This window comes from Agathobaculum ammoniilyticum (assembly GCF_025567315.1).
GTDB classification, from domain to species: domain Bacteria; phylum Bacillota; class Clostridia; order Oscillospirales; family Butyricicoccaceae; genus Agathobaculum; species Agathobaculum ammoniilyticum.
In genome coordinates this window covers 1-50,416 of record NZ_JAOQJE010000006.1, presented here as the reverse complement: position 1 = coordinate 50,416, position 50,416 = coordinate 1, and the positions used below count along the sequence as shown (strand labels likewise).

Annotated in this window: 69 protein-coding genes and 1 pseudogene (1 of these 70 cut by a window edge); 4 read left to right on the top strand and 66 right to left on the bottom strand. The window is 58.5% G+C overall.

What is annotated here, in order from left to right; all coding sequences use genetic code 11:
• The 66 genes from OCV66_RS08050 to OCV66_RS07725 form a co-directional block, all read right to left on the bottom strand.
• Positions 1–215, bottom strand: partial view of a hypothetical protein gene (locus OCV66_RS08050; RefSeq protein WP_147574115.1) — the 5' portion only. 196 nt of this gene lie to the left of the window's left edge; only the first 215 of its 411 coding nucleotides appear in the window; its start codon is at positions 213–215; its stop codon lies beyond the left edge, outside the window.
• Between the two features lie 12 nt (positions 216–227).
• Positions 228–653, bottom strand: coding sequence for a hypothetical protein (locus OCV66_RS08045; protein ID WP_147574114.1), 426 nt, complete (start codon positions 651–653; stop codon positions 228–230).
• A gap of 74 nt (positions 654–727) precedes the next feature.
• Positions 728–844 carry a CD1375 family protein gene (locus tag OCV66_RS08040; protein WP_342982900.1) on the bottom strand — a complete coding sequence of 39 codons (117 nt, stop codon included), beginning with the start codon at positions 842–844 and terminating at the stop codon, positions 728–730.
• A gap of 53 nt (positions 845–897) precedes the next feature.
• Positions 898–1,038, bottom strand: coding sequence for a CD1375 family protein (locus OCV66_RS08035; protein WP_118358554.1), 141 nt, complete (start codon positions 1,036–1,038; stop codon positions 898–900).
• A gap of 3 nt (positions 1,039–1,041) precedes the next feature.
• Positions 1,042–1,464 carry a hypothetical protein gene (locus OCV66_RS08030; RefSeq protein ID WP_147574113.1) on the bottom strand — a complete coding sequence of 141 codons (423 nt, stop codon included), beginning with the start codon at positions 1,462–1,464 and terminating at the stop codon, positions 1,042–1,044.
• Complete coding sequence (locus tag OCV66_RS08025; RefSeq protein WP_147574112.1) at positions 1,406–2,503, bottom strand: RNA-directed DNA polymerase; 1,098 nt, start codon at positions 2,501–2,503, stop codon at positions 1,406–1,408. Before OCV66_RS08025 ends, OCV66_RS08030 begins: the two co-directional genes overlap by 59 nt.
• A 65-nt stretch (positions 2,504–2,568) precedes the next feature.
• The gene (locus OCV66_RS08020) at positions 2,569–2,787 is read right to left on the bottom strand and encodes a hypothetical protein (RefSeq protein ID WP_147574111.1); all 219 of its coding nucleotides are present in this window, start codon (positions 2,785–2,787) and stop codon (positions 2,569–2,571) included.
• Positions 2,788–2,988: 201 nt separating this feature from the next.
• Entirely contained in the window at positions 2,989–5,697 is a 2,709-nt protein-coding gene (locus OCV66_RS08015; RefSeq protein WP_147574110.1) for a hypothetical protein, read from the bottom strand.
• A 17-nt stretch (positions 5,698–5,714) separates the two neighbouring features.
• The gene (locus OCV66_RS08010; RefSeq protein WP_158578302.1) at positions 5,715–6,302 is read right to left on the bottom strand and encodes a phage tail protein I; all 588 of its coding nucleotides are present in this window, start codon (positions 6,300–6,302) and stop codon (positions 5,715–5,717) included.
• Positions 6,295–7,434: a baseplate J/gp47 family protein gene (locus OCV66_RS08005; RefSeq protein ID WP_147574109.1), complete on the bottom strand. Its 1,140-nt coding sequence runs from the start codon at positions 7,432–7,434 to the stop codon at positions 6,295–6,297. The genes OCV66_RS08010 and OCV66_RS08005 overlap by 8 nt, the downstream gene beginning before the upstream one ends.
• Positions 7,427–7,747, bottom strand: coding sequence for a GPW/gp25 family protein (locus OCV66_RS08000; RefSeq protein WP_118358568.1), 321 nt, complete (start codon positions 7,745–7,747; stop codon positions 7,427–7,429). The genes OCV66_RS08005 and OCV66_RS08000 overlap by 8 nt, the downstream gene beginning before the upstream one ends.
• A 7-nt stretch (positions 7,748–7,754) precedes the next feature.
• Positions 7,755–8,156, bottom strand: coding sequence for a phage tail protein (locus OCV66_RS07995; RefSeq protein WP_118358570.1), 402 nt, complete (start codon positions 8,154–8,156; stop codon positions 7,755–7,757).
• Positions 8,157–8,158: 2 nt separating this feature from the next.
• Entirely contained in the window at positions 8,159–8,509 is a 351-nt protein-coding gene (locus OCV66_RS07990; RefSeq protein ID WP_186963005.1) for a hypothetical protein, read from the bottom strand.
• A complete protein-coding gene (locus OCV66_RS07985) occupies positions 8,509–9,858 on the bottom strand; it encodes an SH3 domain-containing protein (RefSeq protein WP_147574108.1) in 1,350 nt (449 codons plus the stop codon). The genes OCV66_RS07990 and OCV66_RS07985 overlap by 1 nt, the downstream gene beginning before the upstream one ends.
• Positions 9,855–10,067, bottom strand: coding sequence for a tail protein X (locus OCV66_RS07980; protein WP_147574107.1), 213 nt, complete (start codon positions 10,065–10,067; stop codon positions 9,855–9,857). Before OCV66_RS07980 ends, OCV66_RS07985 begins: the two co-directional genes overlap by 4 nt.
• The gene (locus OCV66_RS07975; protein ID WP_147574106.1) at positions 10,064–13,663 is read right to left on the bottom strand and encodes a phage tail tape measure protein; all 3,600 of its coding nucleotides are present in this window, start codon (positions 13,661–13,663) and stop codon (positions 10,064–10,066) included. The genes OCV66_RS07980 and OCV66_RS07975 overlap by 4 nt, the downstream gene beginning before the upstream one ends.
• 20 nt (positions 13,664–13,683) lie before the next feature.
• Positions 13,684–13,809, bottom strand: a complete 126-nt coding sequence (locus tag OCV66_RS07970) for a hypothetical protein (protein WP_262564185.1) — start codon at positions 13,807–13,809, stop codon at positions 13,684–13,686.
• A 41-nt stretch (positions 13,810–13,850) separates the two neighbouring features.
• Positions 13,851–14,294, bottom strand: a complete 444-nt coding sequence (locus OCV66_RS07965) for a hypothetical protein (protein ID WP_147574105.1) — start codon at positions 14,292–14,294, stop codon at positions 13,851–13,853.
• 54 nt (positions 14,295–14,348) lie between these two features.
• On the bottom strand, positions 14,349–14,858 hold the full coding sequence (locus OCV66_RS07960) for a phage major tail tube protein (protein ID WP_118358580.1): 510 nt from the start codon (positions 14,856–14,858) through the stop codon (positions 14,349–14,351).
• A 15-nt stretch (positions 14,859–14,873) separates the two neighbouring features.
• The gene (locus OCV66_RS07955; RefSeq protein ID WP_147574104.1) at positions 14,874–16,295 is read right to left on the bottom strand and encodes a phage tail sheath family protein; all 1,422 of its coding nucleotides are present in this window, start codon (positions 16,293–16,295) and stop codon (positions 14,874–14,876) included.
• A gap of 13 nt (positions 16,296–16,308) precedes the next feature.
• The gene (locus OCV66_RS07950; protein ID WP_118729370.1) at positions 16,309–16,638 is read right to left on the bottom strand and encodes a hypothetical protein; all 330 of its coding nucleotides are present in this window, start codon (positions 16,636–16,638) and stop codon (positions 16,309–16,311) included.
• Positions 16,635–17,120 carry a hypothetical protein gene (locus OCV66_RS07945; protein WP_118729369.1) on the bottom strand — a complete coding sequence of 162 codons (486 nt, stop codon included), beginning with the start codon at positions 17,118–17,120 and terminating at the stop codon, positions 16,635–16,637. Before OCV66_RS07945 ends, OCV66_RS07950 begins: the two co-directional genes overlap by 4 nt.
• A gap of 3 nt (positions 17,121–17,123) precedes the next feature.
• The gene (locus OCV66_RS07940; RefSeq protein WP_118358588.1) at positions 17,124–17,696 is read right to left on the bottom strand and encodes a hypothetical protein; all 573 of its coding nucleotides are present in this window, start codon (positions 17,694–17,696) and stop codon (positions 17,124–17,126) included.
• Positions 17,693–18,061 carry a hypothetical protein gene (locus tag OCV66_RS07935; protein WP_118358590.1) on the bottom strand — a complete coding sequence of 123 codons (369 nt, stop codon included), beginning with the start codon at positions 18,059–18,061 and terminating at the stop codon, positions 17,693–17,695. The genes OCV66_RS07940 and OCV66_RS07935 overlap by 4 nt, the downstream gene beginning before the upstream one ends.
• Positions 18,058–18,531, bottom strand: coding sequence for a hypothetical protein (locus OCV66_RS07930; RefSeq protein WP_147574103.1), 474 nt, complete (start codon positions 18,529–18,531; stop codon positions 18,058–18,060). Before OCV66_RS07930 ends, OCV66_RS07935 begins: the two co-directional genes overlap by 4 nt.
• A 23-nt stretch (positions 18,532–18,554) precedes the next feature.
• Positions 18,555–19,631 carry a major capsid protein gene (locus OCV66_RS07925; protein ID WP_147574102.1) on the bottom strand — a complete coding sequence of 359 codons (1,077 nt, stop codon included), beginning with the start codon at positions 19,629–19,631 and terminating at the stop codon, positions 18,555–18,557.
• A gap of 14 nt (positions 19,632–19,645) precedes the next feature.
• A complete protein-coding gene (locus OCV66_RS07920) occupies positions 19,646–20,050 on the bottom strand; it encodes a head decoration protein (protein WP_147574101.1) in 405 nt (134 codons plus the stop codon).
• 4 nt (positions 20,051–20,054) lie between these two features.
• Positions 20,055–21,314, bottom strand: a complete 1,260-nt coding sequence (locus OCV66_RS07915) for a head maturation protease, ClpP-related (RefSeq protein WP_262564180.1) — start codon at positions 21,312–21,314, stop codon at positions 20,055–20,057.
• A gap of 5 nt (positions 21,315–21,319) precedes the next feature.
• Positions 21,320–21,520: a hypothetical protein gene (locus OCV66_RS07910; RefSeq protein WP_118729363.1), complete on the bottom strand. Its 201-nt coding sequence runs from the start codon at positions 21,518–21,520 to the stop codon at positions 21,320–21,322.
• The gene (locus tag OCV66_RS07905) at positions 21,510–23,135 is read right to left on the bottom strand and encodes a phage portal protein (protein WP_147574099.1); all 1,626 of its coding nucleotides are present in this window, start codon (positions 23,133–23,135) and stop codon (positions 21,510–21,512) included. Before OCV66_RS07905 ends, OCV66_RS07910 begins: the two co-directional genes overlap by 11 nt.
• Positions 23,136–23,312: 177 nt before the next feature.
• Positions 23,313–23,567, bottom strand: a complete 255-nt coding sequence (locus OCV66_RS07900; protein ID WP_118729361.1) for a hypothetical protein — start codon at positions 23,565–23,567, stop codon at positions 23,313–23,315.
• 10 nt (positions 23,568–23,577) lie between these two features.
• Positions 23,578–25,500, bottom strand: coding sequence for a phage terminase large subunit family protein (locus OCV66_RS07895; protein WP_147574098.1), 1,923 nt, complete (start codon positions 25,498–25,500; stop codon positions 23,578–23,580).
• The gene (locus OCV66_RS07890) at positions 25,490–26,050 is read right to left on the bottom strand and encodes a hypothetical protein (RefSeq protein ID WP_147574097.1); all 561 of its coding nucleotides are present in this window, start codon (positions 26,048–26,050) and stop codon (positions 25,490–25,492) included. The genes OCV66_RS07895 and OCV66_RS07890 overlap by 11 nt, the downstream gene beginning before the upstream one ends.
• 574 nt (positions 26,051–26,624) lie before the next feature.
• Positions 26,625–27,149: an IbrB-like domain-containing protein gene (locus OCV66_RS07885; RefSeq protein WP_055270154.1), complete on the bottom strand. Its 525-nt coding sequence runs from the start codon at positions 27,147–27,149 to the stop codon at positions 26,625–26,627.
• A complete protein-coding gene (locus OCV66_RS07880; protein WP_055270156.1) occupies positions 27,142–28,296 on the bottom strand; it encodes a phosphoadenosine phosphosulfate reductase domain-containing protein in 1,155 nt (384 codons plus the stop codon). The genes OCV66_RS07885 and OCV66_RS07880 overlap by 8 nt, the downstream gene beginning before the upstream one ends.
• Positions 28,287–28,892 (bottom strand): ParB/Srx family N-terminal domain-containing protein, encoded by a 606-nt coding sequence (locus OCV66_RS07875; protein ID WP_118729358.1) that lies wholly within the window; start codon positions 28,890–28,892, stop codon positions 28,287–28,289. Before OCV66_RS07875 ends, OCV66_RS07880 begins: the two co-directional genes overlap by 10 nt.
• Positions 28,889–29,671 (bottom strand): phosphoadenosine phosphosulfate reductase domain-containing protein, encoded by a 783-nt coding sequence (locus tag OCV66_RS07870; protein WP_147574096.1) that lies wholly within the window; start codon positions 29,669–29,671, stop codon positions 28,889–28,891. Before OCV66_RS07870 ends, OCV66_RS07875 begins: the two co-directional genes overlap by 4 nt.
• The gene (locus OCV66_RS07865; protein WP_147574095.1) at positions 29,668–31,050 is read right to left on the bottom strand and encodes a sodium:solute symporter family protein; all 1,383 of its coding nucleotides are present in this window, start codon (positions 31,048–31,050) and stop codon (positions 29,668–29,670) included. Before OCV66_RS07865 ends, OCV66_RS07870 begins: the two co-directional genes overlap by 4 nt.
• A gap of 230 nt (positions 31,051–31,280) precedes the next feature.
• Entirely contained in the window at positions 31,281–31,658 is a 378-nt protein-coding gene (locus tag OCV66_RS07860) for a hypothetical protein (RefSeq protein ID WP_055270164.1), read from the bottom strand.
• A gap of 222 nt (positions 31,659–31,880) precedes the next feature.
• Positions 31,881–32,582, bottom strand: coding sequence for a hypothetical protein (locus tag OCV66_RS07855; protein ID WP_147574094.1), 702 nt, complete (start codon positions 32,580–32,582; stop codon positions 31,881–31,883).
• 12 nt (positions 32,583–32,594) lie between these two features.
• On the bottom strand, positions 32,595–32,999 hold the full coding sequence (locus OCV66_RS07850; protein WP_147574093.1) for a hypothetical protein: 405 nt from the start codon (positions 32,997–32,999) through the stop codon (positions 32,595–32,597).
• Positions 32,992–33,411: a DUF551 domain-containing protein gene (locus OCV66_RS07845; RefSeq protein WP_147574092.1), complete on the bottom strand. Its 420-nt coding sequence runs from the start codon at positions 33,409–33,411 to the stop codon at positions 32,992–32,994. The genes OCV66_RS07850 and OCV66_RS07845 overlap by 8 nt, the downstream gene beginning before the upstream one ends.
• Complete coding sequence (locus OCV66_RS07840; RefSeq protein WP_147574091.1) at positions 33,404–33,673, bottom strand: hypothetical protein; 270 nt, start codon at positions 33,671–33,673, stop codon at positions 33,404–33,406. The genes OCV66_RS07845 and OCV66_RS07840 overlap by 8 nt, the downstream gene beginning before the upstream one ends.
• Positions 33,670–35,043 carry a ParB/RepB/Spo0J family partition protein gene (locus OCV66_RS07835; protein WP_147574090.1) on the bottom strand — a complete coding sequence of 458 codons (1,374 nt, stop codon included), beginning with the start codon at positions 35,041–35,043 and terminating at the stop codon, positions 33,670–33,672. The genes OCV66_RS07840 and OCV66_RS07835 overlap by 4 nt, the downstream gene beginning before the upstream one ends.
• Before the next feature lie 50 nt (positions 35,044–35,093).
• On the bottom strand, positions 35,094–36,008 hold the full coding sequence (locus tag OCV66_RS07830) for a hypothetical protein (protein ID WP_262564171.1): 915 nt from the start codon (positions 36,006–36,008) through the stop codon (positions 35,094–35,096).
• A gap of 15 nt (positions 36,009–36,023) precedes the next feature.
• Positions 36,024–36,278 carry a hypothetical protein gene (locus tag OCV66_RS07825; RefSeq protein ID WP_262564169.1) on the bottom strand — a complete coding sequence of 85 codons (255 nt, stop codon included), beginning with the start codon at positions 36,276–36,278 and terminating at the stop codon, positions 36,024–36,026.
• Positions 36,279–36,292: 14 nt separating this feature from the next.
• Positions 36,293–37,150 carry an N-6 DNA methylase gene (locus OCV66_RS07820; RefSeq protein WP_147574089.1) on the bottom strand — a complete coding sequence of 286 codons (858 nt, stop codon included), beginning with the start codon at positions 37,148–37,150 and terminating at the stop codon, positions 36,293–36,295.
• A 3-nt stretch (positions 37,151–37,153) separates the two neighbouring features.
• Positions 37,154–37,384, bottom strand: coding sequence for a hypothetical protein (locus OCV66_RS07815; protein WP_118358630.1), 231 nt, complete (start codon positions 37,382–37,384; stop codon positions 37,154–37,156).
• Positions 37,384–38,067, bottom strand: coding sequence for a DNA translocase FtsK (locus OCV66_RS15535; protein ID WP_317258427.1), 684 nt, complete (start codon positions 38,065–38,067; stop codon positions 37,384–37,386). The genes OCV66_RS07815 and OCV66_RS15535 overlap by 1 nt, the downstream gene beginning before the upstream one ends.
• Before the next feature lie 19 nt (positions 38,068–38,086).
• Positions 38,087–38,599 carry a Holliday junction resolvase RecU gene (locus OCV66_RS07805; RefSeq protein WP_118729345.1) on the bottom strand — a complete coding sequence of 171 codons (513 nt, stop codon included), beginning with the start codon at positions 38,597–38,599 and terminating at the stop codon, positions 38,087–38,089.
• The gene (locus OCV66_RS07800; RefSeq protein WP_147574087.1) at positions 38,596–38,778 is read right to left on the bottom strand and encodes a hypothetical protein; all 183 of its coding nucleotides are present in this window, start codon (positions 38,776–38,778) and stop codon (positions 38,596–38,598) included. The genes OCV66_RS07805 and OCV66_RS07800 overlap by 4 nt, the downstream gene beginning before the upstream one ends.
• Positions 38,779–38,783: 5 nt before the next feature.
• Positions 38,784–39,401 (bottom strand): cell wall hydrolase, encoded by a 618-nt coding sequence (locus OCV66_RS07795; protein ID WP_147574086.1) that lies wholly within the window; start codon positions 39,399–39,401, stop codon positions 38,784–38,786.
• A complete protein-coding gene (locus tag OCV66_RS07790) occupies positions 39,398–39,952 on the bottom strand; it encodes a replicative helicase loader/inhibitor (RefSeq protein ID WP_118729342.1) in 555 nt (184 codons plus the stop codon). The genes OCV66_RS07795 and OCV66_RS07790 overlap by 4 nt, the downstream gene beginning before the upstream one ends.
• Positions 39,949–40,680 (bottom strand): hypothetical protein, encoded by a 732-nt coding sequence (locus OCV66_RS07785; protein ID WP_147574085.1) that lies wholly within the window; start codon positions 40,678–40,680, stop codon positions 39,949–39,951. Before OCV66_RS07785 ends, OCV66_RS07790 begins: the two co-directional genes overlap by 4 nt.
• 50 nt (positions 40,681–40,730) lie before the next feature.
• Complete coding sequence (locus OCV66_RS07780; RefSeq protein ID WP_147574084.1) at positions 40,731–41,237, bottom strand: single-stranded DNA-binding protein; 507 nt, start codon at positions 41,235–41,237, stop codon at positions 40,731–40,733.
• The gene (locus tag OCV66_RS07775) at positions 41,227–41,496 is read right to left on the bottom strand and encodes a hypothetical protein (protein WP_118729339.1); all 270 of its coding nucleotides are present in this window, start codon (positions 41,494–41,496) and stop codon (positions 41,227–41,229) included. The genes OCV66_RS07780 and OCV66_RS07775 overlap by 11 nt, the downstream gene beginning before the upstream one ends.
• Entirely contained in the window at positions 41,468–41,869 is a 402-nt protein-coding gene (locus OCV66_RS07770) for a DUF3268 family zinc-finger domain-containing protein (RefSeq protein ID WP_147574083.1), read from the bottom strand. The genes OCV66_RS07775 and OCV66_RS07770 overlap by 29 nt, the downstream gene beginning before the upstream one ends.
• The gene (locus OCV66_RS07765) at positions 41,866–42,405 is read right to left on the bottom strand and encodes a hypothetical protein (protein WP_147574082.1); all 540 of its coding nucleotides are present in this window, start codon (positions 42,403–42,405) and stop codon (positions 41,866–41,868) included. Before OCV66_RS07765 ends, OCV66_RS07770 begins: the two co-directional genes overlap by 4 nt.
• Entirely contained in the window at positions 42,402–43,013 is a 612-nt protein-coding gene (locus OCV66_RS07760; protein ID WP_147574081.1) for a hypothetical protein, read from the bottom strand. The genes OCV66_RS07765 and OCV66_RS07760 overlap by 4 nt, the downstream gene beginning before the upstream one ends.
• Positions 43,014–43,970, bottom strand: coding sequence for an ATP-binding protein (locus OCV66_RS07755; protein WP_147574080.1), 957 nt, complete (start codon positions 43,968–43,970; stop codon positions 43,014–43,016).
• Between the two features lie 14 nt (positions 43,971–43,984).
• A complete protein-coding gene (locus tag OCV66_RS07750; RefSeq protein WP_147574079.1) occupies positions 43,985–44,242 on the bottom strand; it encodes a hypothetical protein in 258 nt (85 codons plus the stop codon).
• Positions 44,242–44,622 carry a DUF3846 domain-containing protein gene (locus OCV66_RS07745; protein ID WP_262564162.1) on the bottom strand — a complete coding sequence of 127 codons (381 nt, stop codon included), beginning with the start codon at positions 44,620–44,622 and terminating at the stop codon, positions 44,242–44,244. Before OCV66_RS07745 ends, OCV66_RS07750 begins: the two co-directional genes overlap by 1 nt.
• Complete coding sequence (locus OCV66_RS07740) at positions 44,622–44,840, bottom strand: hypothetical protein (protein WP_147574077.1); 219 nt, start codon at positions 44,838–44,840, stop codon at positions 44,622–44,624. Before OCV66_RS07740 ends, OCV66_RS07745 begins: the two co-directional genes overlap by 1 nt.
• On the bottom strand, positions 44,837–45,214 hold the full coding sequence (locus OCV66_RS07735; RefSeq protein WP_147574076.1) for a hypothetical protein: 378 nt from the start codon (positions 45,212–45,214) through the stop codon (positions 44,837–44,839). Before OCV66_RS07735 ends, OCV66_RS07740 begins: the two co-directional genes overlap by 4 nt.
• 196 nt (positions 45,215–45,410) lie before the next feature.
• Entirely contained in the window at positions 45,411–45,617 is a 207-nt protein-coding gene (locus OCV66_RS07730) for a hypothetical protein (protein WP_147574075.1), read from the bottom strand.
• A gap of 30 nt (positions 45,618–45,647) precedes the next feature.
• Positions 45,648–45,866: a DUF739 family protein gene (locus tag OCV66_RS07725; protein ID WP_147574074.1), complete on the bottom strand. Its 219-nt coding sequence runs from the start codon at positions 45,864–45,866 to the stop codon at positions 45,648–45,650.
• A gap of 181 nt (positions 45,867–46,047) precedes the next feature.
• On the opposite strand from OCV66_RS07725, the gene OCV66_RS07720 reads away from it, so the two are divergent.
• From OCV66_RS07720 to OCV66_RS07705, 4 genes and pseudogenes are all read left to right on the top strand, one after another.
• Positions 46,048–46,419 (top strand): transcriptional regulator, encoded by a 372-nt coding sequence (locus tag OCV66_RS07720; RefSeq protein ID WP_147574073.1) that lies wholly within the window; start codon positions 46,048–46,050, stop codon positions 46,417–46,419.
• Between the two features lie 262 nt (positions 46,420–46,681).
• Positions 46,682–47,197, top strand: coding sequence for a hypothetical protein (locus tag OCV66_RS07715; RefSeq protein ID WP_147574072.1), 516 nt, complete (start codon positions 46,682–46,684; stop codon positions 47,195–47,197).
• 190 nt (positions 47,198–47,387) lie between these two features.
• Positions 47,388–48,950, top strand: coding sequence for a recombinase family protein (locus tag OCV66_RS07710; RefSeq protein WP_262564157.1), 1,563 nt, complete (start codon positions 47,388–47,390; stop codon positions 48,948–48,950).
• Between the two features lie 859 nt (positions 48,951–49,809).
• Positions 49,810–50,416 (top strand): annotated as a pseudogene (locus OCV66_RS07705) (IS110 family transposase); the annotation flags it as partial.

The window sequence follows — 50,416 nt, the reverse complement described above, 5'->3', positions numbered from 1 at the left end:
TCCACTACCATCAGATCGGGGTTGAGGTACCCGGCGAAGTAGACCGCGACCAGCGCCGCTGCCACAACTGCACTCTTGATGCAGCCGTTGCGGAACTTCGTCTGATCCCATTCCCCATCAATGATGGCATTGATGGAACCGAGGGCAATGTTCGCGGCGATCAGCAGCACAAGCCCTGCGGCCAGGCGGATGATCGTCATATCCAGCATGTTCATTGTGCGTCCTCCTTACTGCAAAAAGTCGTTGCTGTCCAAGCACCGGCGATATATTGTCTTGATCCGGTCACTGGTCAGCTCTGTTACATTGTTTTCAAACTCCGGATGATCCTCGCAGTATCGTTCGTAGGCGGCGATGTCCCGGAGCGTTTGGTCGAAATGATCTTTGGTGTGGCGCTCGCCGTGGAGACATTCATCGCCGAAGCGTAGAATGCGCGCCCGGCAGTTGACGGCCTTTTCCTCGGCCATGCCAGACCGAACGCACTGCAGCTCGCTTTCGAGCTTTCCGACCTTCTCCAAGACCTCGCTGTTGATAGCGCGCCCGAAAGCCTTTGCTATTGCAGACCACGGATTGATTTTGATGGGGGCGAGCTGGAGCAGCGTCAGCAGCACAAACAGCGCGCTTCCCCCACCAAACAAAATCTCCTTGAGCGTCATCTCTCAATCCTCCTCTGCGCGTGATAAGAAGGGCAGCCCCCGTAAAGGAGCTGCCCTCCGTATCAATGCCGTGGTCAGACGGTGACTTCGAGATCTGCCAGGATCTCCTCGACCTGCTTCCGAATCAGGCTCGGAACCTGGTCGATGGTCTTCTTGCCCTTGACGATCAGGGTCGCGTAGACAACTGCCATAACTGCTACCTCCTTTCCCATCAGAATGTATAAAAGAAGGAGCCGAAGGCTTTTCATAAGCCCTCAGCTCCATTCTTGCTATTTTCGAGGATTTCCCGGACGGCTGCTTGCAGCGGGTCGGGAACTTCCTCAATCGTCTTTTTCCCTTTGCGGATCAGGTCTGCGTAGACCTTCACCATGTAATTGCTCGCCATCGGTTATTCGCCTCCTGTTGTAGATGTCACGGCGACGATCTGTTCGTAGACATCGCATAGCGCCATCTGCGTATCGGTGACCTGCCCTTCAAGGCTCGTCACCTTTTCCGTCAATGCCGCCTTGTCGGTCTCCAGGTCGGCTACCTGCTGCTGCAGGGAGGGGATCGTCTTGCCCTCCGCCTCATGCAGCTTGGCTTGCGCCAGATAACCGGCATAGTTGCCGAGGATGTCTTCACTCAGGCCGTCGTACATATTCAGCTCCAGGTGATATTCGTCGTACACCCACCCGCTGATGGTCAGCTCGTCCCGCTTTTCCTCAAACGGCTCGGCGTTCTCGTAGAAGCGCACCAGGGCTACCCCCGGCTTATTAGGCTGCTCCTCCAGCGAGAAAGCGTTGCTGGGCGCGTTGTCGCCTCTTACTCTCATTTCGCACGACCTCCTTCAGATGTTTTACTCCAATCGGGTCAATGTACTTCACCCGAATTGTATGGCTATTGCAGTGCTTCAGTTGCCCGGCGCGGCTCAGTAGCCCGGAGGCCTGGGCGAACATGATAGGCTTTCCGGCGTCAAGCCGCTTTTTGACGCGGCGGCATTGCCGGGTGAAGCGCAGGAAATTCCGCTTGCGCAGAATGACATGAGTGCGGGAAAAGCGGTAGCCGACCGCGCTCACCATGCGCTTTGCCGTGGGATAGATCTGCCAGTTCGCTTTCATGGACAGGCCGAGCCGCTGCTGCATGAACGCGGCGACCAGCTTCCGCGCCTTGTGCAGCTGCTTCTTATTCGGCCCGAGCAGGGTGATGTTGTCCATGTAGCGGGTCATATACTTCACGCCCGGCAGCGTCATGATGTACCTGTCCAGCGGCTCCAAGTAGAAGTTTGCCAGCCATTGGCAGATGTAATACCCGATAGCCAGCCCGCCGCCGCAGGATTCGATGATGGAATAGACCGTCCGCAGAAAGCGCTTGTCCTTGATCTTCCGCGCCAGCGCCCAGATCAGCCGCTTGCCGGAGATGCTGGGGTAATACTGTGCGACGTCCAGCTCAGCGGCGTACTTCGTCCCCTTCGGGTCGTTGCGGAGCGCGCCGCGGATCTTCTTGTGGATTCGCTTTCCACCACGTCCGGGAATCGACGCGCAGGACCACGGGTGCATCCCGCGCATAAGCACCGGTTTCATGGCCGTCACCAGCATCCACTGGATCACGCCGTCCGGCCAGAACGGGACCATCTTGATCTTACGGTGCTTCTCGCTGCTCTCATCATAGATCTCGCGGATCTTCGGCTCGGATGGTACAAAGCTCTCGCTTGCGACCAGCTCATAGGTCTTTTCGACATACCCGTCCAGGTCTGCCAACACAGGGGCAATGTCTTTACGACTCCGGCGCCCCTTTGCCGCCTCCTGAATGACAGCGCGAATGAAGTCCCGGTCAACCATCTTGTCGTAGAGATAGCCGACTCGTTTCGGCATAGGATTTCCCCTCCGTCCTTGTTTGCCTGCGAGGTTATTCGAGCCGAAGCCTACTAAACCCCGTCCTATGCGGCAATATTTTCACCAAGCGGTGAGGGAAAGCCTGCGCCAGTCAAAAGAAAAACAAGTAGTCGCGCACCGACGTTCGAGTTCGAGTTCGACGAGGCGTTGTTCGCGTTGAAGTAGAAAAGGCCGGCATTGCCGCCGTTGTTCCAGTTGCCACCGACGAGGAGGACACGCCAGCCAGAGTTGTAGTTGGCGTAGAAAACAAGCCCTCGGCGCATGGCGCAGGCAGTCCCGGAGATAATTATACCTCCGGCCTGCCGCGCATACGGAAAAACGGGAGAAAATAACAGAATACGTTATTTTCAAAAATCGTGTCGACGGGGCTTCGCCCCGTACCCCATTCAGCTTTTGGGCTTGCGCTCATGCCGCCAGCTGGTGCAGGCGGGAAAGCTCCGGGGGCTGCGGCCCCCGGTCCCCCATTAGGGGTGGAAAAGGAGTCGCGCACCGACGCTCGAGTTCGAGGGCGACGAGGCGTGGCCCGCGTTGAAGTAGAAAAGGCCGGCACCGCCGCCGTTGCCCCAGCCGCCACCGACGAGGAGGACACGCCAGCCAGAGTAGCAGTAGGCGTAGTCCGGAATGTAGGTCGTCTCGCTGCCGCCGACCGCCGTGGGATAGAACGCCCAGGGCATGGCCGACGATACGCCGATGGCCGTGATGTACCCATCGCTCTGTATCTTGGAGCCGATGTTCGTATAGTTGGCCGCGGTGTCATCTGCATAGCTCGCAGGGTTCAGGCAGACATATACCGTTCCGTCGGAGAAGTTGATCCCGTCGATAAACTCGAAGACATTGCCGTAGGGATTCTCGATGTGCCGGTACTGGACGGCGGTCTTTCCGTTCGTCCCAGCTGCGCGTCCGGTGTGGTAGGTCATACTGTCCGTGCCGCCGGAAGAAATGGCAGAGCTGTTGCCGTCGACATAGCCGCGCCCGATTTTGCTCTGGCTGTCCCAGTCGGAAAACTCCACCAAATAGAGCAGCCAGACCGCGCACCAAGACGCGAAGTCATACTCGCTCCACTTACTACCCTTTCCTCTGGCACCGGAACGAGCCGATGCGCGGGTCAGGTTGACCAGCGGCGCAGCGCCGGTCTTGGAATAATGGCCGGAGATCGTGTTGTAGCGGCCGACATACTTGCCGGAGCCGGGGTGCTTGGTGAAGCCGCTCTTGGCCTTATCCGCGATGTAGAAGTACCGTTTCTTGTTGGCGGCATCGTCGATAATACGGAAGTAATACTCGGGGATAAAGACAACGGTATCGTAGCTGCTTCGAGAGAAGCCGCTCTGCCCCTTCTTGTGGCTTACGGCATTGTTGATGATGTTGTACTCGTCCATGCCGCTCCACGGGAGATAGTTGTCGAAGGGAGAGCTGCCGGCGCCGGTACCGACCGCAGGCGCGGGATTCGTGGTGATGTCGACATTGACCAGTCCGTTCGGATCGGTGGCCTTCTTCAGCCGCGTCAGAGCCGTCGACTGCGCATTGTAATTCCAGCAAACGCCGAAGACCTTGACATAGGACAGCTCCAGCGTATAGCCGGTGTAGGAGCTGCAAGCTACGCTGCCGGTGGCCGTCTCGCCGTTCTTGGTGGCGGTGACGCTCCACGTGCCGGTGTTCGGCAGGTAGAACTTTGCCGTTCCGCTGCTGGTGGCCGTGAGTGTGGTGGAGCCGTTGACCGCCTTGACCGTAGAGCCGCTGTCGATGGTGACGGTGAGGGTGCAGAACTTCACCGTTGCGGTGTAACTGCCGCCGGAGGTCGACACCGCCGCAGACGCCGTGGACGAGGATACCCCGCTCTTGGTGGCCGTCACGGAATAGGTGCCGGCATAGTTGACGGTCAGCGCACACTTGCCGTTGCTGCCGCAGGTGCCGGTATACTGCTTCGTGCCAAGCGTGGCGGTCACGACTGCGCCGGATTCCGCCGTTACGGTCAGCGTAGCCGCGAAGTAACTCAGCGTCACCGCGTACTGCTTGACCTGATCCACGACCACAGTCTCGGTGGCGGTGGTCTGCCCGTTCAGCGTGGCATACAGCGACCATGTACCGTAGCCAGGGAGATCAAAAACGCATTTACCGCCGGCGCTGGTGCCAGTCAGCGTAGTCTCGCCGTTCGTACAGGTGATAGCCGATCCGGTGGCAACAGAGACCTCCAGCTGTGGAGCCACGCCGCCGCCCTTGGGCTTTTCCCATGTGTATACGCCGGTCTGATCGTTGGCTGCCGTGCAGTAGAAGGTCTGCATGGTGTCTGTGTTCAGATACGACTGGCCGACCGAGCCCTTCGTGCTGGAGGTCGGATCGGTCTTGCCGGTGAGTGGCTTACTTCCGTCCAGCCCCTTGGAGAGCGTGTCGAGGTCGCCGGAAACGCCATCAAGGAAGGTGTCGAGCGATTCACCGTTATAGGTCAGATCGGCCGCGTCGCTGGCGCCGGACAGCTTCCACTGATACTTGCCGCTGCTGTCCTTGCCGCTGCAGACGTATTCCTTGCCCGTAGCGCTGTCATAGTAGTGCTGCCCTGCGGTACCCTCGGTCGTGGCTGTCGGCGCTCCTGAGCCTGTTGCAAGTGGATAACCGTAGTCCTTTCCGGCGACTGCCGCAGAGATATTCCCGTTCCCGTCGCCCAGCAGCAGACCCTTGACCATGATCTTGTCCTGCTTGGTCTTTACCGCCTCAGTGATGGCAGCGGACATATCGCTCTGTGTGACGCAGGCGCTGGTGTCGACCGTCACCGTCCATGTGCCGGTATTCGAGCAGGAGATCAGCGCGTAAAAGGTGTAGACGAAATCCGGCGATTCTGTCTTGCTGGGAATGGGAACGCCCTGCTCCAGCTGGAACAAGGCGATCATGGCGGACGCTCCTCCGTCCACGCTGGCAGATACGCGGAACTGATTCAGCGTATAGGCCGTATTCGGCGCAGCGATGCGGAGCTTCAGGCGAATGCCGGAAGATACCCTCTCGCCGCCCAGCAGGCTCGCGGTCTGCTTTTCATTGACGAGGGCGGTCTGTGCCATCATTGCCGCCGCCGCGACGGTGCCCTGCCCCGCAGCCGCGCTGTCGAAGTTCAGGGTCTTTTCATTCACCCACTCATTGAGCAGGCTGTTGCCGGCGTTGGTGATGACGCCGTTCCATGTTGCCATAGTAAAACACCTCCGTGTCAGTATCGAATGGCGGCCGCGCTGTCGACCAGCTCGCAGCCGATGCAGGCCGCGCCGAAATACCCTGTTGCCAGTCCTCCGGCGTCGTAGTATTCTACCTCGTCCAGCACCGAGCGCAGATTCTTGTAAAAGGCAACGCGGTCGATCACGCGCTGATGTCTGACGGGGTCGACATCCTCATAGGTGGCGTCGATCAGCAGCTTGAAGTGGTACGGTTTGCCGCCGTATTCCCACCATTCGCTGACCTGCGTATCGGGGTAGATGGCGGAGATCGCCAGCACGACCGCCGCCTTGGTGCCGAGCCTGCGGTGAACATTCCATGAGTCTTTCAGCGTCCGGCGCTTTTCCTCCAGGGTGTAGTTGGCGTCCCACCAGTCAACCTTGAAGTCGTTCGCCAGAATGTCCAGCAGCTCGTTCGGGAGCCGGTCGATCTGTGAGTAGATCGACACGCGCTCGATCTCGCCTACGCGGGCAGCCAGCACCTCGGCAACGGCAGAGGCAAGCGCCGCCATATTGTCGTCATTGGCAAGGACTGCCGGCAAGGAGGCCAGCAGGTTTTCCTTCGTGATGCCGTGCGCCTTATTCATCCTCGTAGCCCCCATTCGTGGCCGTGATGGTCCCGACCGACGCAACCTGCGGCGTCGTGTCGTCGGATCCATCCCGCAGCGTGGTAAAGACCGGGCTGGTCAGCGCCACGCGCTTGATGCCGGTCTGCATGAGCTTTCCGATCAGCACGGAGGGGTTGATGTCGCGCCCCAGCTTCCCGCACTGCCACGCGACGAACTCGGCCACGGCCTTGTCGACCGCAGCCTTGATCTCTGTGGAGCTGAGGGAACTGTCCTTCGGCACATAGTAGGTGAAGGTGATATTGTAGCTCACCTTCTGCGGGTCCTTGACAGAGACCTTGTCCGTCAGCGGCCGCACCGTGTCATCGTTGCAGGCGGCGAGGACAGCATTCTTGATCTCCGTGGTAGCGATGGTGCCGTCGTCCATGAGGACATAGAGGTCCACCGCTCCGTCGCTGGGGCTGTTCGCCACCACGTCGGCGATCTTGGTGCTGACCTGCTTGGCAAAGTAGATATACCCACCCTTGGCTCCGGCGCAGCTGTAAGCGTCCTGACTGGCGCGCATCAGCTCATAGAACTCGTCGTCAGTGGCCTGGTCTGCGCCGTCATCGCTGGCGGTGAGGTTTTCGCAGCGCTCACAGTAGTCGAACAGGTCAACGAAGGTGTTGATCTGTCCCACTGCGTAGCCGTTGCCGACCGCACCAACAGTCTGGCAGCGGATCTGCACATCGGCATAGGTTTCACCGATGGATACATAGGCATCTGCAACCGTCTCCCATATCAGCGTACCGCTGGCGTCGGTGACGCGCGTACCGGAAGGAATGAGGATCGCCGTGGTCTGTGCCTCGGAGATATGGAAGCGCTCGGTACAGACCGCAGCCTGCGCCGCCGGGCGCTGCGTGACATAGAACAGCTCGGCCAGCGCGTCCAGGTTTTCCCCTTCCGCGCGGCTTGGGATATTCTGATTGCCTGTGTAATTGTTCAGCCCGCGCTCCTGGATCACCACGGCGGCCACGAATTGGATAAACAGCTTTTCGGGGCTGGCGGGCTTCACGCTGACGCCGGTGATTTTTTCGTAAATGGAGATCAGCAGCGATTCCACCGCTTCGGTGTCGGTAGAAACGAACTGATATCCCGTATTCCTCTCACTCATTGATGATGTTCACCTCCACGGTAGGGATCAGCCTGCCCGGGGCGTTTCTGTCGGCCGCAAAGGTCACATTCACCACCTCGGCGCGGGGCTCATATTCTTCCACTGCCTCTTTGACCTCGGAATACATCATAGGCATAGCTACCGGCAGAGGCTTATCCACGAACTTCTGAGGAAGACCGAAGCCGCGATACAACGGACAGGTCCCCTGCCGCGTGGAAAGGATAATGGCGATATTCTGCAAGACAGAGCGGACGGTGTCAGTCTCGTTGAGCTGCACCGCGCCGATGTCAGATGCGGTCACCTTGTAGCTCATGGCAGCTTTACCCCCTCAGATACTCTTGCAGGCTGACGGACACGGTGGCGCTGGTGACGTTGCCGCGTCCGTCATAGGTTTTCATCTTCATCTTGTGATCAAGCACGGACCAGCGATATTTCCCGTAGCCCTTGTTGCCGATCACCAGCGGGACGGCGATGCCGCCGCGCTCATAGTTCCACAGCTTCACGACCTCGGCGATAGGATCAACGCCGAGGTAAGCGGAGAGAACGATGTCGAAGGTCATCTTGTCGGGGTCAAGGCCGGTGAACTCCGTAAGGGCGTGTGTGCCGTGCCGCTGATGGGTCGCGTACCGGGCAGACCCAGACCAGGTGACATTATTGATCGTTTCGATCGTGCGGTCAGACACCGTAAAAACGATGTCGCCCAGACAGCCGACCATTCCCATGCTCAAAAACCTCCTAACACAAAACCGTCCCCGTTGAATACCGGAAGGTATAGGCAGAGGACGCGGTCATTCACCTTCGGCATCCAGTAGGTCAGATGCGAGCCGGGCAGGTGGTCGTGGTCGGGGAATTCGCTGGCTGTGCCGCCGCCGGTGAAGGTGTCCGTGATCTCATGCGTGTGCTTTGCGTCCGGCTTTATGTAGAAATTCGCTCCGTAGTGCTGGAGCACATAGAGCCAGTCCGAAATGATGCCTGTGTCCTTAAACTTGACACGAGCCCTGCGCTTTGCGCTGTCGACGGCCGTTACCGTGCCGGTCTGAACGAGCCTCGAAAGGATATTCTGCAGTTCGTCCATCAATATCCCTCCAATGTCTTGCGCAGCTTGACCTGCGTGGTATAGCCGGACGAGCCGACCGAGTGCGCAGCCTGCTCCACAATGTATTTCCCGTCCCACGCACCCCAGCCGGTGAGCTTGGCTGTGACGCCGGCCACGATATCCGGATTGCCGGGCAGCGTAAAGGTCGCGGTCTTTGCGTACTTGTTGTGCAGCCGGAGATATTTTTCGGCCTTGGTCTTGGCCTCGGCCACGCTTGCCACCTTCGCGGTGATCTCCAGCTGCTGGTTGTTCTTGGCCTTGTCGTTGTAGTCCTCTACCTTGACGGTGGCCTCAATGCACTTTCCTGTGCCGGGGTCCGTGTAGCTGACGCGGCAGGAAGCGTACTGCGTTCCGGCCGTTCCCGCGTTCAGCTTGTGCTTGGTGTAGCTGCCGCTGCCGCGGACGATGGTCAGCACGGGGGATTTCTTCTCGTAATCCTCCTGGTCGAAAAGTACGATCAGGTTATTGGTGGCTTTCAAAGAGATGCCCGCCTCGTGGCACAGCTGGGAGAGAAAGGAGATGTCGCTCTGCCTGCACTGCTCTACGCGGGAATAGGACGGGTCTTTTGTCGTGAGGAACATACAGGCCATTCCGTTGGCAGCGGCCATCTCGTTTGCGATGCCGGAAAGCGTGTAGGCCTCCCATGCCTTGGATTTCTCCGTCTGGCGGATCTGCACGCTGTACGGAAGAGCTGTCGCCTTGATGGTGATGGTGTTCGGCGGGCCGGAGGCATCAACGCTGTCCAGCTCAAACTGTCCGCAGTCCAGCACCTTATCCCTGCCGCCGCCCGTCCAGTTCTCCCGGACGAACACAGCGCTGATCTTGAAGCCGGCACCGGAAGCAGGGGCAGGAGCGGCGGCAGAAGCATCGCCGCCCCCGCCGCCGGATTCCTTGATGTACGATGCGCTGACATAGGCGGTTTTGCCGTTATAGCTGACCTTCGCCCAGCCGTTTTCGATGCCCTCGACCTGCAGCTCCGCGCCGCAGACCAGAGCACCGTATTTACCGTAGCTGGTGCTGGGGCCAGAGCGGACATTCAAGCCGCTTTTGGCGGTGACCTTGTAGGACTTTGCCGCGCCATCGGTCTTGGCCTTGGAGGACGCGGACAAGCTCCCTGCGGAGGCTGCTGCGTCGATGGCATCGGCCAGCCACTTTTTGAGCCATATATCATCGCGGTCCTGAAGCTTCAGCTGCAGATCGTCGGTGCCGTCCGCCTCCTTGTCGGTGTAGGTGGCCGACAGAAAATAGGGGCGCATACTGCCGGTGATGTCCGCGCCCTGGAAAAATATCTGCGCCGTGACGCGGCGCGCCTGATTCGGGCTGCTCATCCGACCACCTGCTTCCACGGGGGCAGGGCATCGCCGACGTCCTCAGCAGGGTCGGGCAGCTTCAGCACGATCCCAGCCGGAAAGGTGTAGTACCCGAGATACTGCGGATTGAGATTCATCAGCCGGTCGGTGTACGCTTCGCTCCCCAGTTGGGAGAAGGCGATGCTGTCCCACATATCACCTTGAATGGTGGTATAAGTATTGCTCATGTGAAACTCACCCTCCTCCGGTCATACTCGGCTTCTTCAATCACTTCAAGGACGCGCTCGGCGAACTCGTCTCCATACTCGCGCAGAGCTTCCACCGTCTCGGACGATGCGCTGCCGTTGATCTGGAACACGATCTGCAGCTCCACCGATCCTGCGCCGGAGCCTGCGCCCGGCTCTGCCGAAAGCGCGCCGTCGCCATGGATGGCATGCAGCGCCTCCAGCAGCTGCGGGGCGAAGGTGATGGCCTGGATCTCCATGCTCTCGCGCATGGCGGCGGTCTCCTCGGCGGTCATGACCTGCTCGCCGCCGTTGAAGTAGACCAGCTCCGGGCCGTTTTCGCCGACGAGGGCAAAGCCGGGTGCGGCGGACTGCGTACCAACTGCGTAGCCGGGAATGCTGCCGGCTGTTCCGGTGCCGGATGCGGACAGTGCGGCTCTGGCTGCAGCGGCGACGCGGTTGTAGGCGGCGGTCACCTGGGGCAGCATACCGACAGCTCCGTCGATAAATCCCTGAATGGTGGCCTGCGCGCTTGCCTTGGCCTCGTCGCCAAGGTCCATTGCTTCGATGTCCTCAGCAAGCGCCGTCTGCAGCTCGTCCATTGTGGCCGTGAAGTCGGTCTTGAGGTCGGCTACGCTCCCTGCTGCGTTCTGCTGCTCCTGCTGCAGCGTCTTCCAGTTGGCTACCATTGTGGCCAGCTGCTCGTCGGTGGCGCCTGCCATGCCGGCGATCGCGTTCACGCTGTCGGAGCTGCCGTCAGCAAAGGAGGCGATCATGTCGCTCAGCCCCTCGATGTCGGCGCTGCGGTCAGTCAGGGATTGCAGGTTGGCGTTGTAGTCCTGCCAGTAGGTGATCTGGCTCTCCAGCGCGGAATTGATGCTGCCTGCGCTGGTTGCAACGACCTTTGCGGCCTCGTCCCAAAGCTGATACTGTCCGGATATGCTTTCGTATGCCGCACTGTACGCCTCGTTGTAGGACTCCACAAGGGTATTGATCTTTTCCTGCACGCCGGAGATGGCGGCCTGGAACTCGCTGGCCTGTGCAGCAGCCTCCTCGGACGCGCCAGTGCCTTCGTTCATGGAGGCGGTCAGATTCTTGACCGCCTCTTCCGCGAGGGCGATCTCCGCCTCAGCCTCGGAAACGGCGTCTGCGTCCTCTTCCATCGCCTTGTTGTAATTCTTGATGGACTTCTCAGCCGCCCATATTTCGTTGTTGGTGTCGTAGATGGAGTTTTGCAGGTCGTAGTATTCCTGCGAGAGAAAAGCGGTCGCATCGGTGTAATAGCCGTACTGGTCGTAATAGGCATCCGCCTGCTTCTGCGCGTCTGCCCATAGCGCATCCATCTGCGCGTAGGTATCAGACAGCTTCTGCTGGGCGGCCTCCAAGCTGTACTGCGCCTTGGTGAGCCCGATGCTGTTTTCTTCTGCCTCGATCAGCACGGCGGAATACTGGGAGTACAGCTCGGTGAGCTGATCCTGATAGGCCTGCTGCATGGCATTCTGCTTCCACGCCTCGGTGTTGGCGCGGAGTGCTTCGGTGCCGCCGTTGATGGTGTCGGTTTCGAGGTCGATATAATCGGCCAGCTCCGGCACCACCTGGCAGAGCAGAGCCAGGGTGTTGTGGTACTGCCTGTGCTGCTCGTCGGTATTGAGCCCCGCCGCCTCCATCTCCTCCAGCTTGCCGATGTAGGTGTCTGCGACGCCTGCAGCGGCCATGGTGGAGGTAACGGTATCGTCATAGGTGGCCTTGGCCTCGTCCATCGCCTCCCGCATTCCGCGGGCGGCTTCGGTCAGCTCCTTCACACTGGGTACGGCGTCATTCGCCGCAGCGGTGGCCAGAGCAACGATGCCCGCCGTGATTGCGGCCACGGCAGCGGTAACGCCCATGATGACATTGACGCCGGGGATCGCCGCTGTGAGAATGGCACTGGCGGCTGCGGCGATCTTTGCAGCGACCGCATAGGCAGCCAGCGCGGCGACGACCGCGCCGATCACGCCTGCAAAGGCGGTGATGGCGTTGACGAGTGCCGGATTTTTCTGAATGAACGCCGTAATGCTGTTGAGGACCTTCGTGCCGACGCCGTAAGCCTCGCTGAGCGCGGGAGTATAGGCGTCGCCGATGGCTACCTTGAGGTTGTTGTAGGCGTTCTGCATCATGGTCAACCGGCTCTGCGCGGTGGCGTAGCGCTTGTTGGCCTCGTTGGTGAGGGCGGTATTCTGCTGCCAGGCGGTATTTGCAGTGTTCACCGCGCCGGTCATCTGGTCTGCGGCAAGACCCAGGGCTTTGAGCATATTGCTCTGCCGGATGCCGGTCAGACCCAGGTCTTCCAGTACGAGGACGGTGCTCTCGCCCTGCTCGTCCAGCTTGCCGAGCCCGCCGATGAAGGAAGTCAGGGCGCTCATGGCGTCGTTCTTCCACGCAGAAGAAAATTCTTCGGAGGACATACCCGCGATACGGGCGAACTCCGCGAGGTCGTCCCCGCCCTTTGCAACAGCCTTTTCGATGGCGTTGAGCGTCTGGGTCATGGCAGTACCGCCCGCCTCGGCTTCGATGCCGACAGAGGACATCGCCGCCGCCAGAGCCATGATCTCCGGCTCGGTCAGTCCGGCCAGCTTGCCCGCCGACGCCAGGCGCGTACCCATCGCCACGATCTCGGATTCCGTCGTGGCGAAGTTGTTGCCAAGGTCAACGATGACAGAGCCGAGCCGTCCGTAATTGTCCGTTGCCATGCCGGTAATGTTGGCGAAGCGCGCAAGGGCGGTTGCTGCCTCGTCAGCTGTCATGTTGGTGGCAGTGCCGAGCATGGTCATGATCTCGGTGAAGTCCAGCAGGGCGTCCTTTTGGATGCCGAGCTGTCCCGCGGCTTCGGCTACCGCCGCGATCTCCTCTGTGGTGGCGGGGATCTCCGTGGACAGCGCCTTGATGGAATCCGACATTGCCGCCAGTTCCTCGTCTGTGAGGTCTGTGGTCTTGGCGACGCCGGTAATGGCGCTCTCAAAATCCATCGACGCCTGCGCGCAGCTGGCGAAGTATTCGTAGATCTCTTTCAGGGCGACGGCGATGCCTGCGGCCACGATGGCCTCGTGTACCTGATTAAAGGCCTGCCCCGCCTTGTCGCCGAAGGTCATAGCTTTATCGGCGGCCTCGCCCTGCTTCTTTTTCAGCGTGTCGATCTTACCGGCAAGCTGCTCGGAGCTGTGGGAGAGGTCGTCGGTGTTGACGCCCGCCTCTTCCAAGGCCCCGCTCAGCTCGTTCAGCTTTGCCGTCTGCTTCTCCAGCGAGGCGGAGGTCTTGTCGATCTGAAGCTGCTTTGCCAGCAGCTTGTTCTTCATGTCGGCGGACTCGTTGCCGGTCTCCTCCATCTCCCGCTGGATATTGTCATACTGCTGCCGCAGCATTTCCAGCCGCTTCCGCGTCGTTTCCACGGCTGCCTGCTGCTTTTGGAATGCGGAAATATCCGCCTGTGTCTTGGAGAGGGCCTGGATTTCCTTCTGCATGGACACAATTTCCTGCTGAGCGGCCTTGAAGGTCTTGCTGTAACTGCCTCCAAGCTGCGCGTTCAGCTGGAATAGCATCTCATACTCTTTGCGGCCTGCCATAGACGGCCCTCCTTTCAGATTTATTTATTCTTGCGTCGCTCCCGCGCCTCCTTCACAAGCTGGTTGCTGACTTTGATCCACTTGCACAGGGACGGCAGGGGCAGCGACAGCCAGTAGGAAACGGGGGTCTGATTGTTTTTCGCCATCGTAAGACATTGCCTGCGGAGCCAGACGCCGCCATCGCCGGTTACAGCTCCGATGCCAGCAAAAAAGAGCGGGCCTTGCCTCTGACGCGGTTGAACTCGAAGATAGGCAGGGCGCGCAGGGCGTCGTCGCCGATACGGCGGGGATGGCCGCTGGCGTCAATGATGGTGTTGGTGCAGGCTCGCGCCGCCATGCGCACCAGGAATTGGCCGGAGAAGGTAGGCGAGATGGTGGGCTTGCCGATGGCCTGAAGCTCGTCCTCAATGGCAAGAGCGTCATCGCCGGTCAGCCCCTCAAAGTCGAAGTTCAGCTCGTCAAAGGTCTGCCCCTCATAGGTGAAGGGCCTTTTCAGCTTGAGGGTGTAGTTGCCTACGCTCTCCTTGGCCTGCGCCTCGGCGGCGGCGTACTCGTCGTGATCGACGGTGGAGAAAGCGTCGGCGGGAACAACGGTCTTGTTGATATCAGCCATGGTGATAACTCCTTTCAAATCTCAAAAAGATGCCCGGAGCGGATGTCCCGCCCCGGGCTTTTGTCAGGTCTCTTACATGCCGAGCGCCTTGCGGACGTCGGCCAGGTAGTCGGTGCCGTTGACATAGCAGATGAAGTTGAGCTGGTCGACCTCACGCACCTTCTTACCGTCAATGTAGGTCGCCCAGTAGCGGACGGCGTACTCGCCGGAGCCGTTGGAGGGCGCGGCGGGGGCAACGGAGCCGCCCTTGTCACTCTTGGGAATGACCACAAGAATGTGCTTGACGGCGCGGACGACCACCTTGCCTGCCACGACATCTTCGTCCTGCTGCGCAACGCGCAGGTCGATGGTGTGACGGCGAGGCTCGGAGAGCTTCACGCTCTGATCGGTGACGGTGCGGAAGTTAAGGCCCAGCGTCATCGCGTCGAAGTGGCCGAGAATGACCGCCTCCACATTGCCTGCGATGCCGGCGCCAGAGATGGACTGCGTCAGCGCGGTCAGGTCAGGCAGGGTCGCCTGTGCCATACCGACATATTCAACAGAGTCCTCGTAGACCTTGAAGTTGATAATGCTCTGATCCATGATTCAAACCTCCTTTTAGCCCTGCAGGGCGCTGGTGACATAGCTGGCGTCATACTCCAGCACGAAGTCGATCTCCTGAGCAGGAGAGGGCGGCGTCATGTAGACATGGAGCTTGATGATGCCGGCCATGAGGTTGGTCAGCGGGTTTTCGTTCTCCAGCATCTCCACACGAGCGCCCAGAAGATAGCCCATACCCACCAGACCGTTGAGCCAGATGTTGGCGGAATCGAGAACGGTGTCGATCAGACGGCGGGTCATAGGCTTGTCCAGCTTGCTCCAGAAGGTCTTGACGAGGGAGTTGCCGACCCAGCCGAACATACGGCTGACCGGGATAAAGTAATCCTTGACATCGGTGTTGGAGGGATAGCAGGCGGTGTAGTTGCCCCACGCCACCCAGCCGCTCATGAAGTTCAGCGCAGTATCCACGCCGATGCCGTTGAGGTAGTTGGCCTGCGCGAGCGTCAGGTTGACCTCGGTGCCGTCCTCCAGGCAGAGGCCGTCGCACTGCAGCCCCTTATTGGAAGGAGACTCGTAGGGGCAGCCGCCGTTGCCGGTGTCGATCTGCGCCATCAGCCCCGCCATCTGGGTAGACAGGTGGAACTTGTAATCGCCCAGCTTCGCCATCGGCCAGAAGGCGATCTCGTCCTCGTCGGCGATGTTGGCGGCATTCTTCTTGGTGAGAACATCGGAATAGGCGCGCGCGCCGGAAGCGCCGCAGTCGATGTCGATCAGCGCCTTGGCACGGAACAGGCCGTTGATGTTGCCTGCCTTGGCGGTCATCGCAGCGGCCACGGTAGACTGCTGAGAATAGCCGGGAGCGCACAGCAGATCGGGGACGATGCCCAGCAGGGTCAGGCACAGCTCCACATTCTCCATCGCGGAGGCGATGTCAGATGCGGTGACGGTGGATGCCTTGACCTTGTTGTAGGCGATGTTTACCTGCTCGGCATCATAGGCGCTGCCGGTAGACAGCAGCTCCACCACCAGATGCTCGCCGCTGTAATAGGCGTTATAGTCGGTGCCGGACACATAGGCAGAGCCGGTACCGCCGGCAGGCTTGATGACCAGCGCGGAATCGTTGATGGCCGCGATGGGAAGCTTCACCTTGTGCTCCGTCACCGCAACATCAGTCGCGGCAGACGCCTCCTTTGCGGTGGCGATATCCAGAACATTGCAGAAAATGACAGGCTGGCAGGCGAACAGCTTGAAGTGCGAATACATGAATTCGCAGAGCGTGTAGGTTGCCCAGTCGTCGGAGTAGCCCAGCTTTTCCACCGCCTCAGACCAGCTGGTGCAGAGAACAGGGGTGCCGGGGGCAGCAGGCTTATCCGCCGCCTGAACAGGAGCCAGACCGACCACGAAGGGGACGCCGGACTCCGCCACGACAGGGGTGCTGACGCTGGTAGCCTGCTGAGAGACATATACGCCGTGGTTCATTGAAATTTCCTCCTTACTTCATGCCCTTGGCCAGCTTGTGATAATTCACATACAGCAGGTTCCCAGGCGTTTTGACTTTGATGCGGTCGGCGGGGAGCGTTTCGTCGCTCACCACCAGCGACGCGATCAGCGGGTGCTGCTCGATCACCGGGGCAAGGGAGTCAAGGACTTCCTTCCGGCCGCCGCGATAGATGGTGCCGCGCTGGATCACGCCCATCATGGTCGGACCGAGATAGACGCAGAAGCCGCCGGTGTCGGCGACCTTCTTCGGCGCGGCAGGCTTTTTCTTTGCCGTCTTTGGTGCGGCGGTCTGAGCCGCCGTGTCGATGATTTTTTCGCTCATAGGTTAACCTCTCTTTCCACAGGGGGAAGCATCCATGTGGAGATCATTTCCCCCACGAAATAGGGGGCGGTGTCATCGGGATAGACCAGCGTTTCAAGCCCCGCCTCCAGGTCAAGGGTAAACTGCCCCCCGATCACGACCTGCCTGAGCATCGCAATGCGCAGCCGTTCCATGAGATTCAGCAGCATCAGCCCGCCCTCCTGCTCGTCATCGTTATAGACACAGCAGATAGACCGGACCTTGGCGCTGGAGGTCACACGCTGTCCTTGCGGCTGTTGATCCATGCCGGTAATGACCTGGTGCAGCACATAGGGAGCCTTCTTGGTGGCAGAAGTGCCGTCCGGCAGGCGCGTCAGGTAGACCTTTGCAGGGCGGAAGCTCTGCTCCGTGTCGCCCTTCTGCAAACGGGTCGGCATGATCAGGTCGGCGGTGACCTCCTCGGTAAAGGCCCGCAGGCGTTCCAGCAGAATGATTCTTGTCATAAATCAGCCTCCCCATCCGTTCAGCACACGCAGGATCTCATGCTCAACGCGCTTTTCGTAGGTGTCGCGGATCGTTTCGTCCATCTTCTCGATGACTTCTTCGTTCCGCATCATGTGTCCGGTAGACGGACCAAACTTCTGCTCCACAGGAAAGCGCGGCGAGCCGACACGCTCGAAAACGGCAGTCGGGCCAAAAATGCGGGCCACGAATGCGTGTTGAAGCGTCGCAGCTCCGCCGTTGCGCTTTACCTGTGTCTGCACGGTGCCGTCCCGGCTGTATGTGGTGTTGAAGGTCAGCAGCGGGAGCACGGTGCCGGAGAAGCTGATGCTCATACCCATCACGCCTCCCGCACCGCCTGTGATGTGGGTCTTGGAGTGAACTCTCCGCATGAATTCACCCTTGTTGATGGTGTACTCGGCGGCGGCGAACTGTCCGGCGCGGGTCTTGGCTGTATCTCCGGCGCGCCTCAACGCGGAGAACGCCGCTTTGTAAACGCCGCCGGGGATATTGTGCAGCAGCTTGTTCACGCGCTCCAGGCTGTCGCCGCCGACCTCGTTGACGCGGATAAAGCTCATTCGTCCACCGCCTCCAATTCCACGCGCAGCATACCCATCTCACAGACCGAGGACGCGACATAGAACTCTCGGAAGAAGCCTCCGCCGCCCTCCTGGTCGTTGATCCTGATACGCTGCCCCCGCTCCGGCTGCACCCCGCCGAGATCGGACAGGGCGCAGTGGAGAACGGAGGAAACGATGTAAAGCCCCTGGGCATGGTCGCTCATCAGCTGGCGGCGGTCCTTCTCCTTCAGGCCGGAGAGGACGATGGGAATATCCTCGTAGGTCGCCCCGTCGTACTTGACGGTGCGCTTTTCCGCGAACTCGTCGCAGTTGAGGAACACGCCGAAGTTGTCGCGGGCGACCATATCCTTGAAGCCGCTCATACCACAGGCGCCTCCGGCGTCAGCACAGGGGGCGCTTCGCCGTCGTCCACGCCGTCGTCGTCCTCGGCGATCGCGTCCTCCAGCGGAACATCCGTAATGGCGGCGATCAGCTGCGCCTTGGTCTTGAGCTTAGCGGTGTCGATACCCATCTCCTTGGCCAGCTCCGCGAGCTTGGCGTTGGTCAGCGTTTTGAGCTGCTCGGGGTCAAGATGGGCGCTTTCCGCGTCCTCTGCGCCCTCGTCGCCGTTAGATGGGTCAGCGCCAGCCCCGCCGCCGTCCTCGCCCGCAGGGGGCGTTGCAACGGCGGGAGCGGGCATTTCCTCAGCGGGGCGGGCGACACACAGGGCAAAAAGGCGCTGTGCCTCCTCTTCGGAGACCTCACAGATACCGCCGCGGTCGATGGGAATGGGGTGCTTTGAGCCCTCCGGCCTGTAGCCGTATGTGCCGCAGATGATCTCGATTTTCATCATAGCAGTCTCCTTTCCGCGCCTGGTCAGGACACCACTTCCGCCGCGTAGATGTACGGGCAGTAGTTGTGGGGAGCAGCCAGCGGACGCGCGCCCAGACGCAGCTTGCGGATGTCCGCCTCCTGGTTCAGAGAGAACTTCGGAACGCGGATCGCCGCATGGGACGCGAACTCGGTGGAGCCGTAGTCGATCTGGGTGATCTGGCCATACATCAGATGGCCGCAGCCGGGGGCGGTGACCATGGCGGAGGTGGCGGGGAAATACTTCTGCTCCGCGCCGCTGTCGTCGATGTAGGTTTCGTCTACGGAGATCAGGTTCAGCTTGAAGCCGCCGAAGTTCAGCGTACCCATATAGACCACGCCATCGTAGCGGCTGAGCTCCTGGTCGATGGTACCGATGATGATGCCGCTGTTACGGTCGAGCAGCTTCTGCACCTTCTCCATGTCGAGGATCGCGTCGGCTGCGTCAGAGCCGAGCACCAGGTCAACCGCGCGCAGGCCGCGCTTGGACAGCTTGCGGCACATCGCCTTGACGTCGCCGAAGAAGTCCCCGCCGGTGGCGTTCCACTTGGTGGCCACGGTATAGGTGTGATCGCTGGCGTCATCGAAGAACTTGACATACAGCTTCTCGCCCTCGGTCTTGTCGTCGATGTAGGTCTGCATGGTGCAGGCGTTGTTGATCATGGTCTGCGCGCACATCCACTCCTCGCGGCGCACGATGCGGCGGTCCATGTCGGTCAGGTCACCCAGCTGCAGACGGGCCGCGCGCTGGGCGGGGGTGCTGTTGGCGTAGATGGCCTCGCCGAAGCCGCGCTTGCGCAGCTCGTCCAGCGTCAGCAGGCGGGACGGAGCGATAAACGCGGGCTGATACTCGTGGATCTCGTAGCCGCGGCGATCCATGGGGATATCACCGGCGCGGGCGGAGACGAACGCGGCCATCTTGCGGTCGCCCTTGCGGTACTCAGTCAGCACCTTGTCGCAGGCGAAGATGTCGCCCTCCCCGGTGGGGAAGTAGCGGTCCTTGAAAAAGGTCTGCTGAGGAACGATCTCCTCAGTGATCGCCATCAGCACATAGGTGTCAAAGAAATTCAGTTCAGAAGCCATTGTTGATTCCCTCCTTAGTTGGCAGCGGCAGCAGCCTTGAAGACGATGCCGCGCATACGCAGGTTGTCCTTATCGCCCTCGGTGATGGTGTAGCTGGCCGAGACCGTCACCTTGCCGATGTCGAAGCAGCCAGCGGTGTAGACAGCTACCTTCTCGTCGGCAGCGGTGCCGACCTCGATGTCATCACACAGAATGCAATCGGGGGTCAGCGTTTCGTTGCTGACAGCCGCAGTACCCAGCACCACCAGCTTGCCGTCGCCGGCCGTGCCGGAGGACTTGGCAAGAATGGTGCCGCGCTTGAGGGTGGCCGCAGCGGACAGCTTGCGGATAACGCCGCCGCGCACTTCGGGCGCGGGCTTGATGTCGGTGATCAGACCGTCAAAGGTCATCTCGCCGAGCTTTTCACCCAGATTGATCATGTTCTTAGCCCTCCTTCTTCTTGCCCAGCAGGTCAGCGACCATGCTCCGGGCGTTGGTCATGCGCGCCTCGGGGGTATCGTTCTCCTCGCCATCTTCGCCCTCGGGCGTTTCGACTGCGGGGGCAGGAGCGGCGGGAACGCCCTCGGCGCCGGATTCCTCGCCGTCATCTTTCAGATCGGCCAGAAACTTCTTGCCCTGCTTGGCGGCGGTCTTGGCCGCTGCCATCAGCAGGTCAGCAGCAGAGCAGGGCTTGTCGCCGTACTTGGCCTGCTGCACGGCCGTCGCGTCGAGCAGACCGGAGATCTCGTCGATCTCCTGCATACGCGCACGCTCGGCCTGGATCGCGGCGTTGACCGCCTCAGTGTGATCGGCGGAAGCGCGGGCGTCGGCCTCCACCTGGGCGATCTCGTCCGGGTACTTTGCCCGGAGCTCTTCCTTAGTCATGGAAATTCCTCCTTCATCGCCGGTGACTTCCGGCTTGTTTTTATCTGTCTCAACCGGGGCGGAGGCCTCGGGTGTGACCGTGGGAATGTTGTCCGGCGCAAACATGCCGGGGGCAAGGTGCATCTGCTTCCCGTTCACAAACAGGCTGCGCCCGTCCGCACTGGCGGCGATGCTGGTCGGCTCCGCGTCCTCGATCAGCTCGTCCGCAAAGCCCTTGTCGATGGTCTCGCGGCCTGTCATATAGGTCGTGTCCGCCATCATGTGGGAGATCACCGTGGCCGACAGCCCGGTCTTGCGCGTGTAGACCTCCATCTGCATCTTGTCCCACGCTTCCTGCTGGGTAGCCTGTTCCCGCAGCTCGTCGGCGTTGTAGCCGCCCCACAGGAAGGTCCAGCATTTGTGGATCATGACGAGGCTGGAGGGATTGACCCTGACCGTATCGCAGGCGCACATAATAAGACTGCCGCCGCTCATGGCCACGCCGTCCACGATGCAGGTAAGCTTCGTGCCGTTCCGCGCCAGCTCCCGCAGGCGGTTGTGGATCATGTTGGACGCTCCGGCGTCGCCGCCGTAGCTGTTCATGCGGATAGTGATGGACGTGCAGCCGGAGATCTGCTTGAGGTCCTCCAAAAACTCGGAGAGCAGGATGTACTGCCCCTCGACGGGCTCGCCCCACCAGTTCGTGGGCTGCTCCTCATAGATGTCTCCATACATGGTGATCTCGGCATCACTGCCGTCCACCGTGGCCATCGTATAGACCTTTTTCGAGATGCTGACGGCGGGAGACTTTCGCCCAGCTCTCTTTGCCGGAATACTCATGCGCATTACCTCTTTTCTTTCCAGATATCGCTTGACGGAATGTAGGGACTGTTCAGCCACTCGCGGATTCCCGCGCGGCAGTTCTCGTTGCAGCGGCGCTCCATGTTCTTCGGGCAATAGGCGCAGTAGTCGCTTGCATAGTTCCAGATGGCGAGCGCCATGCTCCGCACATTCAGGCTCTGCAGATGCTCGAAGTTAGTCTTCATCGCCGTCACCTTCTTTCGGCGATGCCGATACAACGGTGACCTTGTTGCCTCCTGCCTGTGTCAGCAGCTCGTTTTCACGCTGCAGCTGCTCCACGTTCTCCTCCCAGTCGCCGCCGCTCATTTCGCGGCTGACCTGCTCGTGGGTCTTGATGGCGTTGTCGATCAGCATGAGGGCGGCTTCCGCCTCCTTCTTGGGGTCAAGGCTGCCCTGCACGGGGCCGATCCAGCGCGCGCCGCACCATGCCTCTCGCACAAGGGGATCTGTGAAGAAGCCGGGGGCGTTGATGCGCCCCAGAGCGACCGCTTCGGCCAGGAACATCTCATAGACCGGCTGGCAGAAGTCGTCCACAAACCACTTCCGGCGCATTTTGAATGCTTCCCACGCCTCCAGCAGCGCGCCTCGGCTTGCGGAATAGGAGCTGTTGAACTCCTTGATCAGCACATCGTAAGGCAGCTCTAAAGCTGCGCCGACCAGCTTACACAGCGTCTTGACAAAGGTCTCAAAGCCAGCGGTGGGGATGTTCGGATTGCCGAAGTTGACCTTTTCCCCGGGGGCGAGGTGCGTCACCGTACCCGGTCCCATCTCGTACTCGTTGTCATCATCGGAGATGTTGTTCGCCATCGGTCCGCCGTCCGCGTTGACCTCGGCGGGGACGCCGGCAATATCTCCTGCGCCGACCTCGTTGAAGGGTGTATCGGAGGGGTCAGTCTCCGTTTCGATCCATGCAGTGAAGAAGCTCTGCACCAGCGCCGCCATCAGCTCGGACTCCGTATAGCGCCGAAGCTGGAGCAGCGGCTCGATGACCTGCGCCAGATAAGGAACGCCGCGGTACTGGTCCGGGCGCTCACTGTCCATGATGTGGAGAATGTTCGGCAGGCCGGTCTTGGCGCCGTAGGCCTCAACGCGCTGCCACTTCTGCGGCTCGCTGGTGATCTGGTGCGGGTAGGTGTTGCTGATGTGATAGGCGACCACGCGGCCGTTGCTGTCCACCTCCACGCCGTCGTAGACCTTGTGGCCTGCGCCAGGCTTTCCCTCTGGGATCTTGCCCTCCACATAGCCGCCGATGGTGACGCCGCCGCCATATTCGCTTGGCGTACAGGCGCGGTCCGCCTCCACGATGTGAAGCCGCAGGGAGTAGGGATTGAGGGGCGTCGCCGGGTATCGCTTGACCAGCGCGAACACGTCGCCGCTGAGCAGCCACGATTTCAGGGCAAGCTGCTGCAAGCTCTCGAAATTGTTCAGCCCCAGCGCGTCGCAGTTCTGCTTTTTCCCGGCCCACAGCCGGAATTCCATCTCCGCCGCGTGCTGCCACTTCTTCGCCGCCTCCGGGGAGATGCCCAGCACCTCGCGGTCCACGGACGCTTTGAGCGTCAGCCCCGTTCCGATGACCTTGGTGCGGTTGGTATTGATTGCCGCCGTAGCCACCGGCGCGGCCATGTAGAGCATTCGCGCCCTCTGCCGCAGGGTGGCGTTGTTGCGGTTGATGTCCTCATTGGGAGCGCCGCTGTCCGGAACAAATCCCTTGAGCGCCCGCCGCGTCAAGCTGGCCCCGGCTTCGCTGTACCCCTTCGCCTGCGGCGCGGCTGCGCGGCGGCGGTCTTTCTTATTGCTCAATGCTTATCGCCTCCCGTTTTCGGAATAAAAAACAGGCCGTCCGGCGGCGAAAGGAGCAAACTCCGCCGGACTGCCTGTGGTAAAGCCCTTTCGGGCGAATACCCTTGTTGCAGAAAATGCAACAACCACTTTGCCGGGGTCGGCAAAATGGTCATTTTCGTGGCCTCACGAAAAAGGTCACCAATCGCGGGGGACGATGCCGAAAGCCTTTCTCGGCTTGCGGCCGTTCAGCTCCGCCGTCAGCTCGTCGACCTTCTTCTCCGCGTCTTCGATCTCGTCCTTCAGGTCGGGCAGGTCGAAGCGCGTCAGCTCGCGGTCGTCGATGACATAGCTTTTTACGCCGCCGTCCACAAGGGCCAGATATGCGGCGCGCAGCTTGGAAAGGGCGCTCTGCCAGAAGTCCAGCCGCGCCCGCAGTTCAACTTTATCCATATCGGACACCTCACCAATCGTCGTAGTATTTCTTCCCGCTCCTGCGCTTCGGTCTCTGCTTGGCGGCGGGAGGCGGAATGACAGGCGTTGCAACAGGGGCAGGAGCGCGTTCGCCGCCCGCCTCCTTTAGCCGCCTGTCTATCTCGTCCAGGTTCTTAGGAAGCGCCTTGAACGCCGCCAGCGCGTAGTTGCGGCAGTCCAGCGCCTCATTGCGCTCGTGGCCGGGGATCTTCTTCCACTGCCACGGCTGCTTTTTGTTGGGGTCGTAGACCTTGACCTCGGAGAGCAGCCCCGTGAAGTAGCCGGAGCCGTAGTCGTCCCGCTTGGGGAAGTGACAATATTTCGCGCCCGGCGTCTGTACGCGCAGGTTATCCATGATGACCTCCTTGCCGGAGTCAACACCGATCTGGTACTGCCAGCAGGTGCCGACCGCCGTCTGCTTGATGATGATCTTCTGCTTTTTCGGCGGCGCGGTGTAGGGTTTATCGCTGCCGGGCATACCCTTGATGCAGAACACCTTTTTGCCCAGCCGCGCACGGCACTGCATACGGACCTCCTGTGTGAAGTGTCCGCCCTCGTCCACAAAGGACATTGACATTTTCAGCCCCACGCCGTTCTCAAAGCGCAGAACACGGTCAAATACCAGCTCGTCCAGCTGCGCCCATACGGCATCGTCGTCGGGCCGTCCCATGACGATGCCTTTCTCGATGCCCCAGGTCTCCCCAAAGTGGCCGTGGCCGACGATCTCGTATTCCATGCGGTCGTCCTGTGTATCGACGCCGGCCGTCAGAACAAGCACGCCCTCCGGCAGCTCGGCGGGGTATTCCTCCCGGCGCGCCATCAGACTGTCCTCGTCCTCCAGGTCGCCGCGATCCTCCCACAGCTCGCCGAAGCAGGTGTTGTAGACGACCTGCATCTTGCGGGTGCTGCCGATGGCGTTTAGGTATTTCAGAATGATGGATTCCCAGCTCGCCCACTGGCTGACAAAGGCGTTCAGCCAGAACGAGCGCGTGCCCTGCTCATAGGCGGCGGGGTTGTCCGCCTCCCATCTTGCCGGGGCGCGCTTCATTTCCGCCTCGGTGGAGATGCAGCCGCAGCCGGGGCAGGCATAGCAGACGCTGCGGACCTTGTAGGTCTTTTTCCCCGCGACGATGATCTCGTCGTGCTCAAAGCGGATGTCCGCCCATTGGATCTCGTGATACTCGCCGCAATGAGGGCAGCGGGATTTCCACCGCTCCATCGTGCCTGTCGCGTAGGAGGCTTCAATGGCGCTGGCGTTTTTGACGGTGGGCGTGGACACCTCACCGCTTTTCGCGTTGTAGAATGTCGTCTGCCGCGCCATCGCCAGATCCCACGGGTCGCCCTCGTTACCGGCGGACAGCGCCCAGCGGTCGCGCTCGTCACCCAGCACATAGCGGATGGGCTTTGACGCCAGAGCGTGGGCCTCGGTGGAGCCGCACATCGTGAGGATGCCTCCGGGGTAGGTCTTTTGGAGGATGGTATTGCCGCTGTCCCGGCTCTTTGGGTCGCTGACCTTCTTTCGCAGCGTGGGGCAGTCGCGGATCATCGGCGCGATGCGGAGCTTGGAATACTCCTTTGCGTCAATGGTGGTAGGGTGGACAAACAGGATCGAGCCGGGGTCCTGGTCGATCACATAGCCGATGCAGTTATTGAGAAATTCAGACTTGCCGACCTGGGACGCGGCCACCATGACGATGTGCCGTATCTTTGGGTCGGTCCATGCGTTCATCGGCTCGCGGAGATAGGGGGTGCGCTCGGTGCGCCACGGTCCGGGCTCTGCGGCGCTCTCGGCAGACAGGCGGCGATTCTGCTCCGCCCATTCGGTCACGGTCAGGTCGTCCGGCGGGAGCATACCGGCCATCGCCTTGGCGATGACCTTGTTCAGCCGGACGGCGGCGAGCCTACTCGTCATCGCTGTCACGCTCCGACCAGTCGCGCCGTTCTCTCACGCGCTCCTCGTATTTCTTGGGGTCGTAGTGATACCCGGCCAGCTCCCGCATGACCTTGCTGACCTCTTTGCGGATAACCTCGGACGCCTCGGCGGGCGTGGACACAGCCGCTACATCGACGGCCAGCCGCCCCGGTAGCGCATTGAGCGCGCCTCGGATTGTGTAGACCAGATCCTCCGTCAGCGCGGCGACGTCCTCCGCACGGTGCATGGTGCCTTTCAGCTCCTCGGCCTCCAGCTTGGCGATGGTGGCCTTGGATGCCTTCATTGTCGTCTCCGCCACGCGGCGGGTCTTCTCCAGCTTCTTATCCTCTTCGTCCATCGGGCCGTCGGACAGGAACTTAACATACCGCTGGACGGAATCGGCAAGGAGGAAGCGCCCCTTGCTGACCTTTTGCAGCTGACCGTCCTCCGCCATCTGGCGAATGCGCCGTCCTGTGATACCCAGGACGCAGGCCAGCTCTGTCGTGCTTACCTCTGTTTCCTCGGTAATGACATCAATAGCTTCAGACATGGCGCTCCTCCTTCCTTGCGCAGTCCAGCCGGCTTGACTGTCTGCGTAAATTGTGATATGGTATTGATGTTCATTACCGTACCCAGAGGAACGCAAAGCCCGACTGTTGCAGCAGTCGGGTCTTTTTTTATGTCCGAATGCGGGACTCACCAGAATTGCACTGGAGCACACAGGCTGGTACCAGCAGCTCTGTGCGAGACCCTTATCCCGCGCGTGGTCTTATATTACATAGGAGGCCTTTATCTGGACTTCCTCCACATTCCCGCGAAGAAAGACGGATAAAGCGATTGGGTATTGCGGCAGGTACCGCCACAGGTGCCGCGCTTGGCACCAAAAGCAACGCCAAAGCGGAAAGGAAATGCCAAAATTTTGCCTTGGTAACTACGCTTTTTTCGGGGTCGGCGAGCCCGCGGCGTGTGGGGCGGGGGTCGTCACAGTACCTTTTGCCGTCGTCGCCTGTTGCAACGCATTTCCCCGCCCTCAGCGCGACGATGCCGAGAGGGGGAGGGAGCAACACAGCCAGACGCAGATACGCCGCTCTCGTGCGATGTATGCGCCTGGCTGTGGTATTGTGTTATAACTTCGTCAGCAATTCCGCATGGCTATACCCCTTAACGCCCTTGGTCATCATGCCGAGGAAGTCATCACGCGAGAAATCAGAGAGCCGGAATACTTCTTCAGGTTTCATTCCGAGCTGTTTGCCGATCTCCTGAACGGACTTGCCCTCGTCCAGCAGCCGCTTTACGATGGCTTTCATCGGCTCAAGCAGATGTGTACCACGAGCACGGTTGTGTGTGACGGTGCCGTAAATATCCTCGGTCGCGTCATCATGCCGCACGATCACCACCGGCACCTTGCCTTTGAGCATGGTGTGCAGCGGCTCCTCTCCGGCCACAGTCCAGCGGTGAAAGCCGTCGATGATGGTGTAGTCGGGACGCACGACGATGGGAAGCGTCCAGCCATTGGTCATGATCGATTGCACCAGCAGTTTCAGATTCTCACGGTTGACCTTGTTGGGGTTGTAGTCATTGGGCTTGAGCTGCTCCCGGTCTACCCATTGCAAGGAGGATAACGGGGCGAACAGATCCGCGTCAGCCATTTGCCTCACCTCCCTTCCGGAAGCGCTTGGCGTAATCGGCGTAGGCGCAGGATATGTCCTGATAGATGGCGCGCAGGGTGCGGAGCTTGGGATCACCAGCAGTCAGACCGCCGTACATTTTCTTGTAGTCGCGCGGCCGCGCCATTCCGTCCATCTGAATGAACATCTTGCGGTACTGCTTGGCGATCTTGCGCTTATGCTCCGTATTGAAGAAGTCTCCCGGACGGACGAACAGCATCTCCTTCAGGAGCGCACGGTAGTCCTTGGTGTCCTCGCCCTCCAGCTCCCGGCGCTTCCTTGTGGTGCGGTGGAACATTTCGCTGTCCCAGTACAGCATGGCAAGGTAGGCGTTCGGCTCGCGCCGAAGGACGCGCTCCATGAGAGATGGGTCGTATTCGCCCAGGTGTACCAGCACGGGTACGGTATCAACAGAGAAGAACTGCGACACGCGCAGCTGATTCCGATTGACGCCGACCTGATACATCTGCAGGTAGACCTCGGGGACTTCGATGCGCTGGTCTCGCAGGTACAGCCAGACGTCCGCCGTCTTCCAGTCGTAGATGGGATAGATGGTGTTCGTGCCAGTGATGCCCTTTGCGCCCATATTTAGTGCCGCCATGTATTGGAGCCGCTGAATGGACTCTGCCGCGCGGACGCCGGTGATCATGATGCCGTCCATCGTCACGCGGGGCAGGAAGGATTGATAGTTGTCGATCCTTGGCCGGAGCTGCGGGTGATTGCGGATGGCAAAGGGCGGCGGCTGCCGCACCCAGACATCGCGCTTGCGTCGATCCCAGCAGACGAAGGTTTCATCGCTGGACAGCTCATTGAGACAGCTGAAATGCTTGACCTCGATGCACCACCATTGAAACTTGGCGCCGGCAAGCAGGAACTTCTTCCGCCACGCCTTGGTCGTTGCTTCAATGGAATCGAAGATTGCCTCCTCGTCCACGAAAAGGACGGTCAACTGCGAGGGATTGATCTCTCCAGCCTGGATCAGCTTATAGGTCAGGTCGGCGAGAACGATGCTGTCCTTGCCGCCGGAAAACGAGAGGTATACGGGGACGCCGTTGGAAAATACATTCTTGATCCGCTGGCGCGCCGCAGTCACAACGTCGATGTCTGAGCTGATGCGCTTTACAGCCATATCCGCTCACCACATTTCGGGCAGAGGATAAACCTCTTAGCGGGCTCGGCGGAAGACGCCGTGCCGCTCTGTGCGGGTGCGACTTCCTCAGCCTGCGCCGCAGCAGCTTCTTCCCGGGCGGCGTATTTCTCGCGCGTCTCGGTGATGGCCGCAGCCTGCTCCGGCTCAATGGTGCCGTACTCAAGCAGGGCGTCGCTGGCTTCGTCAGCCTCCATCACCATCGCACGGAGAAGATCCTCTTCGTAGCCGGGAATGTCCAGGTCGTCTTTCAGCTCAAGGATAAAAGCGTCCAGCGCGGCCAGATCGTCAACGCCCAGGTCAAAGACGCGGTTATCAGCCAGCATGAGCTTTTTCTTCTCCGCCTCAGTCAGTCCAGACACGACATAGCAGTCCGCCTCTGTGCGGCCGAGGGACAGCAGCGTTTCATACAAGCCGTTGCCGGCGAGAATAACGCCGTCCTCGTCGACCACGATGGGGCGGATCTGGCCGAACATTTCGACAGAGCGTCGGAACTCCTTCAGCTGCTTGTCGGTGTGCATTCGGACATTCCGATCCGGTCGCCGCAGCTCGGTCAGAGGCTTCTTTATGACCTTCATGCCTGCACCCCCTTCAAGAAGGCGCGAGCACTGTCGATCTTTTCAGCTGCCGCAAGGACGATGCCGGGGTCGATATCGTAGACCTCACGCCAGCCGTTCTCGATGCTGCCCGTCCATTGGCGGGCGGGCCACGGGTGAGTGCCGCACAGATATCCGTTCTTCCAGCCGTAGATCGGCGGAAGCGGGAGCTGATGGTAGTGAATATAGGCAAGGATGTGCTCATGCTTCCACGCAGCGAGCGGGCTGAATCGCGTAACACCTTTGCCATCGGTATAGATATTGCTGTTGCGACCGACATAATTGCCGTCCGCACGGCGGCGGCCGAGAATGATGACGTCCAGCTCGTGCGCCTTGAAGTATTCACGCTGCGCTCGGTGCTGCACGATAGAAAACCATCGTCCGGCCGCGGCGGAGTCCTTGGGGAAAAGCATCTCTTGATGCTTCACCAGCCAGTCGATATCCTGATGCGTGTTGATGACTTCGCAGCCTGCCGGCTTATGCTTCTCGATCCATGCGGCAAAGGCGGGGTATTCCAGGTCGCACACGCCGATCATGCTATCGGTGACGCCGGCCGCTTCACAGAGTTTGCCAAGGACAATGCTGTCCTTACCAGCGCTCCATGCGTAGGCAGCACACTTCCCAGCCGTCACGGCCTTGATGTCCGCCACGGTCGCGGCAGTAAGTTCGTCCAGCTCTGCGCGGGAAACGGCTTCTTCGATAGTTGCAACGGCTTCCAGCCATGCACTGTTGGCGATCCTCTGCTTCCTTCCGAGGCTCATGCTCTCACCGCCTTTCTCGAGGCGATAACAGCGACAAGACCGCTGGACAGGACGGTCGTCAGACTGCCTGCCGCTTTCACAGCCGGAATGCCGGCGAGATTGCCGTAGGCGAAGATCGGAAGCCCGACACACAGCGCGGTCAGCACACCGGCAAAAACGCCCTTGCCCGTCAGTTTCTTACCGAGCAGCGTCATGACCGTCGGCAGCAGCGTCGAAGCGCGGAGCGTTCCGTAGAACAGGAACAGGTATGTCACCGTCAGGCCGGGAATGTTGGCGATGGCGATAGCCACGATCAGCAGGCAAAGCATGGTGCGGCGCGAAGTCTGCACCGTGTCCTTCCCAATGCCGAGCCAGTCTGTCGTGAGCGACGCTGCCGCGCAAAGGTTGCTATCCACCGTGGAGAGCAGGCCGGAGATAATCATAAACAAGAACGGGACCAGCACCCATGTCGGAAGCAGCGAGGAAACGAATTCAAAGTTGACCATGCCGGTGTCGCTGGCCGCAAAGCCGGAGCCTGCGGCAAGGAAGCCCACCGTTCCCATGCAGATCGGAACGAGCGCAAACAAAAGCGCACCGGCAAAAAACGATCTGCCGATGCGGTCGCGCCTGATTGCGAAAGCTCGTTGCCAGAAGCACTGATCCCCGAACGGGCCGGAGATCAGACCGACAGCCATCGGCAGACCATAGCCCAGCAGGACCTCAATGCCCGTGGAGGAGGTGAGCGAAGTATATTCTCCGGAGACAGCACCGAGCCCTGCCCGTACCGTGTCAAAGCCGCCGGTCATGCGAAGGCTCAGAACGACCAGCAGAGCGCCACCCATGAGAATAATGCCCAGCTGGACGACATCGGTGATGATGGAGGCTTTCAGCCCGGAGAAGCGGGAGTAGGAATATGCGATAGCTGCCAGGGCGAGCGTCATGCTCCAGAATGGCAGCCCCGTAATGAGGGCCAGCGTCTTTCCCCCGGCGAGCAGCTGCACCGCCGTTGAAAGAACGGCCAGCGCGCCGAGCTGGAAGGAGTAGACGCCCTTGACCTTGCCGGAGTGATAGCGCTCCGCCATGTAGCCGGTCAAGGTGATGCCCTCCGGGTACTGCGCCCGGATCCTTTTTGCAAAGGGGATAAACAGGATCAGGCACAGCACATTCGGTACCGTAAACCAGAACATCCCCGGGATGCCGCGCGTATAGGCCATCTCCGAGGAAGTGAACAGTGAGGGAGCCCAAATCCAAGTGGCGGCGATGCTCATGGCGGCAATCACCGAGCCGATGCGCCGGTCCGCCACATGGAAGCCCTCTGCGTCGGTCGTCTTTCGGGTGAACATCAGCGTGACGCCGATCATCAGCACCGCATAGACGGCCAGAATGACAATTCCGAACATTTTGGAAATCTCCTTTTATGATGTCACCGCTGCCCTCTGCTGGCGAACATCGGACCCGGCGCATGACCGGCGCGCAAGGAGTAACGCGCAGGCCTCAACCTCCTTCCCAAACGAATGACGGCCACCCCGCGAGGGATGGCCGCCTGGCTTATGTAGGATTTTACGAGTCTAATCCTAATACATGGTGCGGGGAATATCAAGAAACGAGTTGCAACAGCGAAGAACAGCTTTTAACTACCGAGGTAGCGGTAACACACCATCTTTACCGAATCCTCCGAATTGCGGCCTCCTATGACCGCTGCGACCTCTTTCCATGCGAGCCCTCTCAGGAAGCGCAGCCGGAAGATCAGGCGCGTCTGGTCATCGTCGATGCCTTGAATGAACGGCATGATCTGCCCCTCGCTGGCCTTGACCTCTTCCTCCAGAAAGCCGACACGCGCATCCATATCCACGATCTCAGCTGCGAGGTCGCCGACCTTATCCTTTATGCCGGGAGTATGCGGCATACCTGTGAGGGCAGCCGCGCCGGGGCAAGCCGCGTCACGCAAGGACTGTAGCATCTCCCTTGCCCTTGCCAGTTTCTCTATCAGCTCAAAATGCTGATTCAATTCCGAAAGCGTCGTAATAGCTCACCCCAATCTGTTCTTACTTCCTCTTGCCACCCTGTCGGCTGACAGTCTCTCCAATCTGCATTTGCCGGTATGTTGGCTGCACTACCTCTACCGACACCACACGGGTATCTCCGTATCGCTCCAAATCCTGAGCGATCTGCTCCTTTATGCCAATGGCCTGCCCCGCCGGGGCGTTCACATGAACGGTGATGATGAGCATCATCGCACCGTCTGATAGGCGCGAGCTTTCTTGTTATAGGCCAGATCGACCGGCGCGCCGCAGGAAAGGCAGCTGTAGGTGAAGACGTCCTCCTCGAAATTCGTCCGGTATTTGAAGTGCTTTCCGCACTTGCAGCGGATGTGCGCCGACGTGAGATCGTGCAGCGGCGTCTCTCCGTTGCAGGTTGCGCACCGATAGGACGAGATAGGCTGTTTTGCACAAAAGCCGCGCAGCTCGCCGCATTGTGCGCACCGAATAAGCAGAAATCCCTTGTATGTCTTCGGCGTGGTCTCCTCGGCTTCCGCTCTATCAGGGATAGCCCAGGCCTCTTTCGGCCCGAACATAGTCTCCGCACGGCTGGGCTTTGCACGAAGCAAAGTCGGCTCTGCCTTGTGTATCTCCGGCAGGGAGGCCTTCGTTGCAGCGCCGCGCCACACAGGGCGGCAGTCTATGCCGTTTCCGAGACGGCAATGCCATCTGTTCGCGCCGCTGAACTCCTCTTTCTCTCCGTGCTCACAATATTCGCAGTTGCCGTTCAGCCACAGCAGGGCGGCAATATCGGTCGCGGCGGCGTTGATTGCCTCCTCCACTCCTGCGAACTCCTGCACCAAGTCAAAAAGGCGGCTGTAATCGTCATACTGAATACGCCCGTTCTCATTCAGCTCATTGATAAAATCGAGCAGGTTTTCAAATCGTTCCATAGAAGCTCCTTTTCATTCCATCACCACGCAACCACAGACTGTACATTGACCGTGAAAGTGTCCGTTGCTGCGCGCCCTTGCCCCGACCATCGTGCTCTTTCCTCCGCAGGAGGGGCAGTCCATGCGAACTTCCTCCGGCGGCTTGCTCCATTCCTCCGTAAGCGCGTCGGGCAGAAACCTTTGACCGCAGAAGACACACCGCTCCAAGCTGTACGGCATATTCCCGCAGGAGGGGCATTCGGGATATCTGCCGCTCCAATAATCCTCAGCCCAGCGAATATGTACCGGCTCAGCCTTGCCGTTTTCCTTATCATCGGCGGCGGGCTGGTGTTCGCAGGTATCGCAGTAAAACTCCTTCTTGCAGACCAAGCCCTTATCCCAATGGCAGTACATAGTGAGATCTCCGGTATCAATCATTTCTGTCGTCCTCCTTCGGCGGCGCAGGCAGCGGCATCCAATAGACAACTGCAACATCGCTTCTATCTCCGATACCGACATGGACGCTCCATTCCGCCCTTTCGGGAGCGCACCAGCCCATATAGACGCCCCATCTTTCGTGCCAATACGCGACAACGAGGACATTGCTACGATCTTCCGGTAACCTCTCTTTTACAGATACCCATTTTGGCATCCGTTTTGTCGCAGCATTCAGCTTCAATTCGAGCCGGCCGGAATAGCGCTTGCTATCCTCGAACATCATCCCCATCTTTACGATTTCGTCCGGCATCAACTCTGTTGCTTCGTAGGAGGCAAGCCGCGCCAGTGCAACCTCGTACCCACGGCGGCAGTAAAGCCGCCCATCCTCGTCATACCATGTCAGCTTATCCATTGTGTTCCTCCCTCGACTTGAAGCTGCCTGCCGCCCGGCAGCTCCCCCAGTGGGGAGCGAAGCCGGTGCCGGTGGCCTTGTGCGGATCTTCGGTATACTCACAGGAGATAACCTCGCCGTTCGGCGTCACGATCTTTTTACTGCCGGAACGGGGCTTTTCGATGTAATAGCGTGGGGTGGCGTCACACGGCATAGACTTCCCGCCGGGTGTTCTGATCCAGACGATAGCCGCGCCGCAGCCTTTGCAGGTAGACGCTCTCATTCGTCGGTCACCTCCCCGAAAAGCTCATGTGTTCCGTCCTGGAGAGCCTTTTCATCGTCGGACATCTCGTAGCCCAGCTTGACGAGCAACGCATAGATGCGGTCCAGCTTCTCGTTTTCCTCATGCTTCATGGTGTAGCTGTTCCAGTAGCTGCGGAAATAGCCCTCGGACTTTCCGTCACCCAGGCGCGCATAGATCATTCGCAGGAGCGCCTTTTCGGGCGTCTTGCCGATCGCGTCGGTCACGGCCTGGAGCGTAAATGCGGCATCGTCCTCGCCGTCCTCGTCATCTTCGGCAAGGGTCTCGGCGCCAGTAGCCTGCGCGATCTCCTCTTCGGTGAGCCAACCGGTATCGTCCCAGTATTCGGCGTAGGCCCACAGCGCCACGATGTCCGCAAGGCGCTTTTTGATGGCGGCTGTGGAAACGGTAGCCACGAAGTCGGCGCGAAGCTCGTAGGCGCGGGCGGTTGCTTCGGACAGCGCCTTTTCTGCGGCGTCCTTTCGCTCCTGCTTCAGCTGCTCCTCGCGCTCTTTCGCTTCTTCCTCCGGGGTAAGGGCGGTAGGCTCATCCTTGACCATCAGCACAATATAACCCCATGTTTCGACGAAGAAGAAATACTCAATGGTACCGGCATCCTCCGGGCGATCCACTTTGACTTCGCCGTTAGTATAGAAGCTATTGACTCTCTTATATCCGGTCTTGTCGGTGATCTGCGTCGCAAAGGTACTCAGCTGCTCTACCCATAGGGCTTTACGCGCTTCTGCGGCTTCATCATTGATGGCCTGTTTCAGCTTGTACTTGAAGTTCTCGGTGCCGATGTAATCAAGCATTTCGTTCTTGCGCTCCGGGCTTTTCAGCTTGTCCAGCTCCATGTACTCGAAAAGGCTGACGCCGCGCTCCTCGGACTTCTTGAATTTGTCCTTATCCAGCTCCAGGAGCTTCACACGGCGCCGGACGGTGGTGGCGGAAAAACCGGACTTTTCCGCGATGTCCTCGACGGTATCGCCCATGTCAAGCATCATCTGGAAGCCCTGCGCCTGCTCATAGACCGTCAGATCGGACCGCTGCATATTCTCCGTGAGCATCGTACTCAGCTGCTCCCGCTCCGACATCTCGACCACGACGCAGGGAAGCTCCTCCAGACCGGCCAGCTTTGCGGCCGCAAGACGGCGGTGGCCGATGATAACGCGGTAGCTTTCTCCGTCCCACTTCTTTGTGATTTCCCCGATCAGCGGAACAACGGTGAGGTTTTGGAGTACGCCGTTGACCTTGATGCTCTCAGCCAGCTCGGTCACATCGCCCAGGTCCTTACGGGGGTTATCGGGATGCCTCCACAGTTTACTGACCGGAATGTACTTGATTTCTGCCATAAAACGCTCCTTTCTTACGCCGAGCTTTGCCCCTCGGCTGGGACAGTTTATTATTTTCGGCTCATGCCGTTCACGCGGCACCAGTGCCGCTGGGCCTGCTTCTTCCTCGCGGTGCGGCAGGCCGCGCAGAAGCGGTTTTCCTTGCGCTCGTAGAAGGTGCCGCCGCACCGTGCGCAATACTGAGGCTGAATACGCCGGAATGCTGTGCAGCTGTCGCAATCCGTACACCCTGCGGAGCATCCGCCAATGTCGTCCCAATTCATGCACATAAACCGCTGCCAGTAAGGATCATAGCCGAGATCGTTCATGCGCTTACGAAGGACCGTTGCCAGCGCGGATAGGTCGCGCCTGACCTGATGGCGGGTGCGGGAGATATAGAAGCCATGACGGACGTCCATTTCCGGCGCACCGTGCCCCCACGCGCCATCACCGAGCATTTCCCGCACCTTGTCGGCGTTCTCGGTCAGATAATCGTTGTAGACCTTGGAGCGGACGCACTTTTCGGAACGGCCGACCGCCTTGCCTATGGCAGCGTAGCTGTCGCCGTGGCGGATGCCGTCTGCCAGTATTTCAAAATCCTCGCTGGTCCATGTGCCGCGCTTTCCGGTCAGCTCCATCGAAACGGGGCGGTCCTTGATGCCGAGGTCACGACAACGGCGCGCGATTGCACCGTGAGAACGATGCATCATCTCGGAAATTTCCGCCCATGAGTACCTGTGCTTACTGAGCAGCATCTTCAGCCGAGAGTCCTCGTCCTCTCCCCACGGGTCTTTCCTCTGAATGGCGTATGCCTCAAAGTCTTTCTTGCGCTGCTCGGCTACCCAGCCCGGCTCCTCACCGAGCGCCAACGGCTCCATCTTGGAAAAGTCGATGAAGCTGCGGTATCGCTCGGCCCACTCCCAGAACTCCTCAATGTAGACCACCCGAAAGCTGCAGCGGTTGACCTTTTTTGTGTGGACGGGCAAGCCGCGATTTTCGACCTAGCTTTTCATCTTGTAGCCGTAGGAGCTGCTTCCTCCGTTCACCGCCAGCAGGAGTTGATTTAGAGTGACATACTCGCCAGCCATCAATACCGCGCCTAAACCCAGACGCTGAGCTTTGACCTTGACGGCGTTTGTAGTACGATTGAGTTTCTTTGCGATGGCCGGAACAGAAATCTGCCCCCACTTTTCCATCAAATAATCTTCTTCCTCGGGCTTCCATGTCCGGCTCCCGAGAGGCGGCGGCTGCCGCATTCCGTTCCCTCCCATCAAAATAGAGTGAGCTGGCCGGTTTTCGTTTCCGCCAGCGGTTGAGATTGTTCCGGCGGCGCGGCAGGCGCCGGCGGCTCTGCCGGTACCTGCTCTGCCGCGTTCCGAAACAGGATATCCATTTGCGCCCCGATGCGGCGGTAGTGCCAGACATCGCGGAAATACATCGGTGTGTACCAGACCTGCGGGCCGTCCTTTGGCAGCAGACCGCGGGCGTCGTAGCTGACGGACGGGCGCAGGAGCGAGTCGTCAATGACAACATAGCCGGGGCAGCCGAGCAAGCTCAGTTGGATGTAACACATACACCCGGCGAGGAAATCTATGTCCTGCGCCACGAACAGCACCGAGGTCTGATAGTTGATATGCTGTCTCCGGCACTCATTGGCGAATGCGAGCAGCAGCGCACCGGCTCCGCAGGCGGGGTCGTTCACGGACACCCAGCCCTGCTTTTCTATCCGCGCCGTCATATCAGGCGCATAGGTCATCGCGGACATCACCCTGCAGACACTGTACGGAGTGAAGAACTGTCCTTTCCATTCGTTTCCGAGGCCGAGTGCCATAAAAAGCTCACCGAGGAAGTCCTGCTCGGGATCGCGCTCCAATTCGGCTACGACCTCAAGCAACATATCTGCAAAGACTTCCAGCTCCTTAGCGGAATACTTCTCTGCGCGGCTGCGGTACATTTCTTCCCTGGCCTTGGCCTGCGGGCCTCCCATCGTGTTGGCGATTGCGATGGCCGACATGATGATGAAGTCCTGCCAGATATCCCAGCGGGAATACTTCCCACTCAGCCCTTCTATGAAGCGGACGATATTCTTCTGACTTTCCCCTCTGACGTGCCGCAGGGCGTTTCCCATGACTTAGCCCTCCTTGTTCGCTGCTTTCAGTTCTGCGGCTTCGCGCAGCTGCGGAGCGACTGACTTAACGGCGGCTTGATACCCGGCGTCATACCCGCGTTTCCACACGCGGCTGAGGTAGGCCGCAAGCGTCGCCTTGTCCATGTGCTTGATTGTCTTGTAATCCTCGCGGCGCATCTGACCGGCAAGCTGCAGGTCGTGCGCGGTATGCTTATTGGCATTTACGGTCGGCATCAATCTTCACCGCCTTCCGTGTCGTCAGGCTCGTCGGTAGGGAGGACCTCGCGGCCATCGGAGCCGTTATACGGGCCGACGACACCCAGCTCCTCCAGTGCGTCAATCAGACGCGCAGCCTTTGCGTAGCCAACGCTCGTACGGCGTTGCAACAGCCCCACAGTCGCTTTATTCTCTGCCCGAACAATGGTAATGGCCTGCTGAATGTCGGGGTCGTCCAGGTCAACCTCGGGGCCATCCTCGCCCTGCATATCCCCCTCGTCCTCCGGCTCCTCGTCGGTATCGCCAGCCTCGTCCTCGTCAATGACCGGCATGAGGCCGCTGCGCAATGCGTTCTTTTCCAGCACATCGCGGAAGAAATACTGCTGCCAGTAGGTAATCATCTTCACCAGAATGGACTCGATCTTGGTGCGGAGCGTCTTGCTGATGGTAAAGGTGCCGCCCGTTACCTTCGTGTCCAGACCGCCGTCCTCGAAGATCCAGGACATGGAGGCGTCGGGGCTGCGGTAGCCGACCTCCTCGACGTTCTCCAGCATGGAAATCTGCGCGTCCATGCCCTGTACGGGCTTGATGGTAAAGATGATGGGGTATCTGTCTTTTTCAAAGCGATAGACGAGATCGTGCTCATCGCACAGGCCCTGCATCTTCTTTTTTTGGGCTTCATACATGGAAATTTCGCTCATGGTGGTAACTCCTTTCAATTCAGTTGAGCAGAAGCAGCGTGCCATTCCACGCCGTCTGCACTTGATATTTCTCCAAGTCGGCCTCAGTCACATACTTGCGGCCGAAGTGGTCTTTCATGGTCTTCCAGATGTCCCAGGGGACGCAATAGACCATGCCGGAGCTGAAACCGGCGATGACAAAGCAGCGAGCGCCGAGCGCCTGATGCCTGTCCATATAGTCCTGCTGGCTCTGGAGGACGCGGCTCTGCTCCATTCGGTCGGCGGCGGTGAATTTCGCCTCGAACATGACCGTCCTGCCGCCCTTGATGGTGCCTTTATAGTCCGGCTGTGCCTGCTTTTCGTAGTAGGCGATGAACTTGCCATTGCCGAGATTTTTCGTGGGGTGCATCGGCTCCGGCGTCTTTTCGATGATCGCAAAGCCTTTCTGTGCGTAGTAGGCAAAGGAATCGTCGATGCGGCTCTCAAACTGCTTACCGCGGGCTTTTGCGATCTTGCCGAGCAGCTGGCGCTTCGGGTCTTTCTTCACAGTCATGAGAGATACCCTCCCAGCCATAGCCCGCTGGCGAGCATTCCCAGCCCGATGCAACCTTGCCGGAGTATCTGGCTCATGGGGATAAGGTCGCAATCGCTGGCGCCGGCAGTTCCGAGGACCAGGAGGAAGCCGAGCGCGGCGATGATGCCGCAGGCTTGCCGAAATCTCTTTCGCGTCATGCTCGTTACCTCCAGATGTATTCGCGGCAGAAGATGTGATCTCCGATCTGCCCCCATACGCGGTCATTCTCTCCATTGCGGGAGAAGAAAACCACGTCGGCGTCAAGGATCGTGTCTCCATACAGAGCGCCGTTGATGGCGTCATACTGCGCTTGCGCCGGCGTCGCGGTGCTGACCGCGTAGATGGTGGAGAACTGGGGAACATCGCCGTCTTCTCCTTGGTGCAGCACATCGTGTACTGAGTCCGGGAAAGCGGAGTGCAGCACGCGGTTGAAAACGACTTCGACAACGGCCTGCTGCCCCTCGGCGCTCTGATTGCCGGCTTCGAGGAATACGACCGCAGCCAGTTCTGCCAGCTCCTCGTCAGTCATTTCGATGTTGACATACCGAGCTGCACGGGCGGGACGATCTTCGGCCCTGGTAACTTGCTCAGCCTCGGTCATTTCTGCTTCTAAAAGCCGGACAGGTGCTGTCGTTGCTGGGTTTTCTAACTTGCCGGTCATTTGTGCCGACGCTGCGGCTTCCTCGCTAACACTGATGCGGAGAGCCACGATGCAGGCTAAAACTGCGAGCAGGCAGATAAGCGGCGCCGGCGAAGCCCTCCTTTTTCTTCTTCGTTTCATGTTTTCCCTCCTATCTGCTTCATGCCCGGCCCGACCGCTTTTCGCGGCCCGCTGTTGAGCGCGCTTGTCTGCCGGATGATCGTTTCATATGCGGACTTGAAACCGTCGTAGTTGTAATACTCGTATGTCTTTACGGTGCCGTCGCCAAAGGTGCGCTCTCCTGTTGCAATCAACCGAGAGGGGCCACCCATAGCCTCAATGACGCGCCTGATATCCGTTCCCTCCGACAATCTTGCCACAGCCTCCTCTGGTGTTTTCCCAAAGTCCATATCGAGCTTGAGGTAATTCCACGCCTGGTCAATCCGCGCCCTCACTTCGGCCTGCACCTTTTCGGCTTTTTCCTTGAATTCTGCGATAGTCGGCGGGAATTTACACTCGCGTACCAACTTTACAACAGCCTGCTGCCCCGTCCAGAAGTCGATCTCCGGCAAGCAGGTCACCCACAGATTGATGGTAGGGCCGAGCTTTGCGATGCCGCCCTTGAAAACCTCTGCATTCGGATAGGCAAGGAGCATCACGGCGAATATCTCGCTCATTTCCTTGTGCGTCATAGGCTTTCCTCGCTGGCGTACATCTGGTGGAGCTGCTGCAGGTCGTCCATAGCACTCCCGCTGGCGCTTGGTCGGCTGCCGTTGCCGCCACGGATGCCCCAGCGTTCACGGCTACACTTCCGAATGACAAGATTCCAGTCGCGCCACTTGTTCTTGTTGCCGTGCATTTGAGCGGACTCGTCTATGTAGTCGATGCAGCGCGTCAACTCTTCTTCGCCGAGGTCGTCGATCAGCCGGGCGTATTCCTCTTCAGTGAGCCGCACCCATCCATGCGCGCCGTGCTTATGGCGGGGGACCTCGTGGTGGCCATCTTCTGCAGCGTTATACTGCGCCGTTACGGTAGAACGCTCGTTGTAGCGCGCTGCCAGGTACTCGCGGAAACGATCGTTCTTGACCTTGCGAATCTCGCTCAGCAACGGCTTGTTGAGCTTTTCGGACGTCGACCAGTTGTATCGACACCAGTTAAGGATCAGCAGCTCCTTGGTCTGCGCGCTGTACCGAATGACATTGTGCGCGCTATCCAGGCGTTTCAGCAGGCGTTCCACGGAATCGTTGTTGTACCCTGTCTCGTTGGCAATTTGCTTGATGCTGACCTCGTAACAGCCGCAGAGATTGGTGTGCGGATTGGTCATGCAGTAGAGATAGATGTACCGATCCTCGGGCGTAAAGTCATCGACGACCTTGCTGTCCGTCCAAAAGTCCATGCTGATATTCCGATAGCTCGCCATAGTGTTCACCTCCTTCGGTGGGCTGTCGCCCGGTTTCCCGGGCGACCATATCAGAACGGAAGCTCGCCGTCGTCCTCACTGACTTCCGCAAAGTCACCGCCGTAATCCGACGCAGGATAGCCTCCGGAGGCCGCGCCATAGGAGGAGCCGCCCGGCGCACCGTAGCTCGGTCCCCGCTGGGGGTAGCCTCCCTGCGGAGCATAACTACCTTGCGGATAACCGCCGCCGTCACCGTCGCGTTTGGAATCCCCAAAGTAAACATTGTCGGCTACAATTTCGGCGGATCGGCGCTTGTTGCCGTTGTTGTCCTGCCAGTCGCGGATCTGCAGTCGCCCCTCGACGACCGCCATGCGTCCCTTGCTGAAATATTTGCAGACGAATTCAGCGGTAGTTCGCCAGGCAACGATGTCGATGAAATCCGTTTCCTTTTCCCCAGACTGGCTTTTGAAATCGCGGTCGCAGGCGACGGAGAAGCTGGTCACAGAAAGACCGGACTGCGTACGCCGCAACTCTGGGTCGCGGGTCAATCGACCCATGACGATGATCTTATTCAGCATCGGCCGTAGCCTCCGGCTCGTCAGCGTTTCGCAGCACCAACATCTTCATGCGGTACAGCGCACTGCGCGCCTGCTGAATGGCGTCGAGAACTCTTTCGACATTGTAGCTGTTCTCACCCTTGATGGTCGCTTCCAGCACATCACGCTCAGTTTCGGCGCGGATCAGCTCCTCGTAGCGATCCTGCGGAACGAGGACAAAGCCGGGGTCAAGCATCAGGTCAGCGACCAGCTCAGCGGGGGTCTTTTTGGTATCTTCCATAACGGTCTCCTTTCGTTTCTTTCTCAATGATTTCGATGGCCTTGCGGCACTGGCCGACATCAAACATTCCGATGTGGGTCTTCTCCACGGGCAAGCCCATCTTCTGAGCCAGCCACGCATAGGCCGCGTTGCGGTGGCCGCGAAAGCGGCCGTACTTCCACAGAGGGTCAAATACGGCGTGTGCAGCCTTTTTCCAATTCCGCAGTTCCGCATTGGCGAGGCGGCCAAGGGGCTTATCCGTCCCCTTATGAACACCGACATACGCCATGCAGTTCCGGCAGAGATAGATTTTGCCGTAGCTCTTGCCGTAGATGACCTTGCTGTCGACATACTCGGTCTCTCGACCGCAGTAGTCGCAATAGACTTTCCTCACGGATGCCATGCCTCCTTGTATCTGGCGATCTGCTCGGGGGTGTCGGTTTCGATGCCGACCTCCTGGCACTCGGAAATGATGCCGTCCAGAAAGACGCTCATTTCTTTCGTGGAATATTCGCTGGTGCCTTTGATCGCCCGGTAATGAATGAACTTCTTCCCCTCGACATAACCGACGCCGGTTTCGGCGTAGTGCCGCGCCACCAGCGCGGGTGGTACGCCCTCTCGCAGGGAGAACAGCACCTTGCACTCGTTTCCGGCCTCGTCGGTGTATGTCTCGCCGGTGCCGTAGCGCCGGAGCATTTCCTCGTAAACGGAGTCCTTGTCCGACTTCACAGCGACGGCCAGTTTCTCAATCAGCGACCATGCGTAGTTGTTCGCGTTGAGACTTCGGGGGACGACGCGTCTTTTGATGGAGAATGTAATCTCCTGATCGCCGAGCGCGTCCCACAGCTTCTTGCAGCTCTCTCTGGTCGTGATGGTCAGCACGCTTTCTCCGGTGCGGGAGAACGACCAGTCTTTCAGCTTGCCGTTCATAGCGTCGCCCACTTCTCCTGGTATACCTGCATCAGATCGGTCGCGCGCAGCCAGTCGAGGAAATCGGAAATGACAGGAAAAATACTGGGTGCTTCCTCACGGCGGTACGTTTCCGGCCATACTGCACTCCCGTTGCTGGCAAGATAGGTGAACTGCCGCGCTTCAGGAATCAGCTCGAAGTAGGTGGGGTGCTGTGTGCTGGAAAAGAACTTTCCGGTGTCGTAGCTCTTGGTAAATTTGATGTCGATGATCTCCCCAGCTTTCAGGCAGTCCAGACGGCCATACAGAAGCAGGCTCACGCCGCCGACCTCGATGGTCTTTTTGACCTTGTACTGGAGGACGCCTCCGGCGCAGCGCCGGGCGACCTTTTCTGCGGCGGCATACCACGGATCGTTGGGATCGGCGCAACCGTTGATGATGTCCGTCACCATATCCTCGAACTTGATGCCGTTCTGCATGGCCTCCGTGGTCGGCGTCGGATCACGGCGCAGCGTCTTCATGAATTCGCTCATCGGATCGCGCTCTGTCGTCATGTCCTCGTAGGGGTTTTCCTTCATGGTGTAGAGCCAGGACGCCAACAGGGAATGGGTCATCAGATAGCGTCCCATTTACTCCGCCTCCTTTGCCTCCTCGGGCGCAGGCGTGTATTTCTTCAAAACCTTGTCGAAGAACAGGCCGCATTCCTTGATCTTTTTGTTCCAGAGAACGCCCAACTCCTTGTTGGAGGTCAGCGCGTGCTTAATGGCCTGATATTTCGGCATGGCGGCGTTGGCGGTGTCTGCATCGACAATGTCGGCGATGATGGCCGTGCCCTCAACCATCGCGGCCTCGTATGCCGCCTGATCGACTGCGTTCTGCTCGACCTCGGCGGTGGCCTTGGCGTTGTACTCGGCGAACAGCTTCGTCAGGAAGTCGTTAGGGCTGGTCGGGCCGAGTGCGGGGATCTTGCGAATGCCGGAGATACCGCGCGTCCCCTTGGCGAAATACCTCTCGCAGTTGGAGAAGCCGATGGTGCGGTCATTGCCGTAGATTTCCACGAAGCCGCCCAGGTCCATAGGCTCCCAGACGTTGTTTTTCGTCTGGCCCTCGACCTTGATGCGGAGGCGGGTGTTGTCGCCGTCCTTTTCCTCCGTGGCGTGGAACACGATGACGATGTTTTTCTGCAGCTCATAGAAGCAGTAGTCCATCAGCCGGACGAATTCCTTGCCAACAAAGCCGTAGCCTTTGAGGGAGAGGCTGCCGTCGCGCTGACCATACTTCGGGTCTTTCTTGATGGCCCACAGGGACATCAGCGAGATCAGCTTGCCGCCGGTATCGAAAACCAGCGTGTCGAAGTCCTGAAGATTGATGGGGGTGAGATCGCCGAGGATCTCGTCGTAGCTCTGGGGCTGGATGTACGGCTTGCGGTAGCGCGGCTCGATGCGGTCGATACCGAAGTCAACGTCGATGTGCAGGGGATTGGGGGCGGACAGCGCCAGAGTGGATTTCCCGATGCCGGGATAACCGGCGATCAGCATGCGGATTTTCTTCGCGCCCTCCTGGATGTCGTTCGGGTTTCTAATCATGGTGATAGCTCCTTTCAGTTGGTAGCGGCTTCGCGCCGCAGAGTGATGATTTCGTGGCACCGGAAACCGAAATTGCTTTCCCGGTACATTTCGGTCAGCTTGAAGTGCTCCTCATCATAAACGCTGGAACAGTTCAGCAAGCCCTCGGTCTTGTCCGGGTGATAGGCGCGGAATGCGGAGCAGGCCGAGCGACGGTCCGGGGCGTCAACCTCAGTCCAGCCGCCGAAAAACGGCTGGCCGTCCGTGCCGTAGGTAAAATAGAACTTTGCCATTATCGCGCCTCGCTTTCCCACTTGATACCGCCGCCGCTCAGACTGACGGCCATTGCGCCGAGGAATTTGATGTCGTCCTCGTCCAGCCCGATAAAGTCTCTCTCGCCGGGCGTGGTGAAGCCTTCTTTGAGAATCACGATGTCTCCGACAATGGGATTTCCGTGGCGCACGGTATCGTAGAGAATGCAGCCAAACAGGTTGAGCGGCAGACCGTGCAGCAACCCCTCTTCGTTGACGACCATGCAGAACGGACCGGGCAGGCCCTTCGGGTGCACGACCTCGATCCATCCACCGACAGCCTTTCCGATGGTCTCATAAGCAGGCTCGTTGAACTCCCTGACCTGCATCTTGTTTTCGGTGGTGATAACCAGTCCTTTCATCAATACTCCTTTCCGGGGAAGCACTCCGGCTCCTCCCATGCGTCGGACTGCTTGATGCAGATATCGCAGCCGACGATATTCAAATCTTTGTCTCTGAAAATTTCCTCGCACTCTTCACCACAGACGGGGCAAATCGGGAAGGTCGGCTCCTTGCCGTCCGGGTAGCCGGTGCGCTCCATGTTTTGGATAACGGGGTGGTCTGGCAGATCGTAGCTCATTCGGTTTCACCTGCCTCTGTGATGTAGCGGCGGACGGTGGCGGTCAGCCAGTCCTGTGTGGTGGCGTAGCCCTCAGCCTCTATCAGCCGTTGCAACGCCTCGTAGTCAGCGGTTTCAAGCCTTGCCGAGATACGACAGGTCAGCCGGTGTGCGTCCTTTTTGGCCGTCTTGCGGCTCTCTGCCAGTTCCGGTGCGAAGTGCGAATAAAGCGCCGCCATCGCGTCCGGCCGCAGGCTCACGCCGTAGGCATCTCCGTTCTCGCACTTGCTTTGAACGGTCTTGTCGTACTTGGGGTAGATGGCTTGTACCACCGCGACCATATCCTTGGCCGGTATCTGCTTGGAAAGCCGGAGCTCTCTCAACTCTTCTGCCACGGTAGCACCCCCTCACCTCTTGACTTCGCGCAGAGCGGTTGGTAAACTGACTGTGGGTAAGCATTTGCCCGAGGTCGTTCCCGATGCAGCGGGGCGACCTCTTTTTTCGTTTCGCGGCAATCACAGGCTTCGCCCGGGTCATTATTGCTCCCGCAAAGCGGGCAAGTCCGGTAATATGCCATTCTTTCAACTCCCTTCATTTTGCGGATCTGCCTGCGCGTCTGGCTGCGGTTTTTGCGTCCAGCGCTTCGCGCCCACCTGGCTGCCGAAGTATTCCGTGGATCAGATCCAGCGTCGCTGCGGCGAGGTTGTCCCGTACAAAATCAGGAATCTCCGCCGTGTTGATATGTACTTCGTTCACCAGCTCGCTTTCCTCGGTTGGCGTAAACCTTGCGACCTGCATCGGAACCTCCTCTCTCCCATTAGTTCAAGGCTATTGAACTTCAATGGTAAAAAAATAAGCAGGAATGTCGGAATCGCCAATCTCCAGCAGAGAACAGGCCTTGGAAATCTCCGGCTGCTTAAACGGTACTTTGCTGTTGAGCTTCAGAGAAAGACTGCGCTCAGACATTCCCATCGCGCCGGAAAAGCGAGCCTGCGTTCCAAACTTTTCGGTGATGCGACCCAAGAGCTTGCTGTAATCGTACGCCATTTTTATCCTCCTTTCAGCTTGTTCAAAAGTTCAATTTCCTTGAACCTGTCGTTAGAATACCATACGCCTTGATGATTTGCAACACATTTTTTCAAAAAAGTTGAACTTTTTTTCTTTTCGCTATTGAACTTTTGTTCAAAGCCCTTTATAATGATGTCATCTGCAAGGGGAGGATAGACCAATGAAAGAGTACAGCACTTCTCAGCGTTTGAAGCAAATCATGGACATCAAGAAGATGCGCCAGGTCGATATTCTTCACGCTGCAGAGCCTTATTGCAAACGGTTTGACGTAAAGCTCAACAAGAACGATTTGAGCCAGTATGTTTCAGGGAAGACCCTTCCTGGGCAGGACAAGCTTACAATCCTCGGCCTCGCACTCGGCGTTTCCGAGGCCTGGCTTATGGGGTATGATGTCAGCATGGAAAGAAGCGTAACGCCCACCGCTGAAACGAGCGATGGGCGCACAAAAGAGTATATTGAGCTATTCGAGCTGCTGACCCCGGAAAAGCAAGATATCATCATCAATGTGATAAAAGGGCTTTTAGCTGGCTGATTATCATATCCTGCTGGCTTTCGGAAAGCTTTGAAAACAGCTCGGCCGCGAGCAGCGTTTTTAATATACTCCTCGCTGCTGCTTCCGATTGATGATCGTGTCCCATGCCCGGACTCCTTTCTTTGCAAAATTGCCATCTACGGCATCGTTATTCTATCAAAATTTATGCAGTTTCGCTTTGAAAAGATATATTATCACTTTCGACTGACTTCGCATCGTGGTATGGTGTAGGAGCGGGAGTTTGAGAAGCGAGGAGGTAAACATGAAAAGAGTGTTCAAAGGCTGGTCAGTTTTCTTATGCTGTGTATTGGCATTATCATTAGCTGGGTGCTCGTCCGAAGTCCAAGAAAGTGCCTCTGTCGATCAGGAGCTACAAGCCCACGAAGATAGCCTTTCTTCTATGCTGTCCGGAGATGTACCTGTTTTATCTTTGTCCGTTGGAGAAGAAGACGGGATATATAGCCTCCGTGTTTCCGTTGGAGCCTCCGGGAAAGTATCGTCTTTCGGGGACTATGTACTGGCAACGCGCGAAGCATTTGAAACTGAGTTCGATGCCGATTCTCGAGATTGTTTTTCTGTTAGCATGGCTGTGACTGGAAATTCAATGCTTCGCTTCAGCAGCGATGGCTATTCTGATGAGGCTGATACAATAAGTGGTCTATTTTCTGATACGAGATCCGGCTCTGTGGTAACCACCCAGATTTCCAGTCTCGACGATTTATTCGAGAAGTTCCCCGCAGCGCGCTTATATGCGGAAAACCATAAAATCGAACAATAGATACCCTATGGATATGGTATCTATACCGTATCTATAGGGTAGCGATACATCGCGTGCGCGCGTGCGTGTGCGCGCGATCGTGCGCGCACTGTCTCTGTACCTGTATCTGTATCTGAGACTGTATCTGTAATCTGTTTCTGATTCTGAATATCTACTACTGCAAATCTATCGTTAGAAGGGGGTGGCGCTGTTGCCGAGAAAACCTGCAAAGCACCCGGCGAAGCCGAAGCGGGGCAAGAAGCTGGAAATCGAAGAGCCGGGCGTTCTCTATGGCCGGTACAGCAGCCACAACCAGAAGGACATTTCCGTAGAGCAGCAGTTCGAAAAGGGCTACGAGCTGGCGGCGGAGTATGGCATCAGGATCATTGACACCTATGCCGACCGCGCCGTTTCTGGCCGCACCGACAAGCGCCGTGACTTCCAGCGCATGATGACTGACGCTGCAAAAGGGAAGTTCCGCTATGTAATCGCGTGGAAGTCTAACCGCATGGGGCGCAATATGCTGGAGGCTCTGATCAACGAAGCTCGGCTTCAGGATCTGGGCGTTCGCGTTCTCTATGTGGAGGAGGATTTCGACGATACTGCGGCTGGACGCTTCGCCGCCCGCTCGATGATGAATGTCAACCAGTTCTATTCCGAGAACATGGCCGAGGACATCAAGCGCGGCCTATATGACAACGCCGCGAATTGCATGGTGGCGAACGGCCATCTGCCCTACGGCTATAAAGCGGACGAAACGCTGCACTATGCCATCGACGAGCCGAAGGCTGCGGTTATCCGGGAGATATTCACTCGCGTTTCCTGCGGTGAGGCTTTCGTTGATATCATGGCCAGCCTGAATGTCCGGGGAATCAAGACCTCGTACGGTCGCCCGTGGGGGCGGTCGAGCTTTCAGAAGATCCTTTCCAACGAACGGTATCGCGGCATCTATATCTACGGCGATGTCCGCAAAGAGGGCGGCATCCCGAGGATTATCAGCGACGAGCTTTACTTCAAGGTCCAGGAGGTGATCACCACGAAGAAGAATCCGCAAGGGCGTCACCGCGTCAATGGTGACTATCTGCTTACCGGCAAGCTGTTCTGCGGGCATTGTAAAAGCCCCATGACTGGCGTCTCCGGCACCGGACGCTCCGGCAACCTGCATTACTACTACGTCTGCCAGAAGCGTCGAACGGAAAAGACCTGCGATAAAAAGAATGTACGCCGAGATGAAATTGAGCTGCAGGTCGCCCAGGCCATCAAAGACTATGCTCTGAAGGACGATGTTATCGAGTGGATCGCCGACAGCACGGTCGCCTACAATGAGCGCAAGGAAGCCGAGAGCAAGGTCGGCATTTTGGAAGACCAACTCGCCGGCACGGAGCATGGCATAAAAAACATCATGTCCGCCATCGAGCAGGGCATCATCACCGAAACCACGAAAAGCAGGCTGGTCGAGCTGGAGTCTGAGCGTGCTACCATCAAAGCTAATATCGCAGCGGCTCGGGCAGACATCGTGACTGTCAGCCGCGATGACATTATATCCGGCTTGGAGATGTTCCGAGATGGCGATGTTCACGATAAGAAGTACCAAGCGCGCCTATTTGACACATTCCTGGTCGCGGTGTATGCTTATGACGATGATCTGCGGCTGGTGTTCAGCTTCTCCGGCAATAAAAATACAATCCAAATCCCAATAGAATCCGCAGTTAACGCAGTAGAGAATAACGAGGCTGAGTGTTCGTTTAAGCTCTGCTCTGCTCCACCAATTTGATCCCAGGTCGAACCCCAGGAGCTGGGTTCGACACTGGACTCATCAGCTCCATCATAACGCGCAGGTACGAATCATACACATTGTTAGGAACGTATTTGCGGTCACAATCAACAACGGCAGCAAGCAGTAATGCTTGCTGCCGTTGTTTTATATGTTGTGTAGAATTATTTTGCGCAATAAGGGACAGGAATTGTTTCGGATAATAACATATAATTAAAAAAACAGGATCATATAGAGCATCAATCCGGAAATCTTTTCTGATATAAATAGGTGATTGATGCGATATATAGCTACGGCAAAAAAAATTAACAGCCGATAACAAGAGGTTAAAAGACCAAGGTTAATGATGCACATATATTGCGCTAAAGGCTTAACTTGTGCTAAATCTTGACATAGGACCAACAGCGACAAAAGATAGGTTACATGCTTTAATTGAAAAAGCGTGTTTAAACCATATGGTTAAACACGCCTTTTAATTACCAGCTACCGCCTTTCCAAAAGAATCCCTATTGTGGTTTGCACTTGCAATTTTTGATCAGTCTTCGATGTTCAGGGTTTCGTAAAGCAACATATCGCTTTCTTCTAAATGCCGCTACATTAACATCGGCCTATATTGACCTGCTGAACTCTAAAACAAGTGTTTTGATGCTACTACAATATAATTGCTGGGTAAAGCACGCTTGGCTGGCGTGCTTTATTCGTTCTCAGACCTCAGGGTGTAATCGGGTAGCGCTTTGACGCTTGGGCTTCTCGTGTCCGCATGCAATACTGCTACCCATCCCTCATTGTAGCGTTCGGTTGAGCAGGTTGGGTTTGTTGCCCGCGTCACGCAGTAGCTTGAATCGACATTGAGAGAAAGATGGTTTCCGATTGCAAATTTTGTATTGGGGGAGTGAACGTAAACTGTGTAGGCATTGATGTTTCCAAAGGCAAAAGCATGATCGCCGTCATGCGGCCTTTGTGAGAGATGGTGCCCCCTTCACTTTGAGGTGGGACACACAGATGTTGAGTTGTACGAACTGTCCGAACTGCTGTGGGAACTGGACGGCGAAAATCGCATACTGATGGAGACTGCGGGGAACTGCCATTTGCCGGTTGCCAGCCTCCTTTACCATTCCGAGTTTTACGGTTCCGTGGTGAACGCCATGCTGATGCATGGCTACGGGAGTAACAGTCTACGGCGGGCCAAGACCGACAAGAAAGACGCGATCAAGTTGGCCAATTACGGCCTTGACCACTGGCTGGCGATGCCCAGTACATCCCAGAGGATGAGATACGGCTCATGCTGAAAACCGCATACCGACAGTACCAGCAATGTGCCAAGGTGCAGACCATGCTCAAAAACAACCGGATTTCCTTGCTCGCCACCGCTTTCCCTGATGCAAACCGCCTGTTTATCAGCCCTGTCAGGGCGAATGGCAGCGAGAAATGGATAGGCTTTGTAGCTGCTTTCCCGCATTGTGAGT

What these genes read in the sequence shown, in the direction of transcription:
- OCV66_RS08045 (WP_147574114.1), bottom strand. Translation starts at nt 653, where the DNA reads ATGACGCTCAAGGAGATTTTGTTTGGTGGGGGAAGCGCGCTGTTTGTG.
- OCV66_RS08040 (WP_342982900.1), bottom strand. Translation starts at nt 844, where the DNA reads ATGGCAGTTGTCTACGCGACCCTGATCGTCAAGGGCAAGAAGACCATC.
- OCV66_RS08035 (WP_118358554.1), bottom strand. Translation starts at nt 1,038, where the DNA reads ATGGCGAGCAATTACATGGTGAAGGTCTACGCAGACCTGATCCGCAAA.
- OCV66_RS08030 (WP_147574113.1), bottom strand. Translation starts at nt 1,464, where the DNA reads ATGAGAGTAAGAGGCGACAACGCGCCCAGCAACGCTTTCTCGCTGGAG.
- OCV66_RS08025 (WP_147574112.1), bottom strand. Translation starts at nt 2,503, where the DNA reads ATGCCGAAACGAGTCGGCTATCTCTACGACAAGATGGTTGACCGGGAC.
- OCV66_RS08020 (WP_147574111.1), bottom strand. Translation starts at nt 2,787, where the DNA reads ATGCGCCGAGGGCTTGTTTTCTACGCCAACTACAACTCTGGCTGGCGT.
- OCV66_RS08015 (WP_147574110.1), bottom strand. Translation starts at nt 5,697, where the DNA reads ATGGCAACATGGAACGGCGTCATCACCAACGCCGGCAACAGCCTGCTC.
- OCV66_RS08010 (WP_158578302.1), bottom strand. Translation starts at nt 6,302, where the DNA reads ATGAATAAGGCGCACGGCATCACGAAGGAAAACCTGCTGGCCTCCTTG.
- OCV66_RS08005 (WP_147574109.1), bottom strand. Translation starts at nt 7,434, where the DNA reads ATGAGTGAGAGGAATACGGGATATCAGTTCGTTTCTACCGACACCGAA.
- OCV66_RS08000 (WP_118358568.1), bottom strand. Translation starts at nt 7,747, where the DNA reads ATGAGCTACAAGGTGACCGCATCTGACATCGGCGCGGTGCAGCTCAAC.
- OCV66_RS07995 (WP_118358570.1), bottom strand. Translation starts at nt 8,156, where the DNA reads ATGGGAATGGTCGGCTGTCTGGGCGACATCGTTTTTACGGTGTCTGAC.
- OCV66_RS07990 (WP_186963005.1), bottom strand. Translation starts at nt 8,509, where the DNA reads ATGGACGAACTGCAGAATATCCTTTCGAGGCTCGTTCAGACCGGCACG.
- OCV66_RS07985 (WP_147574108.1), bottom strand. Translation starts at nt 9,858, where the DNA reads ATGAGCAGCCCGAATCAGGCGCGCCGCGTCACGGCGCAGATATTTTTC.
- OCV66_RS07980 (WP_147574107.1), bottom strand. Translation starts at nt 10,067, where the DNA reads ATGAGCAATACTTATACCACCATTCAAGGTGATATGTGGGACAGCATC.
- OCV66_RS07975 (WP_147574106.1), bottom strand. Translation starts at nt 13,663, where the DNA reads ATGGCAGGCCGCAAAGAGTATGAGATGCTATTCCAGCTGAACGCGCAG.
- OCV66_RS07970 (WP_262564185.1), bottom strand. Translation starts at nt 13,809, where the DNA reads ATGGCGAAAAACAATCAGACCCCCGTTTCCTACTGGCTGTCGCTGCCC.
- OCV66_RS07960 (WP_118358580.1), bottom strand. Translation starts at nt 14,858, where the DNA reads ATGGATCAGAGCATTATCAACTTCAAGGTCTACGAGGACTCTGTTGAA.
- OCV66_RS07955 (WP_147574104.1), bottom strand. Translation starts at nt 16,295, where the DNA reads ATGAACCACGGCGTATATGTCTCTCAGCAGGCTACCAGCGTCAGCACC.
- OCV66_RS07950 (WP_118729370.1), bottom strand. Translation starts at nt 16,638, where the DNA reads ATGAGCGAAAAAATCATCGACACGGCGGCTCAGACCGCCGCACCAAAG.
- OCV66_RS07945 (WP_118729369.1), bottom strand. Translation starts at nt 17,120, where the DNA reads ATGACAAGAATCATTCTGCTGGAACGCCTGCGGGCCTTTACCGAGGAG.
- OCV66_RS07940 (WP_118358588.1), bottom strand. Translation starts at nt 17,696, where the DNA reads ATGAGCTTTATCCGCGTCAACGAGGTCGGCGGCGACAGCCTGGAGCGC.
- OCV66_RS07935 (WP_118358590.1), bottom strand. Translation starts at nt 18,061, where the DNA reads ATGAGCGGCTTCAAGGATATGGTCGCCCGCGACAACTTCGGCGTGTTC.
- OCV66_RS07930 (WP_147574103.1), bottom strand. Translation starts at nt 18,531, where the DNA reads ATGATGAAAATCGAGATCATCTGCGGCACATACGGCTACAGGCCGGAG.
- OCV66_RS07925 (WP_147574102.1), bottom strand. Translation starts at nt 19,631, where the DNA reads ATGGCTTCTGAACTGAATTTCTTTGACACCTATGTGCTGATGGCGATC.
- OCV66_RS07920 (WP_147574101.1), bottom strand. Translation starts at nt 20,050, where the DNA reads ATGATCAATCTGGGTGAAAAGCTCGGCGAGATGACCTTTGACGGTCTG.
- OCV66_RS07915 (WP_262564180.1), bottom strand. Translation starts at nt 21,314, where the DNA reads ATGAGTATTCCGGCAAAGAGAGCTGGGCGAAAGTCTCCCGCCGTCAGC.
- OCV66_RS07910 (WP_118729363.1), bottom strand. Translation starts at nt 21,520, where the DNA reads ATGAAGACTAACTTCGAGCATCTGCAGAGCCTGAATGTGCGGAGCATG.
- OCV66_RS07900 (WP_118729361.1), bottom strand. Translation starts at nt 23,567, where the DNA reads ATGGATAAAGTTGAACTGCGGGCGCGGCTGGACTTCTGGCAGAGCGCC.
- OCV66_RS07895 (WP_147574098.1), bottom strand. Translation starts at nt 25,500, where the DNA reads ATGACGAGTAGGCTCGCCGCCGTCCGGCTGAACAAGGTCATCGCCAAG.
- OCV66_RS07890 (WP_147574097.1), bottom strand. Translation starts at nt 26,050, where the DNA reads ATGTCTGAAGCTATTGATGTCATTACCGAGGAAACAGAGGTAAGCACG.
- OCV66_RS07885 (WP_055270154.1), bottom strand. Translation starts at nt 27,149, where the DNA reads ATGGCTGACGCGGATCTGTTCGCCCCGTTATCCTCCTTGCAATGGGTA.
- OCV66_RS07880 (WP_055270156.1), bottom strand. Translation starts at nt 28,296, where the DNA reads ATGGCTGTAAAGCGCATCAGCTCAGACATCGACGTTGTGACTGCGGCG.
- OCV66_RS07875 (WP_118729358.1), bottom strand. Translation starts at nt 28,892, where the DNA reads ATGAAGGTCATAAAGAAGCCTCTGACCGAGCTGCGGCGACCGGATCGG.
- OCV66_RS07870 (WP_147574096.1), bottom strand. Translation starts at nt 29,671, where the DNA reads ATGAGCCTCGGAAGGAAGCAGAGGATCGCCAACAGTGCATGGCTGGAA.
- OCV66_RS07865 (WP_147574095.1), bottom strand. Translation starts at nt 31,050, where the DNA reads ATGTTCGGAATTGTCATTCTGGCCGTCTATGCGGTGCTGATGATCGGC.
- OCV66_RS07855 (WP_147574094.1), bottom strand. Translation starts at nt 32,582, where the DNA reads ATGGAACGATTTGAAAACCTGCTCGATTTTATCAATGAGCTGAATGAG.
- OCV66_RS07850 (WP_147574093.1), bottom strand. Translation starts at nt 32,999, where the DNA reads ATGATTGATACCGGAGATCTCACTATGTACTGCCATTGGGATAAGGGC.
- OCV66_RS07845 (WP_147574092.1), bottom strand. Translation starts at nt 33,411, where the DNA reads ATGGATAAGCTGACATGGTATGACGAGGATGGGCGGCTTTACTGCCGC.
- OCV66_RS07840 (WP_147574091.1), bottom strand. Translation starts at nt 33,673, where the DNA reads ATGAGAGCGTCTACCTGCAAAGGCTGCGGCGCGGCTATCGTCTGGATC.
- OCV66_RS07835 (WP_147574090.1), bottom strand. Translation starts at nt 35,043, where the DNA reads ATGGCAGAAATCAAGTACATTCCGGTCAGTAAACTGTGGAGGCATCCC.
- OCV66_RS07825 (WP_262564169.1), bottom strand. Translation starts at nt 36,278, where the DNA reads ATGCGGCAGCCGCCGCCTCTCGGGAGCCGGACATGGAAGCCCGAGGAA.
- OCV66_RS07820 (WP_147574089.1), bottom strand. Translation starts at nt 37,150, where the DNA reads ATGGGAAACGCCCTGCGGCACGTCAGAGGGGAAAGTCAGAAGAATATC.
- OCV66_RS07815 (WP_118358630.1), bottom strand. Translation starts at nt 37,384, where the DNA reads ATGCCGACCGTAAATGCCAATAAGCATACCGCGCACGACCTGCAGCTT.
- OCV66_RS15535 (WP_317258427.1), bottom strand. Translation starts at nt 38,067, where the DNA reads ATGAGCGAAATTTCCATGTATGAAGCCCAAAAAAAGAAGATGCAGGGC.
- OCV66_RS07805 (WP_118729345.1), bottom strand. Translation starts at nt 38,599, where the DNA reads ATGACTGTGAAGAAAGACCCGAAGCGCCAGCTGCTCGGCAAGATCGCA.
- OCV66_RS07800 (WP_147574087.1), bottom strand. Translation starts at nt 38,778, where the DNA reads ATGACGCGAAAGAGATTTCGGCAAGCCTGCGGCATCATCGCCGCGCTC.
- OCV66_RS07795 (WP_147574086.1), bottom strand. Translation starts at nt 39,401, where the DNA reads ATGAAACGAAGAAGAAAAAGGAGGGCTTCGCCGGCGCCGCTTATCTGC.
- OCV66_RS07790 (WP_118729342.1), bottom strand. Translation starts at nt 39,952, where the DNA reads ATGACGCACAAGGAAATGAGCGAGATATTCGCCGTGATGCTCCTTGCC.
- OCV66_RS07785 (WP_147574085.1), bottom strand. Translation starts at nt 40,680, where the DNA reads ATGGCGAGCTATCGGAATATCAGCATGGACTTTTGGACGGACAGCAAG.
- OCV66_RS07780 (WP_147574084.1), bottom strand. Translation starts at nt 41,237, where the DNA reads ATGCTGAATAAGATCATCGTCATGGGTCGATTGACCCGCGACCCAGAG.
- OCV66_RS07775 (WP_118729339.1), bottom strand. Translation starts at nt 41,496, where the DNA reads ATGGAAGATACCAAAAAGACCCCCGCTGAGCTGGTCGCTGACCTGATG.
- OCV66_RS07765 (WP_147574082.1), bottom strand. Translation starts at nt 42,405, where the DNA reads ATGAACGGCAAGCTGAAAGACTGGTCGTTCTCCCGCACCGGAGAAAGC.
- OCV66_RS07760 (WP_147574081.1), bottom strand. Translation starts at nt 43,013, where the DNA reads ATGGGACGCTATCTGATGACCCATTCCCTGTTGGCGTCCTGGCTCTAC.
- OCV66_RS07755 (WP_147574080.1), bottom strand. Translation starts at nt 43,970, where the DNA reads ATGATTAGAAACCCGAACGACATCCAGGAGGGCGCGAAGAAAATCCGC.
- OCV66_RS07750 (WP_147574079.1), bottom strand. Translation starts at nt 44,242, where the DNA reads ATGGCAAAGTTCTATTTTACCTACGGCACGGACGGCCAGCCGTTTTTC.
- OCV66_RS07745 (WP_262564162.1), bottom strand. Translation starts at nt 44,622, where the DNA reads ATGAAAGGACTGGTTATCACCACCGAAAACAAGATGCAGGTCAGGGAG.
- OCV66_RS07740 (WP_147574077.1), bottom strand. Translation starts at nt 44,840, where the DNA reads ATGAGCTACGATCTGCCAGACCACCCCGTTATCCAAAACATGGAGCGC.
- OCV66_RS07730 (WP_147574075.1), bottom strand. Translation starts at nt 45,617, where the DNA reads ATGCAGGTCGCAAGGTTTACGCCAACCGAGGAAAGCGAGCTGGTGAAC.
- OCV66_RS07725 (WP_147574074.1), bottom strand. Translation starts at nt 45,866, where the DNA reads ATGGCGTACGATTACAGCAAGCTCTTGGGTCGCATCACCGAAAAGTTT.
- OCV66_RS07720 (WP_147574073.1), top strand. Translation starts at nt 46,048, where the DNA reads ATGAAAGAGTACAGCACTTCTCAGCGTTTGAAGCAAATCATGGACATC.
- OCV66_RS07715 (WP_147574072.1), top strand. Translation starts at nt 46,682, where the DNA reads ATGAAAAGAGTGTTCAAAGGCTGGTCAGTTTTCTTATGCTGTGTATTG.